This window comes from Methylobacterium sp. WL69 (genome assembly GCF_008039485.1).
Taxonomy (GTDB): domain Bacteria; phylum Pseudomonadota; class Alphaproteobacteria; order Rhizobiales; family Beijerinckiaceae; genus Methylobacterium.
The window spans coordinates 1-57671 of sequence record NZ_VRUZ01000011.1 but is presented as its reverse complement, the minus strand read 5'-3'; the positions used below and the strand labels follow the sequence as shown (position 1 = coordinate 57671).

At 70.6% G+C, this 57671-nt stretch carries 47 protein-coding genes, 1 tRNA gene and 3 pseudogenes (1 of these 51 running past the window's edge); 26 read left to right on the top strand and 25 right to left on the bottom strand.

Annotated features, from left to right (window positions below; genetic code table 11):
- On the bottom strand, nt 1-121 hold the start of the coding sequence (gene metW / locus FV218_RS05580) for a methionine biosynthesis protein MetW (protein WP_147708991.1). The gene continues 587 nt to the left of window position 1, outside the view; only the first 121 of its 708 coding nucleotides appear in the window; it begins with the start codon at nt 119-121; its stop codon lies beyond the left edge, outside the window.
- On the bottom strand, nt 118-1359 hold the full coding sequence (locus FV218_RS05575; protein WP_147709013.1) for a homoserine O-acetyltransferase: 1242 nt from the start codon (nt 1357-1359) through the stop codon (nt 118-120). The genes metW and FV218_RS05575 overlap by 4 nt, the downstream gene beginning before the upstream one ends.
- Before the next feature lie 424 nt (nt 1360-1783).
- Here FV218_RS05575 and rsgA point away from each other — a divergent pair, with 424 nt between their 5' ends.
- The 5 genes from rsgA (at nt 1784) to FV218_RS05550 (ending at nt 5856) form a co-directional block, all read left to right on the top strand.
- Nucleotides 1784-2788, top strand: coding sequence for a ribosome small subunit-dependent GTPase A (rsgA, locus tag FV218_RS05570; RefSeq protein WP_187272974.1), 1005 nt, complete (start codon nt 1784-1786; stop codon nt 2786-2788).
- Nucleotides 2789-2796: 8 nt separating this feature from the next.
- Nucleotides 2797-3207: a hypothetical protein gene (locus FV218_RS22645; RefSeq protein WP_246685001.1), complete on the top strand. Its 411-nt coding sequence runs from the start codon at nt 2797-2799 to the stop codon at nt 3205-3207.
- A 28-nt stretch (nt 3208-3235) separates the two neighbouring features.
- The gene (locus tag FV218_RS05560) at nt 3236-3685 is read left to right on the top strand and encodes a GNAT family N-acetyltransferase (RefSeq protein ID WP_147708990.1); all 450 of its coding nucleotides are present in this window, start codon (nt 3236-3238) and stop codon (nt 3683-3685) included.
- 85 nt (nt 3686-3770) lie between these two features.
- Nucleotides 3771-4895, top strand: a complete 1125-nt coding sequence (locus FV218_RS05555) for a histidinol-phosphate transaminase (RefSeq protein ID WP_246685000.1) — start codon at nt 3771-3773, stop codon at nt 4893-4895.
- A 1-nt stretch (nt 4896) separates the two neighbouring features.
- The gene (locus tag FV218_RS05550) at nt 4897-5856 is read left to right on the top strand and encodes a prephenate/arogenate dehydrogenase family protein (RefSeq protein ID WP_246685005.1); all 960 of its coding nucleotides are present in this window, start codon (nt 4897-4899) and stop codon (nt 5854-5856) included.
- A 237-nt stretch (nt 5857-6093) separates the two neighbouring features.
- On the opposite strand, the gene lpdA is transcribed toward FV218_RS05550, so the two are convergent.
- From lpdA to FV218_RS05520, 6 genes and pseudogenes are all read right to left on the bottom strand, one after another.
- The gene (gene lpdA / locus FV218_RS05545; protein ID WP_147708987.1) at nt 6094-7956 is read right to left on the bottom strand and encodes a dihydrolipoyl dehydrogenase; all 1863 of its coding nucleotides are present in this window, start codon (nt 7954-7956) and stop codon (nt 6094-6096) included.
- A gap of 36 nt (nt 7957-7992) precedes the next feature.
- Nucleotides 7993-9321, bottom strand: a pseudogene (gene aceF / locus FV218_RS05540) (dihydrolipoyllysine-residue acetyltransferase); the annotation flags it as partial.
- A gap of 118 nt (nt 9322-9439) precedes the next feature.
- Nucleotides 9440-12103: a pyruvate dehydrogenase (acetyl-transferring), homodimeric type gene (gene aceE, locus FV218_RS05535; RefSeq protein ID WP_147708985.1), complete on the bottom strand. Its 2664-nt coding sequence runs from the start codon at nt 12101-12103 to the stop codon at nt 9440-9442.
- A gap of 312 nt (nt 12104-12415) precedes the next feature.
- Nucleotides 12416-12781 (bottom strand): response regulator, encoded by a 366-nt coding sequence (locus FV218_RS05530; RefSeq protein ID WP_056476559.1) that lies wholly within the window; start codon nt 12779-12781, stop codon nt 12416-12418.
- A gap of 153 nt (nt 12782-12934) precedes the next feature.
- Nucleotides 12935-13504 carry a hypoxanthine phosphoribosyltransferase gene (gene hpt, locus FV218_RS05525; protein WP_056089682.1) on the bottom strand — a complete coding sequence of 190 codons (570 nt, stop codon included), beginning with the start codon at nt 13502-13504 and terminating at the stop codon, nt 12935-12937.
- 12 nt (nt 13505-13516) lie between these two features.
- On the bottom strand, nt 13517-14353 hold the full coding sequence (locus FV218_RS05520; RefSeq protein ID WP_147708984.1) for a zinc-ribbon domain-containing protein: 837 nt from the start codon (nt 14351-14353) through the stop codon (nt 13517-13519).
- A gap of 208 nt (nt 14354-14561) precedes the next feature.
- Between FV218_RS05520 and ftsE the strand changes: the two genes are divergently transcribed.
- The 3 genes from ftsE (at nt 14562) to FV218_RS05505 (ending at nt 17188) form a co-directional block, all read left to right on the top strand.
- Nucleotides 14562-15263, top strand: coding sequence for a cell division ATP-binding protein FtsE (ftsE, locus tag FV218_RS05515; protein WP_147709011.1), 702 nt, complete (start codon nt 14562-14564; stop codon nt 15261-15263).
- A 30-nt stretch (nt 15264-15293) separates the two neighbouring features.
- Entirely contained in the window at nt 15294-16250 is a 957-nt protein-coding gene (locus FV218_RS05510) for an ABC transporter permease (RefSeq protein ID WP_147708983.1), read from the top strand.
- A 158-nt stretch (nt 16251-16408) separates the two neighbouring features.
- Complete coding sequence (locus tag FV218_RS05505) at nt 16409-17188, top strand: YdcF family protein (protein ID WP_246684999.1); 780 nt, start codon at nt 16409-16411, stop codon at nt 17186-17188.
- Between the two features lie 18 nt (nt 17189-17206).
- Here FV218_RS05505 and FV218_RS05500 read toward each other — a convergent pair whose 3' ends face one another.
- The 3 genes from FV218_RS05500 to raiA all read right to left on the bottom strand — a co-directional run bounded on the left by FV218_RS05500 (nt 17207) and on the right by raiA (nt 18754).
- Nucleotides 17207-17542, bottom strand: coding sequence for a hypothetical protein (locus FV218_RS05500; RefSeq protein ID WP_147708981.1), 336 nt, complete (start codon nt 17540-17542; stop codon nt 17207-17209).
- A gap of 5 nt (nt 17543-17547) precedes the next feature.
- The gene (gene ptsN / locus FV218_RS05495; RefSeq protein WP_056089668.1) at nt 17548-18015 is read right to left on the bottom strand and encodes a PTS IIA-like nitrogen regulatory protein PtsN; all 468 of its coding nucleotides are present in this window, start codon (nt 18013-18015) and stop codon (nt 17548-17550) included.
- A 115-nt stretch (nt 18016-18130) separates the two neighbouring features.
- Nucleotides 18131-18754, bottom strand: coding sequence for a ribosome-associated translation inhibitor RaiA (raiA, locus tag FV218_RS05490; protein WP_056089666.1), 624 nt, complete (start codon nt 18752-18754; stop codon nt 18131-18133).
- Between the two features lie 232 nt (nt 18755-18986).
- On the opposite strand from raiA, the gene FV218_RS05485 reads away from it, so the two are divergent.
- From FV218_RS05485 to FV218_RS05470, 4 genes are all read left to right on the top strand, one after another.
- Nucleotides 18987-19760, top strand: a complete 774-nt coding sequence (locus FV218_RS05485; protein ID WP_147708980.1) for a lysophospholipid acyltransferase family protein — start codon at nt 18987-18989, stop codon at nt 19758-19760.
- A 181-nt stretch (nt 19761-19941) separates the two neighbouring features.
- The gene (locus FV218_RS05480) at nt 19942-20319 is read left to right on the top strand and encodes a hypothetical protein (RefSeq protein ID WP_348642013.1); all 378 of its coding nucleotides are present in this window, start codon (nt 19942-19944) and stop codon (nt 20317-20319) included.
- 113 nt (nt 20320-20432) lie between these two features.
- Nucleotides 20433-21527: a DUF2125 domain-containing protein gene (locus FV218_RS05475; protein WP_147708979.1), complete on the top strand. Its 1095-nt coding sequence runs from the start codon at nt 20433-20435 to the stop codon at nt 21525-21527.
- Between the two features lie 152 nt (nt 21528-21679).
- Nucleotides 21680-21835, top strand: a complete 156-nt coding sequence (locus tag FV218_RS05470) for a hypothetical protein (protein ID WP_018046049.1) — start codon at nt 21680-21682, stop codon at nt 21833-21835.
- A gap of 4 nt (nt 21836-21839) precedes the next feature.
- Here FV218_RS05470 and FV218_RS05465 read toward each other — a convergent pair whose 3' ends face one another.
- The gene (locus FV218_RS05465) at nt 21840-23234 is read right to left on the bottom strand and encodes a peptidoglycan-binding domain-containing protein (RefSeq protein WP_147708978.1); all 1395 of its coding nucleotides are present in this window, start codon (nt 23232-23234) and stop codon (nt 21840-21842) included.
- A 223-nt stretch (nt 23235-23457) separates the two neighbouring features.
- Here FV218_RS05465 and FV218_RS05460 point away from each other — a divergent pair, with 223 nt between their 5' ends.
- Entirely contained in the window at nt 23458-28722 is a 5265-nt protein-coding gene (locus FV218_RS05460; RefSeq protein ID WP_147709009.1) for an alpha-2-macroglobulin, read from the top strand.
- Between the two features lie 259 nt (nt 28723-28981).
- Nucleotides 28982-31030 (top strand): penicillin-binding protein 1C, encoded by a 2049-nt coding sequence (gene pbpC, locus FV218_RS05455; RefSeq protein ID WP_246684998.1) that lies wholly within the window; start codon nt 28982-28984, stop codon nt 31028-31030.
- Between the two features lie 63 nt (nt 31031-31093).
- On the opposite strand, the pseudogene FV218_RS23135 reads toward pbpC, so the two are convergent.
- Both FV218_RS23135 and FV218_RS05445 read right to left on the bottom strand, forming a co-directional pair.
- Nucleotides 31094-31591: pseudogene (locus FV218_RS23135) on the bottom strand (GGDEF domain-containing protein); the annotation flags it as partial.
- A gap of 1118 nt (nt 31592-32709) precedes the next feature.
- Nucleotides 32710-34899, bottom strand: a complete 2190-nt coding sequence (locus FV218_RS05445; RefSeq protein WP_147708976.1) for a TonB-dependent siderophore receptor — start codon at nt 34897-34899, stop codon at nt 32710-32712.
- A gap of 295 nt (nt 34900-35194) precedes the next feature.
- Between FV218_RS05445 and FV218_RS05440 the strand changes: the two genes are divergently transcribed.
- Nucleotides 35195-35926: a response regulator transcription factor gene (locus FV218_RS05440; protein WP_147708975.1), complete on the top strand. Its 732-nt coding sequence runs from the start codon at nt 35195-35197 to the stop codon at nt 35924-35926.
- Nucleotides 35927-35951: 25 nt separating this feature from the next.
- Nucleotides 35952-37316, top strand: coding sequence for a HAMP domain-containing sensor histidine kinase (locus FV218_RS05435; protein ID WP_147708974.1), 1365 nt, complete (start codon nt 35952-35954; stop codon nt 37314-37316).
- A 55-nt stretch (nt 37317-37371) separates the two neighbouring features.
- Here the strand turns inward: FV218_RS05435 and FV218_RS05430 are convergent, their stop codons facing one another.
- The 4 genes from FV218_RS05430 to FV218_RS05415 all read right to left on the bottom strand — a co-directional run bounded on the left by FV218_RS05430 (nt 37372) and on the right by FV218_RS05415 (nt 40910).
- Entirely contained in the window at nt 37372-38379 is a 1008-nt protein-coding gene (locus FV218_RS05430; RefSeq protein ID WP_056089637.1) for a biotin-dependent carboxyltransferase family protein, read from the bottom strand.
- A 2-nt stretch (nt 38380-38381) separates the two neighbouring features.
- Nucleotides 38382-39101 (bottom strand): allophanate hydrolase subunit 1, encoded by a 720-nt coding sequence (locus FV218_RS05425; protein ID WP_056091397.1) that lies wholly within the window; start codon nt 39099-39101, stop codon nt 38382-38384.
- A 76-nt stretch (nt 39102-39177) separates the two neighbouring features.
- Entirely contained in the window at nt 39178-40296 is a 1119-nt protein-coding gene (gene aroB / locus FV218_RS05420) for a 3-dehydroquinate synthase (RefSeq protein ID WP_147708972.1), read from the bottom strand.
- Nucleotides 40293-40910, bottom strand: coding sequence for a shikimate kinase (locus FV218_RS05415; protein WP_056089631.1), 618 nt, complete (start codon nt 40908-40910; stop codon nt 40293-40295). Before FV218_RS05415 ends, aroB begins: the two co-directional genes overlap by 4 nt.
- A 264-nt stretch (nt 40911-41174) precedes the next feature.
- Between FV218_RS05415 and FV218_RS23130 the strand changes: the two genes are divergently transcribed.
- Entirely contained in the window at nt 41175-41327 is a 153-nt protein-coding gene (locus FV218_RS23130) for a hypothetical protein (protein WP_056089629.1), read from the top strand.
- Nucleotides 41324-42265 (top strand): site-specific tyrosine recombinase XerD, encoded by a 942-nt coding sequence (locus FV218_RS05410; RefSeq protein WP_281407799.1) that lies wholly within the window; start codon nt 41324-41326, stop codon nt 42263-42265. The genes FV218_RS23130 and FV218_RS05410 overlap by 4 nt, the downstream gene beginning before the upstream one ends.
- A 13-nt stretch (nt 42266-42278) precedes the next feature.
- Here the strand turns inward: FV218_RS05410 and FV218_RS05405 are convergent, their stop codons facing one another.
- The gene (locus FV218_RS05405; protein ID WP_147708970.1) at nt 42279-43478 is read right to left on the bottom strand and encodes an AI-2E family transporter; all 1200 of its coding nucleotides are present in this window, start codon (nt 43476-43478) and stop codon (nt 42279-42281) included.
- A 92-nt stretch (nt 43479-43570) separates the two neighbouring features.
- Nucleotides 43571-44038, bottom strand: a complete 468-nt coding sequence (locus FV218_RS05400; RefSeq protein WP_056089618.1) for a molybdenum cofactor biosynthesis protein MoaE — start codon at nt 44036-44038, stop codon at nt 43571-43573.
- A 183-nt stretch (nt 44039-44221) separates the two neighbouring features.
- On the opposite strand from FV218_RS05400, the gene FV218_RS23390 reads away from it, so the two are divergent.
- Entirely contained in the window at nt 44222-45241 is a 1020-nt protein-coding gene (locus FV218_RS23390; RefSeq protein WP_056089615.1) for a gamma carbonic anhydrase family protein, read from the top strand.
- 10 nt (nt 45242-45251) lie between these two features.
- Here the strand turns inward: FV218_RS23390 and FV218_RS05390 are convergent, their stop codons facing one another.
- Entirely contained in the window at nt 45252-45875 is a 624-nt protein-coding gene (locus FV218_RS05390) for a MarR family winged helix-turn-helix transcriptional regulator (RefSeq protein ID WP_147708969.1), read from the bottom strand.
- Nucleotides 45876-46195: 320 nt separating this feature from the next.
- Here FV218_RS05390 and rfbF point away from each other — a divergent pair, with 320 nt between their 5' ends.
- From rfbF to FV218_RS05365, 5 genes are read left to right on the top strand one after another with little or no spacing between them, the layout of a single operon-like run.
- Nucleotides 46196-46963, top strand: a complete 768-nt coding sequence (gene rfbF / locus FV218_RS05385) for a glucose-1-phosphate cytidylyltransferase (RefSeq protein WP_147708968.1) — start codon at nt 46196-46198, stop codon at nt 46961-46963.
- 60 nt (nt 46964-47023) lie between these two features.
- Nucleotides 47024-48127, top strand: a complete 1104-nt coding sequence (rfbG, locus tag FV218_RS05380; RefSeq protein WP_246684997.1) for a CDP-glucose 4,6-dehydratase — start codon at nt 47024-47026, stop codon at nt 48125-48127.
- 5 nt (nt 48128-48132) lie between these two features.
- Entirely contained in the window at nt 48133-49362 is a 1230-nt protein-coding gene (locus FV218_RS05375; RefSeq protein WP_147708967.1) for a class I SAM-dependent methyltransferase, read from the top strand.
- 4 nt (nt 49363-49366) lie between these two features.
- Nucleotides 49367-49897 carry a dTDP-4-dehydrorhamnose 3,5-epimerase family protein gene (locus FV218_RS05370; protein WP_147708966.1) on the top strand — a complete coding sequence of 177 codons (531 nt, stop codon included), beginning with the start codon at nt 49367-49369 and terminating at the stop codon, nt 49895-49897.
- Nucleotides 49894-50811, top strand: coding sequence for an NAD(P)-dependent oxidoreductase (locus tag FV218_RS05365; protein ID WP_147708965.1), 918 nt, complete (start codon nt 49894-49896; stop codon nt 50809-50811). Before FV218_RS05370 ends, FV218_RS05365 begins: the two co-directional genes overlap by 4 nt.
- On the opposite strand, the gene FV218_RS05360 is transcribed toward FV218_RS05365, so the two are convergent.
- The gene (locus FV218_RS05360; protein WP_056089604.1) at nt 50789-51178 is read right to left on the bottom strand and encodes a response regulator; all 390 of its coding nucleotides are present in this window, start codon (nt 51176-51178) and stop codon (nt 50789-50791) included. The two genes, FV218_RS05365 and FV218_RS05360, sit on opposite strands and share 23 nt — an antisense overlap.
- 130 nt (nt 51179-51308) lie before the next feature.
- Nucleotides 51309-52562, bottom strand: coding sequence for an adenosylmethionine--8-amino-7-oxononanoate transaminase (locus FV218_RS05355; protein WP_147708964.1), 1254 nt, complete (start codon nt 52560-52562; stop codon nt 51309-51311).
- A 476-nt stretch (nt 52563-53038) separates the two neighbouring features.
- Between FV218_RS05355 and FV218_RS05350 the strand changes: the two are divergent.
- Nucleotides 53039-53428: pseudogene (locus tag FV218_RS05350) on the top strand (hypothetical protein); the annotation flags it as partial.
- 1255 nt (nt 53429-54683) lie between these two features.
- Nucleotides 54684-55652 carry a helix-turn-helix domain-containing protein gene (locus tag FV218_RS05345; RefSeq protein ID WP_147708963.1) on the top strand — a complete coding sequence of 323 codons (969 nt, stop codon included), beginning with the start codon at nt 54684-54686 and terminating at the stop codon, nt 55650-55652.
- A 309-nt stretch (nt 55653-55961) separates the two neighbouring features.
- Here FV218_RS05345 and FV218_RS05340 read toward each other — a convergent pair whose 3' ends face one another.
- Both FV218_RS05340 and FV218_RS05335 read right to left on the bottom strand, forming a co-directional pair.
- On the bottom strand, nt 55962-57137 hold the full coding sequence (locus tag FV218_RS05340; protein ID WP_147708962.1) for a Fic family protein: 1176 nt from the start codon (nt 57135-57137) through the stop codon (nt 55962-55964).
- Between the two features lie 408 nt (nt 57138-57545).
- Nucleotides 57546-57621, bottom strand: a tRNA-Phe gene (locus tag FV218_RS05335).
- Nucleotides 57622-57671 lie beyond the last annotated feature (50 nt).

Genomic DNA, 57671 nt, shown 5'->3' with positions numbered 1-57671 from the left:
CGCCCGGGGCCACGAGACCGAGCACCACGAGGTGATCGACGCGCGCGCTGCCGAGGTCGCCCCGCGGGAGCGAGGCGGCGGCGTCCCAGGGGGTCGGCGCGACGACGCGCTGGGACTTCACAGGCCGCGTGCCCGGGCGGCGGCGTCGATGAAGCCACGGGCCGCCCCGAACATCACCGGCTCGTCGAGGAGGAAGGCGTCGTGCCCCTTGTCGCTCTCGACCTCGACGAAGGCCACCGCCGCCGAGGCCGCGTTGAGGGCATGTACGATGGCGCGGGAATCGGCCGTGGGAAACAGCCAGTCGGAGGTGAACGACATGACGCAGAAGCGGGTCTTCGTGCCCCGGAAGGCGTTGGCGAGCACGCCGCCATGGTCGGCGGCGAGATCGAAGTAATCCATGGCCCGCGTCAGATACAGGTAGGCGTTGGCGTCGAACCGCTCGACGAAGCTGAGGCCCTGGTGGCGCAGGTAGCTCTCGATCTGGAAGTCGGCGTTGAACGAGAAGGTCGGGGCCGAGCCGCCCTGGAACCGCCGGCCGAACTTGCGGTGCAGGGCCGGCTCCGACAGGTAGGTGATGTGCGCACCCATGCGGGCGACACCCAGACCCTTGGCGGGCCGCGTGCCGGCCTCGAGGTAGCGCCCCTCGGCCCAGGCCGGATCGGCCATGATCGCCTGCCGGCCGACCTCGTGGAAGGCGATGTTCTGGGCCGAGTGCCGGGCCCCCGTGGCGATGGGCATCGCGGCGAACACCCGCTCGGGGTAGAGCGCCGCCCATTGCAGCACCTGCATGCCGCCCATGGAGCCGCCGATACAAAGGAACAGGTCCCCGATGCCGAGGCGGTCGAGGAGCATCGCCTGGGCGCGGACCATGTCGCGGATGGTCACCAGGGGAAAGTCGAGGCCGTAGGCCCGATCCGTCGCCGGATCGGGGGAGGCCGGCCCCGTCGAGCCCATGCAGGAGCCGACGACGTTGGAGCAGACGACGAAGTAGCGGTCCGTGTCGACGGGCTTGCCCGGCCCGACCAGGGTCTCCCACCAGCCGCGCTTGCCCGTCACCGGGTGGGTGTGGGCGAAGTGCTGGTCGCCGGTCAGCGCGTGGCAGATGAGCACGGCGTTGGAGCGGTCGGCGTTGAGGGTCCCGGCCGTCTGATAGGCGATCTGGAACGGGGCGAGGGCCACGCCCGCATCCATGGTCAGGGGCTCGTCCGGGCCGAACTCCGCCACGAGACCCTGGGCGTTCGCTCCCTTGGCTTCCACGGCGTCCTTGGCTTCCACGGCGTTCTTGGCCTCGACGACCGGAGGCGCGTCGGCCGTGCGATCGGCCTCGGCGCGGGGCTGGGTGAGGGGATCGAACGACATGGTCATGGCGGGCGGATCTGGGGAAGAGGATCGGGGGTGGTTCCGAAGGGAGCCGCCGATGGTCGCCGGGACAGCGCACTCGGTCCCGGCGATGGCGTGGGCAGGCGGACCCGTCGTGTCGGCTGGAATGCGTATCGGCTGGAAGGGAGGTAGTGTGCGCCCTGCGAAGCGTCAACGAGATGCCACGCGTCACGAAAACCGTGCGTCGTCGGGAGCGGGCGCCGACAGGGTCCGCACAGGGCCGCGAAACGGTGTAGTGATCGCCCATGATCTTGTTCGCAGATGATCGCAACGCCGCCGCGCGCGGGCTCCGGCGCCCGGACGGCCGATCCCGGCCGGGACGTCGCCAATCGATTAGCCGACGCCCTGGTTCGTTTCCCGGTGCATCGACCGCGTCCGATCCCCGCGGGCGGCGCGCGCGGGGATCCCGTCCGTGACCGCTCCGTCCGATGCCCTCGCGACCCTGGGATGGTCGCCCTTCTTCGCCGATCAGGTCGGCGACAGGCCGGGCCTGCCCGCCCGCATCAGCATGGTCCATCGCTCGCGCATGAGCGCCATCGGGCCGGACGGTCCGATCAGGATCGCCCTGGCGCACCACACCAACACCGGTGCCTACGCCGTGGGGGACTGGGTGCTCATCGATCCCGCCGCCCGCACCCTGCAGGGCCGGCTGGAGCGGCGGACGCTGCTGGCCCGGCGTGTCGAGGGTTCCAAGGTCCCGCAACTCGCCGCCGCCAATGTCGACACCCTGTTCGTCGTCACCTCGTGCAACGCCGACTTCAATCCGGCCCGTCTCGAACGCTACCTCGCCCTCGCCAATCAGGCCGGGACCGAGCCGGTGATCCTGCTGACCAAGGCCGACACGGCCACGGATGCCGAGACCTACCGCCTTCAGGCCGAGGCCCTCCAGCGCGACCTGCCCGTGCTGATTCTCAACCCCCGCGAGGCGGGCGCCGCCGCGGCGCTGGCGCCGTGGTGCGGTCCGGGCCGGACCGTGGCGCTCGTCGGCTCTTCCGGTGTCGGCAAGTCGACCCTGGTCAACACCCTGGCGGGCGACGACGCGGGCGAGCCGCAGCTCACCGGCGATATCCGCGAGCACGACGCCAAGGGCCGCCACACGACGACGGCGCGTTCCCTCCACGCCATCGCGGGCGGGGGCTGGGTCATCGACACGCCGGGGATGCGGACCCTCCACGTCAGCGACGCGGCCGAGGGAATCGAGACCCTGTTCGCCGAGATCATCGAGCTGGCGCCCCGGTGCCGGTTCCGGGACTGCACCCACGCGCACGAGCCCGGCTGCGCCGTCCAGGCGGCGGTGGCTGAGGGCAGCCTCGATCCCGAGCGCCTGTCGCGCTGGCGCAAGCTCTTCGACGAGAACCGGGTGAACACGCCGGTCCTGACCGGCCCGCGCGGCAACAAGAAGCGCTGAGCGGTCCGGTGGTCTTCGACCGCGAACGGTTCGACAAGTGCCGGGCCCTGATGGAGCGCGGCGCCACCCCGGGCGAGCGCGCCGCCGGCCGGGCCGCCGCCCTCCGCATCGCCGCCGCCGCCGGTCTGACCCTGGCCGAGGCCGAGGCGTTCGGCGCGGCGCGGCGGGACACCGCGACGCCGCGCCCGGCTCCGACCTACGCCTGGCAGGCGCCCAAGGCCCCGCCCGAGCCGATCACCGTCGCGGAATTGCAGGCCCAGAAGCTTGCCGCCGAGACGCGCCGGCGCAAGATGGCGGAGCGCGAGGCGCGGCGCCTGCGGGCCGTCCATGCCGAGCAGGAACGTCAGAGTGCCGCCGCCCGCGCCGCGCAGGCGGAGTGCGACCGAGCCTGGGCCGAGACCCGGACCGGCGGGACATAGATCGGCGGGACAGGGATCGGAACACGCATTGGGAAGCCGCCACGGCCTGGAAATCCGCGCCGCGAGCGCCGCCGATGCGCCCGGCCTCGCCGTCCTGCTCGCGGAGGCCGGGCTCACGATTCCGCCCGACTCCCTCGCCGAGCGCCTGGAGGCCATGCGGACCGGGGCCGGTGTCGCGCTCATCGCCCAGGAATGGGGACCGCCGAGCGGCCTCGTGGTGCTGCACTGGTACCGGACCCTCACGGAGGCCCGGCCGGTGGCGCAGGTCACCACCCTGTTCGTGGGGGCCGAGCAACGCCGTCGCGGCCTCGGGCGGCTCCTGATCAAGGCCGCTTCCCAGGCCGCCCGCATGGCCGAGTGCGATACCCTCCAGCTCGTGGCGCCGCCGGAACTGACCGACCTCGACGCATTCTGCCGCGCCACCGGCTTCGCCCCGGGCGGCCCCGGCTTCGTCCGGCCCCTGCGCAAGGGACGGTGAGCCACGCCCTCTCCTCGTCAAGGCCGGCAAGCTTTGTTAGACGGTGGCCTTAGCGATCACCCCGGCCCGTTTCATGTCCTCCGCCATGTCCCCTGACACGACCGCCTCCGCCCGCCCGGTGCCCCGTCCGGGCGTCCTCGCCATCGAGGCCTACGTGCCCGGCAAGAGCGGCGCGCCGGGGGCGCACAAGGTCCACAAGCTCTCCTCCAACGAGACGCCCCTGGGACCGAGCCCGCAGGCTCTCGCCGCCCTTCAGGAGGCGTCGGGCAAGCTCGAACTCTATCCGGACGGCACCTCGGCGCGCCTGCGCGAGGCCATTGGCCGGCGCTACGGCCTCGACCCCGCCCGCATCGTCTGCGGAGCGGGCTCCGACGAGCTCCTGTCCTTCCTCGCCTACGCCTACATGGGCCTGGGCGACGAGGGCATCTTCTGCGCGCACGGCTTCCTCGTGTACCGCATCGCCATCCTGGCCGCCGGCGGCACCCCCGTGGTGGTGCCCGAGCGCGACCTCACGGCCGACGTCGACGCCATGCTGGCCGCCGTCACCCCGCGCACGAAGATCGTCTACCTCGCCAACCCCAACAATCCGACGGGCACCTACCTGCCCTTCGACGAGGTCCGCCGCCTGCACGCCGGCCTGCTGCCCCACGTCCTCCTCGTCCTCGACGGGGCCTATGCCGAGTATGTCCGCGCCAACGATTACAGCGCCGGGCTCGACCTCGTGCTCGAATCCCAGAACGTGGTGATGACCCGGACCTTCTCGAAGATCCACGGCCTCGCGTCCCTGCGCATCGGCTGGATGGTCGCCCCGGCGGAGGTGGCCGACGCGGTCAACCGCATCCGGGGGCCGTTCAACCTGTCCGGACCCGGCATCGCCGCGGGCGCGGCGGCCATCGCCGACGAGGCGCACGTGGCGGCGGCGATCGCCCACAACGACACCTGGCTCGCCTGGCTCGCCGAGGCGGTGACGGCCCTCGGGCTCACGGTGACGCCGAGCGTTGCCAACTTCGCGCTCGTGCATTTTCCCGACGCGGCCGGGCGCACGGCGGCGGAGGCGGACGCGTTCCTGACGGCGCGCGGCATCATCGTCCGGCGGGTCTCGTCCTACGGCCTGCCCCATGCCCTGCGCGTCACCGTCGGCAGCGAAGAGGCCAACCGCGCCTTCCTCGCCGCGCTCACCGACTTCGTCGGGGCCGCACCGCGTGCCTGAGATCGACACGCTCGTCACCGACCACCCCGTCATCGGCACCCTCGCCATCGTCGGTCTCGGCCTCATCGGCTCGTCCATCGCCCGGGGTGCGCGCCAGTATGGGCTCGCCCGGACCATCGTGGCCGTCGACCGCGACTGGGGCGTTCTGGAGCGCGTGCGGGCGCTCGGCCTCGCCGACACGGCCACCGACGACGTCGCTGCCGGCGTGGCGAACGCCGACCTCGTGATCCTGTGCGTGCCGGTGGGGGCCGTCGGGGCCGTGGCGGAGGCCATGGGCGGAGCCTTGAAGCCCGGTGCCATCGTGTCCGATGTCGGGTCGGTGAAGGCCTCCGTGGTCGCGGCCGTGGCGCCGCACCTGCCCGACGGCGTCGCCTTCGTGCCGGCCCATCCCGTCGCCGGCACCGAGTATTCCGGCCCGGATGCCGGGTTCTCGACCCTGTTCTCCGGGCGCTGGTGCATCCTGACCCCGCCGGACGGCACGGACGCTGCGGCGAGCGCCCGAGTCCAGGCGTTCTGGGAGGGGCTCGGCGCCATCGTCGAGACCATGACGCCCGAGCACCACGACCTCGTGCTCGCCATCACCAGCCACGTGCCGCACCTCATCGCCTTCAACATCGTCGGCACCGCCGCCGATCTGGAAGCGGTGACGCAGTCGGAGGTGATCAAGTTCTCCGCCGGCGGCTTCCGCGATTTCACCCGCATCGCCGCCTCCGACCCGACCATGTGGCGCGACGTGTTCCTGACCAACAAGGACGCGGTGCTGGAGATGCTCGGGCGCTTCAACGAGGACCTCGCGGCGCTCGCCCGCGCCATCCGCTGGGGCGACGGCGACGCGCTCCACGAACTCTTCAGCCGCACCCGCACCATCCGCAAGGGCATCGTCGCCATGGGCCAGGAGACGGCGGAAGCCGATTTCGGCCGCGCCCGGTCGATTCCCGACAAGGCCCCGCCCGCCGCCTGAGATTCCGGATCGCGCCTCCGCGTCGTCGGCCCTGGCGAAGCGCGAATGCGACACCGGGGCGACGCGCGGGGTCTGACCGAACCCGCAGGGACCGGTCGCAGGCCGCGCCTCTGTCCGTGCCGATGACGGGCTCGTCCCCGTCCCCCGGGCCGGGTGGCCCGGAGGGTGCGTTGAGCCCGAGTGGGGGGATCTTCGGGCGACGCGGTCTCCCGGACGCAGCGGGGATCTCGAAGCCTCTCAGTGGGCCTTCTTGGCCCCGTCCTTCCTGGGCATGTAGAGGTCGGTGATCGTCCCCTCGAAGGCCTCGGCCGCGAGTCCGATCGTCTCCGACAGGGTCGGGTGCGGGTGGATGGTCAGGCCGATATCCTCGGCATCCGCCCCCATCTCGATGGCGAGTGCCGCCTCCGCGATGAGGTCGCCGGCGGACGGCCCGACGATGCCGCAGCCGAGGATGCGGTCGGTCTCGGGGTCGAACAGGACCTTGGTCAGGCCCTCCTCGCGGCCGAGGGCCAGGGAGCGTCCGGAGGCCGCCCAGGGGAACACGCCCTTGCCGACCTTGATCCCCTTCGCCTTGGCCTCGTTCTCGGTCATGCCGACCCAGGCCACCTCCGGGTCGGTGTAGGCGACGGACGGGATCACCTTGGCGTCGAAGACGCTGGTCCTGCCGGCGGCGACCTCGGCCGCGACCTTGCCTTCATGGGTCGCCTTGTGGGCCAGCATCGGCTGCCCGACTACGTCGCCAATGGCGAAGATGTGGGGCACGTTGGTTCGCATCTGCCGGTCAACGGCGATGAAGCCGCGCTCGTCCACGGCGACGCCCGCCGCCTCCGCGCCGATGCGCTTGCCGTTGGGGCGACGTCCCACCGAGACCAGCACCTTGTCGAAGATGTCGGTCGCCGGCGCGGTGCCGCCCTCGAACGAGACCTTCAGGCCCTCCGGCGTCGCCTCGACGGCGGTGACCTTGGCCTTGAGGTGGATGGCCTCGTACTGTTTCTGGATGCGCTTCATCAGCGGCGTGACCATGTCCTTGTCCGCACCCGGGATGATCTGGTCCATCAGCTCGACGATGGTCACCTTCGAGCCGAGCGCGTGGTAGACGGTCGCCATCTCGAGCCCGATGATGCCGCCGCCGATCACGAGGAGGCGGGCCGGCACGCCGTCGAGTTCCAGCGCCCCCGTCGAGTCGATCACCCGTGGGTCGTCGTGCGGGATGAACGGCATCTGCACCGGCTCGGAACCGGCCGCGATGATGGCGTGGTCGAAGCCGATGATTCGGGTCTGGCCCTCGTGCTCGACGGCGACCTGATGGGGTGAGACGAAGCGGGCCTCGCCCGTCACCACCGTGACCTTGCGCTGCTTGGCGAGGCCGGAAAGGCCGCCGGTGAGGCGCTTGACCACGCCGTCCTTCCACGCGCGCAGTTTGTCGATGTCGATCTGCGGCGCGGTGAAGGAGATGCCGTGCGCCGCCATGGCATGGCTCTCGTCGATGACCTTGGCCGCGTGCAGCAGGGCTTTCGACGGGATGCAGCCGACGTTGAGGCAGACGCCGCCGAGGCTCGGCCAGCGCTCGACGAGCACCACGGACCGGCCGAGATCGGCCGCCCGGAACGCGGCGGTGTAGCCGCCCGGTCCCGCGCCGATGACGAGCACCTGCGCCCGCATCTCCTCGCCGGAGACGGGCGCCGCACCCTTGGGCGCGGGGGCCGTCCGGGCGCCGTTGCCGCCATGGGTCGCGGCCGAGCCGTAGCCGGCCTGCCCCTCGCCAGGGGCATGGGCGTGGGCGCCGGTGGCCGGCGCCGAAGCCGCTCCGCCCGTGCTCGTGGTGTCCGTCACCGTGGGCTTGGGCGAGCCCGTGGCGGCGGCGGCCCCCGCCATCACCAGGATCAGGTCGCCCTGCGTGACCGTATCGCCGGCCTTGATCTTCACCTCCGCCACGGTGCCGGACACCGGCGACGGGATGTCCATGGTCGCCTTGTCGGATTCCAGCACGATGATCACGTCGTCGATCGCGATCACGTCGCCGGGGCTGACGCTGACCTCGATGACGGGCACGTTCTTGAAGTCGCCGATATCCGGCAGGTGGACGTCGTTGCTGCTCATGGTGTCACCTCACTCTGTTCGCGCTTCCGGGCTTCGTCAGACGACGAGGCGACGGACGTCCTCGAGGACGTGGGCGAGGTGGCGGGCGAAGCGCGCGGCGAGCGCCCCGTCGATGACGCGGTGGTCGTAGGAGAGCGAGAGCGGCACGATCAGGCGCGGCTTGAACTCCGTGCCGTTCCAGACCGGACTCATCTTCGAGCGCGCGACGCCGAGGATCGCGACCTCGGGGGCGTTGACCAGGGGCGTGAAGGAGGTGCCGCCGATGCCGCCGAGGCTGGAGATGGAGAAGGTCGCGCCCTGCATGTCCGCGGCGGCGAGCTTGCCCTCGCGGGCCTTCGCCGAGATGGCGCCGAGGTCGCGGCTGATCTCGATGATGCCCTTGCGGTCGGCGTCCTTCACCACCGGAACGACGAGGCCGTCCGGCGTGTCCACCGCCACGCCGATATTGTAGTATTGCTTGAGGATCAGCGCGTCCTTCTCAGGGTTGAGGGAGGCGTTGAACTCGGGGTGCTTGCGCAGGGCAGAGACGGCGGCCTTGATCAGGAAGGCCAGCAGGGTGACGCGGTAGCCCTTGTCCTTGAGCTCCTTGCCCTGGTTGTCGAGCTCCTTGCGGTAGGCGTCGGTCTCGGTGATGTCGGACTCGTCCTGGTGGGTGACCAGCGGCACGTTGAGCCAGGACCGGTGCAGGTGCGCGCCGGAGATCTTCTTGATCCGCGACAGCGGCCGGGTCTCCGTCGGGCCGAACTTCGAGAAATCCACGGCCGGGATCTCGGGGATGCCCATGCCGCCGCCGGAGAACGCGGCCGTGCCGGAAGCGCCGGGCGCCGGGGCGGCGGAGCGCGTGAGGTGCCCCTTCACGTCCTCCTTGGTCACGCGGCCCTTCTCGCCGGTGCCCTTGACGGCGGTGAGGTCGATCCCGAGTTCGCGCGCCAGGCGGCGCACGCCGGGGCTGGCATGGACCTGCGAGAAATCGGGGATGTTGCCGGCCGGTGCGGAGCTCGGAGCGGCGCGCGGGGCCGGGCCGGAATCTGGGGCCGGCTCCTGCTTGGCCAGCAGCGCGGCGCCGTCGGCGCCGGCTGGGGCCTCGGCGGCCTTCTCGGCGGCGGCCGTGTCGCCCTTGGCACCCTCGCCCTTGAACACGAGGAGCGGCGAGCCTTCGCTGACCTTGTCCCCGAGCTTCACCAGGATCGTCTCGACCACGCCGGCGCTCGGCGAGGGCACGTCCATGGTCGCCTTGTCGGATTCCAGCGAGACCAGCGGATCGTCGGGCCCGATCGTGTCGCCCTCCTTCACGTGGATCTCGATGATCGGAATGTCCTTGAAGTCGCCGATGTCCGGGATGTTGATCTCGATGCCCACTGCGCAGTCTCCCTGGGTGAAGCGGGGCCTCTTGCGGGCCCCCTCGTCCGGTCTCTGTTCGAGGTGAAGGGTCGAAAACTCGAAGGCGCCGGCCGCCGGAACGGGGCGGCCGACGGGGCGCGGATCAGACGGTCCAGGGTGCCGGCCGGTCCGTGTCGATGCCGTACTTGGCGATGGCGTCCGCCACCGTCTGGGCTGGGATCACGCCGTCCTCGGAGAGGCTGCGCAGGGCGGCGACCACGACCCAGTGCCGGTTGACCTCGAAGAAGTCGCGCAGGCGCGCCCGGTAATCCGAGCGGCCGAAGCCGTCGGTGCCGAGGACGCGATAGCGGCCCGGAACCCAGGTGCGGATCTGGTCGGCGAACAGGCGCATGTAGTCGGTGGCCGCCACCACCGGGCCGGTGCGGCCGGAGAGACACGTCTCGACGTGGGAGAGGCGCTTGTCCTCGAGCGGGTGGAGCAGGTTCCAGCGCTCCGCCGCCATGGCATCGCGGCGCAACTCCGTAAAACTCGGACAACTCCAGATGTCAGAGGCGATCCCGAAATCCTGCTCCAGCAGGGCGGCGGCGGCGATGACCTCGCGCAGGATGGTGCCGCTGCCGAGCAACTGCACCCGCTTGCCCTTCGTCGTCTCCGGTCCGCCCTCGCGGAACAGGTACATGCCCTTGATGATGCCGGCCTCCGCGCCCTCGGGCATGCCCGGGTGCTCGTAGTTCTCGTTCATCACCGTGAGGTAGTAGAACACGTCCTCCTGCTCGGCATACATCCGGCGCAGGCCGTCCTGCACGATCACGGCGACTTCGTAGGAGAAGGTTGGGTCGTAGGAGACGCAGTTCGGGATGGTCGACGAGATCAGGTGGCTGTGGCCGTCCTCGTGCTGCAGGCCCTCGCCGTTGAGGGTGGTACGCCCGGCGGTGCCGCCGATGAGGAAGCCGCGCGCCCGCATGTCGCCCGCCGCCCAGGCGAGGTCGCCGACCCGCTGGAAGCCGAACATCGAGTAGTAGACGTAGAACGGGATCGTCGGCGCGTCGGAGTGCGAGTAGGAGGTCGCTGCCGCGATCCAGGACGACATGGCGCCCGGCTCGTTGATGCCCTCCTGGAGCATCTGACCGTTCTTGTCCTCCTTGTAGTACATGAGCTGGTTGGCATCCTCCGGCCGGTAGAGCTGGCCGACCTGGGAGAAGATGCCGAACTGGCGGAACATGCCCTCCATGCCGAAGGTCCGGCTCTCGTCGGGCACGATCGGCACGATGCGCTTGCCGATGTTCTTGTCGCGCAGGAGCGTGTTGAGGATGCGGACGAAGGCCATGGTCGTGGAGATCTCGCGGCCCGCGGTCTCCTTGAGCTGGGCCGAGAACGCCGAGAGCGGCGGGATCTCCAGGGCCTGCGACTTCTGCCGCCGCAGGGGGAGGGGACCGCCGAGGGCCTCGCGCCGGGCCATGAGGTAGCGGTGTTCGGGGCTGCCCTCGGGGAACCGGATGAAGGGGATCTCCTTCAGCTGGTCGTCCGTGAGGTCGATCTGGAAGCGGTCGCGGAACTGGCGCAGCACCGCCTCGCCCATCTTCTTCTGCTGGTGGGTGATGTTCTGGGCCTCGCCGGACTCGCCCATGCCGTAGCCCTTGACGGTCTTCGCGAGGATGAGGGTCGGCTGGCCCTTGTGCTTGGAGGCGGCGCTGTAGGCCGCGAAGACCTTGCGCGGGTCGTGGCCGCCGCGGGTCAGGCGCCAAATGTCGTCGTCTGTCCAATCGGCCACCAGGGCCGCCGTCTCCGGATACTTGCCGAAGAAATGCTCGCGGACGTAGGCGCCGCTCTTCGACTTGAAGTCCTGATACTGGCCGTCGACGCATTCCTCCATGAGGCGCGCCAGCGTGCCGGTGGTGTCCTTCTGGATCAGGGCGTCCCAGCCCGACCCCCACAGCACCTTGATGACGTTCCAGCCGGCCCCCCGGAAATCGGCCTCGAGTTCCTGGACGATCTTGCCGTTGCCGCGCACCGGCCCGTCGAGGCGCTGGAGGTTGCAGTTGATGACGAAGACGAGGTTGTCGAGTTTTTCACGCGCGGCGAGGGCGATGGCACCCAGGCTTTCGGGCTCGTCCATCTCGCCGTCGCCCATGAAGGCCCAGACCTTGCGGCCGTCGGTCTTGGCGAGGTCGCGGTGGTGCAGGTAGCGCAGGAAGCGGGCCTGGTAGATCGCCATCAGGGGCCCGAGGCCCATGGAGACCGTGGGGAACTGCCAGAAATCCGGCATGAGCCAGGGATGCGGATAGGACGACAGGCCCTTGCCGCCGACTTCCTGGCGGAAGCCGAGGAGCTGTTCCTCCGTGAGGCGGCCTTCGAGGAAGGCGCGGGCGTAGACGCCGGGCGAGGAATGGCCCTGCACGTAGATGAGGTCGCCGCCGTGATCGGCGTTGGCTCCGCGCCAGAAATGCATGAAGCCGGTGTCGTAGAGCGTCGCCGCCGACTGGAAGCTGGCGATGTGGCCGCCAAGCTCCGAGGAATCCTTGTTGGCCCGCAGGATGATCGCGATGGCGTTCCAGCGGATCGCCGAGCGGATGCGGTGCTCGATGGCCCGGTCGCCCGGATGCGGGTCCTGGTTCTGGGGCAGGATCGTGTTGAGATAGGCGGTGTTGGCCGAGTACGGAACCGGGGCGCCCTTCTTGCGGGCTCCGTCGATGACCTGCTCGATCAGGTAATGCGCCCGCTCCGGCCCGTCGACGTCGAGAACGCCGTCCAGCGAATCGAGCCATTCCTGCGTCTCGACGGGGTCGAGGTCGCGGCTACGCTCCATAGTATCCTCCCTGGTGGTTCTTGAGCGGATCAGGCGCGTTCGTCCGCTCTTTGTCAGTATGATTTTGCAGGAAGCGGACCAAGTCTAGTCCATTTAAATTAAACCGATGAAACAAAGACTTGAATGATTTTTGTGGTTTGCCGCAGTGCGGCATCCCGCCCGGATCGGCCGCCTGCTGTCCGAAAGTTCGGACAGGGTTCCGTGTCCGGCGCGACGGACAGGGCGATCCTCATACGGGGGGAGCCCACGCGCCCGCGCAGCCGCGAGCGACGCTCGGGCTTTCCCAACCGTCGGCGGGGGAAGGGGCGCCGTTCAGGCGGCCAGGGCCCGGTTCACGGTGGAGCGAAGATCGGCGAGGGAGAACGGCTTCGTCAGCACGTCGGTGACGATGGCGTCGAGGCCCCGCGCCCGCTCGCGCTGATCGGCAAAGCCCGTCATCAGCAGGATCGTGAGGTTGGGAAAATCGCGCTTGGCCGCGAGCGCCAGGGCGATCCCGTCCATCAGCGGCATGCGGATGTCCGTGAGCATGAGATCGAAGGCCCCGTCGGCCTCCGTGAGGCGGTCGAGTCCGTCGCTGCCGTCCGAGGCGGTCACCACGGCGTGGCCGTCGATTTCCAGGCCCCGCTTGAGGAAGCCCCGAACCGTCTCTTCGTCATCCACGAGCAGGATGCGCGCCATCTCTCGTCAGGTTCTCTTGAATGGGAGGAATGTCAGTCACGCAAGCGGAGAGCCGCGCTGTCAAGGGATGGAACCCGATATGGGTTCCCGCGCGGACTTTTTCTCGCATCGAATCGTGGTGTTCAACGCGATGATGCGGGCACAAGGCCCGATTCAGGTGCCGCCGAACAGATCCGGCTCGGGGCTGTCGTAATCGACGAGGCCGACGAAGGGCAGTTGCCGGTAGGCGTGGGCCACATCCATGCCGTAGCCGACCACGAACACGTCGGGGCAGGTGAAGCCGACGAAGTCGGCGTCGATGGTGACGGCGCGCTTGCCGGGCTTCTCGAGAAGCACGGCCGTGAGCACGCGCTTGGCGCCCCGCGCCATCAGCAGATCCTTGGCGAACACGATGGTGCGGCCGGATTCCAGGATGTCGTCGATGAGCAGCACGTCGCGCCCGCGTACCTCGCTCTCGACGTCGCGCAGGATCTCGACCTGGCCCGACGAGACCGTGGCCGTGCGATAGCTCGACAGGTGGACGAACTCCGCCTGCGGCTCGAGCCCGGTCCGGTGCAGCGCGCGCAGGAGGTCGGCGGCGAACATGAAGCTGCCCTTGAGCACCGCCACCACCAGCAGATCCTGGGGCTTGGCCGCCGCGATGGCGGCGGCGAGTTCCTCGGTGCGCCGGGCGATGGCGGCTTCGTCGAAGAGGACGCGAACGCGTCGGGAGGGAGTCGTCATGGGCACTTCATATCACGGGTGACGGGCGCTGGCACCGGCCTTGGCATTCGCGGACCCGTCCGGGCGCGGCCCCCCGTCGGCGCGGGAGGCGAAGCGCACCGACACCGCGCGCGCCTCGGGGGGCGGGGCCTGCAGGCTGGCGCGGAAGCGGGCCGTCTCGCGGTTCTCCAGGGTACGGCGCGGCGCGGCCACGCTCCAGCGGTAGAGGGTCTGGTCGCGCCCGTCGCGGACCTCGATCTCGATGGGCGGCACCGGCGCGCCCTCGGCGGCGACCCCGACCACGTCGCCCTCGACCACGAGCTGGGCGCCGTCCCCCTGCGTCTGGAAGGCGACGACGTCGCGCAGGTCGAGGCCGCGCAGGTTCACCGGCAGCCCGATGCGGGCGTAGAGCCCGGCGCTCTGGGGCATGGCCCGCACCACGGTGGTGCGTCCGAGGACGGCGAGACCGAGCCCCGCCACCATCGACAGGCCGATGGCCGCACCCGGCGACAGGCGGGCGCGCCTTGGCGCCTTCACCGAGGCTCTCGGCCGCGACCGCGGCTCCGGCACGGGGGCGTCCGCCGGCTCGTCCGGCCCGGGATCGGGGACCGGGACATCTTCGGCCAACGCCGCCTCCCAGGCATCGAGGGAGGCTTGGGCCTCGGCACGCGCCTGCGCATCCTCGGGGCCGGCCTGGACCGCCTCCATCATGGCGGCCGTCATCTCGGCTTCGATGGCGGCGGCGACGTCCTCGGGGGAGATGAACCAGGTCTCGCGGCAGGCGGCGCAGCGCACGGAGCGCCCCTCCGCACCGACGCGATCGGTGTCGATCACATATTCGCTTGCGCAGGACGGGCAGACGATCAGCATGGCGAATCGGCGCCCCGGGGTCTCGATCGGCAGTTGCCGGCTCGGTCAAAAAGACTCACACGGTTCTGCGCGAACGCGGTTAACCGTCCGTGAAGCGGCCGCCGCGGTCATGCACCGCGGCCATGGCGGATGGGGCAAGGCCGACGTGTCAGGACCGAAGGGTCAGGACCGGCGGGGCAAAACGGATGGGGGGAGCGTGGCGGATCGGGTGAATACGGGAAGCCTGCTGTCCGGCGCCGAGGAGCCGGTGGTCCAGTTCGAGAATGTCGGGATGCGCTACGGCCTCGGCCCCGAGGTGCTCAGCGACGTGAGCTTCCAGATCGCGCCGCGCTCGTTCCAGTTCCTCACGGGGCCGTCGGGGGCGGGCAAGACCACGCTCCTGCGCCTCATCCTCCTGTCGGTGCGTCCGACGCGGGGGCTCGTGTCGGTGTTCGGCGAGGAGGTCAGCGGCATCTCGAGCGAGAAGCTGACGGGCCTGCGCCGGCGCATGGGGGTGGTGTTCCAGGACTTTCGCCTCCTTGACCATCTGACCACCTACGAGAACGTGGCGCTGCCCCTGCGCGTCCAGGGCCGGGCCGAGACGAGCTACCGCGCCGAGGTCGTCGAATTGCTGCGCTGGGTGGGCCTGGGCGAGCGCATGCACGTGCTGCCGCCGCTGCTGTCGGGCGGCGAGAAGCAGCGCGCGGCCATCGCCCGCGCCCTCATCGCCCGTCCGGAACTGCTGCTCGCCGACGAGCCTACGGGCAACGTCGATCCGGGACTCGGCCGGCGCCTCCTGCGCCTGTTCATCGAACTCAACCGCCTCGGCACCTCCGTGCTCATCGCCACCCACGACTTCGCCCTGATGGACCTCGTCGATGCCCGCCGGCTGGTGCTCGGCGAGGGCCGCCTCGCCGTGGAGCGCCCATGATTCCGGAGCGTCCATGATTCCGGAGCATTCATGAGCCAGGCCGTCTCCCCGCCGCGCGTCGCGTCGCCGCCCCCATCCCCGCTGCCCGCGACCCTGCGGCGCAACGCGCCCCTGGTCCCGACGGATTCCTCGGCAAGCCGGGCGCTCGCCGCCGTCATCGCCATCCTCACCTTCCTGGCCGCCCTGTGCGCGGGGGCGGCCGAGATCGTCGCGTCGAGCGCCGACCAGTGGCAGGGCACCGTGGCCCAGGAGATCACCATCCAGGTCCGCCCGAGCCCCGGACGCGACCTCGACGCCGACGTCGCCCGGGCGGAGACCCTGGCCAAGGCCACCCCCGGCATCGCCTCCACCCGGGTGTTCTCGAAGGCCGAGGCGGAACGCCTGCTGGAGCCCTGGCTCGGCAGCGGCCTCGACCTGTCCGACCTGCCGGTGCCGCGCCTCGTCACCCTGCGGCTCGCCGAATCCGCCCGGCCCGACCTGAAACCCCTGCGCGCGTCCCTCGCGGAGGCGCTCCCCGGCGTCGCGAGCCTCGACGACCACGCCCTGTGGCTGCGCCGGCTCTCGACCATGGCCAACACCTTCGTGGGCGTCGGCGTCGGCCTCGTCGCCCTCGTCCTCGTCGCCACGGGCCTCGCCGTGGTCTTCGCCACCCGGGGCGCCATGGCGGGCAATCGCGAGGTGGTGGAGGTGCTGCACTTCGTCGGCGCCGACGACGACTTCATCGCCCGGGCGTTCCAGCGCCGGTTCTTCCGCCTCGGCCTGCGGGGCGGCATCATCGGGTCCGTGGCGGCGCTCCTGGCCTTCGCCCTGGCCGGGCTCCTGGCCGGCGCCTGGCGCACGGGGCCGGCGGGGGAGGAGATCGAGGCCCTGTTCGGCGCCTTCCACATCGGCTGGCGCGGCTATGCCAGCGTGCTCCTCATCGGGGTCATCGCCTCCGTGGTCACCGGCATCGTCTCCCGCCTCACCGTGCGGCGCTTCCTCGCCTGACCGGGCCTCGGGGACGATTCATCCCCAACGCATGCCGTCGAAAGAGCTCCTTCGCGGAGGACCGGAGCGCGTTAACCCTTCGTGAACCTTTCCGGGACGAGATACTTGCCTCGTCGATGCCCCAATCCAGGCTATCCTTGCGGAGAATGACGACGCAGATGTCAGGCAGCCACACCATGAGGCCCTCCGAGGCTTTCGGCTGGGCCTGGACCGACGCGACCTTCCGTTCGGCATCGGCCCTTCGCGTGCCGGTGCGATCCTTCTGCCGCACCCTGCGGGCGGGCCTGGGGCTCGCCGGTCTCGGCGGCGCGGCCCTGTTCGGCGGCTTCCTCGCCTTCGTCGCCTGCGTCGAGCGCGACGAGAGGCCCCTCGACGGCCGGGCCGACGGCATCGTGGCGCTCACGGGCGGCGCCCAGCGCATCGGCGACGCCATCGACCTCCTGGCCAACGGCTACGGCCGGCGCCTGCTCATCACCGGGGTCAACGAGCGCACCAGCCGCGACGAGATCGCCCGCCTCAATCCGACCCAGCGCCACTGGATCGATTGCTGCGTCGATCTCGACTACCGGGCGCGCAACACCATCGGCAATGCCATCGAGACCCGGCGCTGGATGCGCCTGCACCGGTTCAGCACCGTCGCGGTGGTGACGTCGAACTACCACATGCCCCGCACCCTGGTGGAACTCGACCACGCCCTGCCGGGCATCGAGCGCGTGGTGCCCTATCCCGTGGTGGCCGAGGGCTTCGATGCCGGGCGCTGGTGGCAGCATCCGTCGGCGGCCCGGCTCCTGGCGTCGGAATACCTCAAGTTCCTGGTGGCGTGGGTCCGGACCCGCTTCGAGGACGACCCCGAGCGTTCGCGCGCCGCGATCCTCGTCGGCCGCGGCAAGCCCATCAAGATGGTGGCCGAGCCCCTGCTCCTGCGCGGCCAGCGATAGACCCGCCGGCCCCCGGCCTCAGAGCCCCTTGCAGCGGCCCTTGATCAGGCCCGAAAACTCCTTCTCGGAGCCCATCACCTGGGCGAGGCGCTCGCTGCGCTCGGCCCCCGACAGGCAGCGGCCGTAGACGCTCGCCACGCGGCGCATGGTCTCGACGTGGCGGCGCCAGATCCGGCACAGTTCGGCATCGTCGCCGCCCGTCTGTTCGAGCTGGTCGATGGCCTGGCGCTGCATCGAGCTCGCGACGAGGACGTCGCGGGCGCAAGCCGTGTCCATCGGGCCGGCCTCGGCCGGAACGCTGAGGGCGAGGCAGCCGAGGACCACGGCCGACCGGAGGCGTTGGGGAAACGGCATCGCTGTCACGCCGCCTGGGAGGCCGACGTGTGGGTCAGGAGGGCGTAGAGGGCGCTGGCGTCGCGGGCGGCGCGAATGCGGTCCAGGATGCCGGGCTCGCGCAGGAGGCGGGCCACCTGGGCCAGCGCCTTGAGGTGATCGGCCCCGGCCCCCTCGGGGGCGAGGAGCAGGAAGGCGATGTCCACGGGCTGGCCGTCCAGGGCGTCGAAGTCCACCGGCCGCTCCAGGCGGGCCACGAGGCCGAACAGCCGGTCGAGGCCCGGCAGCTTGCCGTGGGGGATCGCCACGCCGTCGCCGATGCCGGTGGAGCCGAGGCGTTCGCGCTGCAGCAGGGTCTCGAACACCTCGCGCTCGTCCAGGGCCGGCAGGTGGCGCACGGCGTGGGCGCTCAGCTCCTGAAGGATCTGCTTCTTGGCGCGCGCACGCAGGGACGGGACAACGGAATCCGGATTGAGGAATTCCAGCACTGGCATGAAAGACCGCCGCCCTTTCGGCGGCGGCCGGATCGGCCACCGCGGAGTAAAAGGTCGGGCCGCGCGCGGCCCAAGGGATCAATCGCCGGGTCCGAGGTCCGTTCCGGTCAGGCGCTCAAGCGTTGGCGTCCACCGGATCGACCCAGCCGATCGCTCCATCAGTGCGGCGGTATACGACGTTGATGCGTCCGGTGCCAGCATGAACGAACACGATCACCGGTGCGCCCGTCAGGTCGAGGGCGGTCACGGCCTCGCTCACCGAATGGCGCTTGAGGGTCTTGGTGCTCTCGGCCACCACGGGCGGATGATCCGCCCCGTCATCGAGGTCGCCGCCGTCGAGGTCCTCGTCGTCGTCCGCCGCCTCGGCCGCGCTCGGATCGGCGAACACGGCGTAGGCCGCCTGCACGGTGGCCCCCTCGTGGGCGGCCGCACCGTGGTCCTTGAGCCGGTGCTTGTAGCGGCGCAGGCGCTTCTCCAGCCGGTCAGCGGTCTGCTCGAAGCTCGCATGGGCGTCGTGGGCGGCGCCGGAGGCTTCCAGGGTCAGGCCCGAAACGAGGTGCAGCACGCAATCCGTCCGGTAGGCCGTCCCGTCCCGCCGCAGGGTGACGTGGCCCGAGCAGGTCCCGTTCATGTGGCTGTCGAGGTATTTCGAGAGGGTCGCCGCCATCCGCTCTTCGACCCGGCCCCGCAGGGCTTCGCCGAGGTCCAGGCCATGGCCCGTGACGCGTAGTGACCCCATGTTCCCTCCGGTTTTGTTGCCGTTGCGGATCGAGTTAAGGAGCCTGCGAAGGAGAAGTCAACGAAGTCGATGGCCCGCATCGAATGGGCTGCCCGAGTGCATCGCGGCGAAACTGCCATCCCGTTCCGGGGGACGGACGTTTTCTTGTCGCCCGACAGGTCCAACACGCGCGAAAACCCTTTAAAGGGAGCGCGGGCCGCGCCGGGCGCGGGCGCCTCCAGTCTGGTTCCCGATGGTCATCCTCCGTTCGATCGCCTTCAACCTCGCCTTCTACCTCGCCACCAGCCTCATCGCGGTGTTCGGGCTGCCGGCCCTCGTCTCGCGTCGGGCGGTCATCCGCCTCGCGCAGGGCTGGGGCAACGTCACCCTGTGGCTCCTGCGGGTGGTGGGCGGCGTCACCGTGGAGTTCCGGGGCCTCGCCAACATCCCCGCAGGGCCGGTTCTGGTGGCGGCCAAGCACCAGTCCGCCCTCGAGACCCTCGCCCTCGTCACGGTGTTCCCGGACTTCGCCTATATCCTCAAGCGCGAGCTTCTCTGGATTCCCCTCGTCGGGTGGTTCCTGTCGCGCTCGGGGATGGTGGCCATCGACCGCTCCAAGGGCTCGCGCGCCATGGCGGCGATGAACGAGGCCGCCGCCGACGTGATCCGCGAAGGGCGCCAGCTCATCATCTTCCCCGAGGGCACGCGGCGCCCGCCCGGCGCGGCGCCCGCCTACAAGCTCGGGATCACCCATCTCTACGCCACCCTCGGCGTACCCTGCCTGCCGGTCGCCCTCGACACCGGCCTGTACTGGCCCCGCCGCAGCCTAATGCGCCGGCCCGGCACCACGGTGATCGAGTTCCTGCCACCGATCCCGCACGGCCTCGACCGGGCGCGCTTCCTCGACACCGTGCAGGCCCGGATCGAGACCGCCTCCGACGCCCTGCTGGCCGCCGGTCGGGCCGATCTCCTGGCCCGGGGCCATGCCGTGCCGCCCCCCGTGCGGGACGCCTCGCCCACCGCATGAAGGGCGGGCCGCTCCGAAGACGCGGGCCCGTTTTGTTCCCCCTCGATGGCCTCCGATGTGGGCGCCGTTCTTGACGGTAACCCTTCGTTAAGAGTATATGGAACAAATAGCGAACGAACGAGCCCTGTCCCGGTCCGCTACCCCGCGGAGGTCCGAGGACGACCGAGCACGGAGACGACCGGTGCACGAAGAACGCCTCAGAACGACCGCGGGCCTGCGCGGAACCCCGGCCCTGGTGCTGAGCGCTTGGCGCGGCCGGTCGGGTCGCCGCTATATCGTCGGCATCCACGATCTCGCCGAGCCGGAGCTCGACGACATGGGCGATGCGGTGGTCCTGGCCGTGCGCCGCGACGCGGCGGGGATCGGCGAGATCGTCTGTGTGGCCTCCGTCGGGGAGAGTCCGCGCGAGCGCCTGACCCGCAGCTGGATGGCCCGCGCCCGGTATGGCGGCGCCAACGAGATGCACGTCCACCGCCTCGCCGAGACCGAGGCCGAGCGCAGCGCCATCGTGGCCGATTTCGACGCCGTCGCCACGACCGATACCATGGCCGACGCCTGAACCCTGCGGCCGCGGCCATGCTTTCGCCGCCAAGACCCTGATAGGCCATGCCGGATGGAAGACGAGGCCCCGAGCGGGTCCGCCTCCGACGGTTTTGCGGCAGCGGGGACGCGATGACAGCCACGAAAACACCGGCCGCGACCCGCGCCCCATCGCGAAAAGGCCTGTTCGTTCCCTTTATCCTGCTCGCCACACTCGTCGTCCTGTGGTCGGCCGCGTGGTTCTGGGTCCGCGACCGGGCAGCGCGCGAGATGGATGGCTGGCTCGCCGCCGAGGCGGCGGCGGGACGGACCTGGACCTGCGCCGACCGCTCCATCGCCGGTTATCCGTTCCGCATCGAGCTGCGCTGCGCCACCCTCGCCTTCGCCCGAGCCGACAGCCGCTTCACTCTCGGGCCGGTGACCGCCGTGGTTCAGGTCTACCAGCCGCGTCAGGGCATCTTGGAGGTGGCCGGCCCCTTCCATGTGGAGCAGGGCGACCTCACCGGCGACGTGACCTGGACCGCACTGAACGCCAGCTTCCACGGGGCGTCCGAGGGCTTCGTGCGCGCTTCCCTGGTGGTCGACGCCCTGAAAGGCACCGTGCGCGGCCAGGGACAACCCGACATCGCCTTCGATGCCCAGCACCTCGAAGCCCATGGCCGCCCGACCCCCGGGCGCTTCGCCACGGACGGCGCCGTCGATCTCAGCCTGCGCGTCGCCAAGGCCGGGGTGCCGCTCATCGATCCCTTCGTCGGCAACACCAGTCCGGCCGACATCGCCCTCGACGCCACGGTGAACCGGGCCGCCATCCTGCGCACCGGGACGGTGGCGCGGGAGCTGGAGGCGTGGCGCCAGGCCGGCGGCGGCCTCGACATCGCCCTCCTGTCCCTGGCCAAGGGCGACCGCCGGGTCCAGGCCCGCGGCAGCCTCGGCCTCGACGCGGCCCACCGCCCGGAGGGCCAGATCGACCTGCGCGCCGCCGGCGTCGAGGCCATCGTCGGACAGGTCATGGGTCAGCGCTTCGGCGCCGAGAAGGGGGCGCTCATCGGCAACCTCGTCGGCCAGTTCCTCGGCGGCGGCCGCCGCGCCCGCGCCGAGGCCGCGCCCGATGCGACGGCCCCGGGTGACCCGGCCCTGAAGGCCCTGCCGCCCCTGCGCCTGGCGGATGGCCGCCTCATGCTCGGGCCGTTTCCGATCCCCAACGTCGAAATCCCGCCGCTCTACTGAGGCGCGCCGGACTCAGGCGGTCGTAAAACTTTCAAGAATTCGGAACGCGCGATGGATAACCCTTCACGTGCGGTTGAACGGAATCGGCCGCTGGGCGTTTGAACGGTCAAGCTCACGCCACAGCGGTTGGGCGCGCGCCGGAGTTCCGTTCCATGACCTTGACCACCATCCTCCTCATCATCCTCATTCTCGCGGTCCTCGGCGGCGGCAACTTCCTCGGCGGCGGCGCCTATCGCGGCCAGAGCTTCGGGCTCGGCGGCATCCTGATCATCATCCTGATCGTGCTGCTGGTCACCGGGCGACTCTGATCGCTCACGGCTGGCAGGCGATTCCCACGATGGCGCCCGCCAGCCGCACGGTCGATGCACCGGCCGCCGGAACCGGCACACCGGCGGCGGTGAGGAACTGCCCGATCCGGGCACTCGCCACCGTTCCGTAACGGGCCGGCGGCACCACGCCGGCCACGCGACGCGGCGCGGCGGGATAGGCGGAGACGAGTCCAGCGAGGGCGCCCGCCGGGTCGAGGATCGGCGCCCCGCCCGCCCCGGGCTGGAGCGGTGCCGTGATCCGGCCGTCCTGCCCGAGGGCGCCCGGTGCCGCCGTCACGGCGCCGCCCGCCTCGGCCGACAGAACCAGCACGGCCTCCGCGGGCACCGCCGCCTCGGCCCGGAGGGGTGGGAAGACGCCGGAACTTGCCAATCCCGCACCGTCCAGGAGGATCAGGTCCGTGTCCCGCACCATGATGCGGGCCGCTTGGCCGTTGATTCGCGGCGACGTGCAGCCTTCGAGGGCGGCCGCGCTCGTGAGCACCCGGCCCGGTCCCACCAGCAGCCCCGTCGCATGCGGCGCGGCCGGCCGGTCGGCCAGCGGAGGCGGCGTCGGCCCGGCGCGGGCGATGGGACCTGACGGTGCCGCCGGGGCCGCGTCCGGGAATGGCACGAAGCTGTTGGCGATGGCGATGACGAGGCGGTCGAACGTCTCGGCGAGCGCCTTGTCGTAGCCCAGGGTCAGGCCGCGCACGCCCGTCTCCCCGGCGGCGTAGCGGATGTAGGACTTGCCCGTGGCCGTCTCGGCGGTGACGACGAGGAAGTCCGGCCGCTGGAGCTTGTAGGTCACGCGCCGCTCGGGGCTCGGCGCGGTGATGCGGGCGAACACCGCCTCCAGGCTGGTTTCGCCGGGGGGGAACGACTTCGCCTCCACGGTGATGCGGCCATCCGCGCTCTGCCAGCGGGTGCCGCCCGGAATCGCCGCGCGCTTGGGCAGCAACCGCTCGGGCAGGCCGAGGACGGTGCCGCTCGCGGGATCGGGTTTGACGGCGAAGCCCACGGTGCTCCGCGCCGCCGCCCCGGCCTTGAGGAGCGCGCCGCGGCCGGCCGGGTCGAGGGGGGCGATGCCCGCGCCGCCGGCGCGCTTCTGGTAGGCCACCAGCGCGTCGTGGGTGCGCTTTCCGAAGGTGCCGGTGACGACGCCGTTGAAATCGCCGGTCCAGACCAGGGCGTCCTGAAGGCCCTTGCGCTCGGCCTCCGGCAGGGCCTCGAACGCCGCCTTGGCCGCCTCGAAGGCCGGGTCCGGTGTCGCAGCGGGCTTGCCGGGCGAGGCCGGCGGCGATTTGGGACGCGGCGCCGGCGGCGACTGGGACAGGCCCTGTATCGGCGAGAGAATCGGTGCAGCCAGGAGGGCGATCGAGCGCGCGGCGCACACCGCCATCCAACCAACTCGTCCGCTTCGCGCCATGATCCGTGCCCCCGAGGCGAGGGCCGAAGCTTGGCAGAGCCGACGCGTGAATTCCAGGGCCGTCGATCCGGATTGCGGGCGCGAGGCGAAGTGCTACGGTTCCGGCCCTGAGCCGTGGTGCGGACGGCACGAGTCGATGGGGTGGGTGATGTCGCGATCGACGGGACGCACGGGCGCGGCACGGCGCGGGCGGGCGATGATCCTCGCGGCCGGCGCCTGCGCCCTCGTGGGCGGGCTGGTCCTGCCCGGGCACGCTCAGGCGCCCCTGAGCCAACCCGCCAGGGCGGCCCTAAAGGCCCCCTCCCAAAAATCCTTCCAGCGCGAAAACCTCGCCAGCGACGGCGTGCGTCTCGAGGCCACCCTCAAGGCCGAGGCCGGTCCCCCGCGTCCGGCCGCCCGGGCGCGGGCCGAGGGCGCGGTCCTGATGGAGGCCGAGAAGCCGGCCGAGGCGCTCAAGCCCCTCGGCGCGGCCGTGGCCGCCGAGCCGGGCAATCCCGAGAACTGGCTCGCCTATGCCCGCACCGCGAGCGCCGTCGGCAATAGCGAGACCGGGGACTATTCCGCCCGCCTGCGCCTGCGCCGCAACGCCCGGGCCGCCGCCTATGTCGGCTACCTGCGCGCGCCCGCCGCCGCCGGGGAGGCCGAGGCGCTGGCCACCCTCGGCGAGGTCCAGGCCGCCGAATCCGAGTGGCGCCCCGCCCTGGAGGCCTACCGCGCCAGCCTCGCGCTCGCCGACACGTCCGAGGTGCGCGAGACCTACGAGGGGCTGCGGGCCGAGCACGGCTTCCGCATCCTCGATTACAAGGTCGATTCCGATGCGGCCGCCCCGCGGGTCTGCTTCCAGTTCTCCGAAGGGCTGGCGGCCAAGACCGATTTCACCCCCTTCGTCGCCGTCTCGGGCGCGGCCAATGCCGCCGTCACGGGCAGCGGCCAGCAGATCTGCGTCGACGGTCTCAAACACGGCGAACGCTACGCCTTCGTCCTGCGCCAGGGCGTCCCCTCGGCGGCGGGCGAGACTCTTTTGAAGTCGTTCGATTACGAGGTCTACGTCCGGGACCGCTCGCCCCAGGTGCGGTTCACCGGGCGCAACTACGTCCTGCCGCGCACGGGTCAGGCCGGCGTGCCCCTGGTCTCGGTGAACGCGGCCAAGCTCGAGGTCGAGGTCCTGCGCATCGGCGATCGCGGCCTGCTGCCCTCCCTCCGCTCCGAGGATTTCCTTTCTCAGCTCAACGGCTCCACGGCAAAAACCATCGCCGAGCAGAAGGGCCAGCGGGTCTGGAAGGGCGTCCTCGACACGGCGAAGGCCGAGCTGAACGCCGAGGCCGTCACCGCCTTCCCCGTGCTCCAGGCCGTGGGCAAGCTCGAGCCCGGTCTCTACGTCATGCTGGCCCAGCCGACGGGCATCGCCGGCGCGGTGGACGAGGAGGGCGGCTACGAGAGCCAAGCGACGCAGTGGTTCGTGGTCTCGGACCTCGGCCTGACGGTGTTCAAGGGGCGTGACGGGGTCCACGTCTTCGCCCGGTCCCTAGCCTCTGCGTCCGTTGTGGCGGGTGCCGAGATCCGGCTGGTCGCCCGCAACAACGAGGTCCTGGCGACCGCGAAGACCGACGCACAGGGCCACGTCGCCTTCGCGGCCGGCCTCGCGCGCGGGGAGGGCGGGATCGCGCCGGGCCTCGTCGTGGCGCAGATGGGCGACGATTACGGCTTCCTCGACCTCAACCAATCCGCCTTCGACCTCACGGATCGCGGCGTGAAGGGCCGGCCGCAGCCCGGGGCCGTCGAGGCCTACGTGTTCCCCGAGCGCGGGGTCTACCGCTCGGGCGAGACCGTGAACCTCACCGCCCTCCTGCGCGACGCCCTCGGCGTCGCGGTGCCCGACCTGCCCCTGACCCTGGTGCTCAAGCGCCCCGACGGCGTCGAGGCCCGCCGCGTCGCCGTGCCCGATGCGGGCCTCGGCGGACGGTCCCTCGCCGTGCCCCTCCTGGCCGGCGCCATGCACGGCACTTGGCGGGTGTCGGCCCATACCGACCCCAAGGCCCCGGCCATCGGCGAGGCGAGCTTCCTCGTCGAGGATTACGTGCCCGAGCGCCTGGAGGTGACGCTGTCGAGCGCCACGCCGAGCCTCGTCCAGGGCGCGCCGGCCACCGTCGATGTCGCCGCGCGCTACCTCTACGGCGCCCCGGGGTCCGGGCTCGAGGTCTCCGGCACCGTGCTGGTGCAGCAGGCGGCGGGCAGCGGCATCAAGGGGCTGGAGGGCTTCTCCGTCGGCCTCGACGACGAGCGGGTCGAGGCCGCCTCCCAGGAGATCGAGGCGCGCGCCACCACGGACGGGCAAGGGGCGGCCCGCCTCACCGTGCCGGTACCGGCCCTCGCTGCGCCGCGGCCGACGGAGGCGCGGATCACCCTTCAGGTCGGCGAGCCGGGCGGGCGGGCGCTCTCGCGCAGCCTCACCCTGCCGATCCTGCCCGACGGCCCCGTGCTCGCCCTCCGCAAGACCTTCTCGGGCGATCTGCCCGAGGGCAGCACCGCCGGCTTCGAGGTGGCGATGGCGGCGCCCGACGGACGGCGCCTGTCCCAGCCGGGCGTCGCCTGGACCCTGCAGAAGGTCGAGAAGAACTATCAGTGGTACCGCGAGGGCGGCCGCTGGTCGTTCGAGCCCGTGACCAGCACCCGGCGCATCGCCGACGGCAAACTCGACCTCGCGGCCGAGACCCTCGGCCGGATCAATTCCGTCGTGAGCTACGGCACCTACCGCCTGGAGGCGAGCGTGGCCGGCCGGCCGCAGGCGACCGCGAGTGTGACCTTCACCGTCGGCTGGGGCGGGGGCGAGACGGCGGACGTGCCCGACCTCCTCGATCTTCGCCTCGACAAGCCGGCCTACGCCGCCGGCGACACCCTGCGGGCACGCCTCCAGCCGCGCTTTGCCGGTCAGGCGACCCTCGCGGTGGTGAGCGACAAGGTCCACGCCGTGCTGACCGTGGCGGTGCCGAGCGGCGGCACCACCGTCGACATTCCGGTCAAGCCCGAATGGGGCGCGGGCGCCTACCTCGTCGCCACCGCCTACCGGCCCCTCGACCAGGCGGCCAAGCGCCTGCCGGGCCGGGCGCTCGGGGTGGCGTGGTTCGCCGTCGATGGAGCGAGCCGCAGCCTCGCCGTCACCGTGGAAGCGCCGGCCAGGGCCCGGCCCCGCGAGACCCTGACCCTGCCGATCCGGCTCGCGGGCCTGACGGCCGGGGAGACGGCGCGGGTCAGCGTGGCGCTCGTGGATGTCGGCATCCTCAACCTGACGCGCTACGAATCCCCCGATCCGTTCCGGCACTTCTTCGGCCAGAAGGCCCTCGGTCCCGAGATCCGCGACGTCTACGGGTACCTCATCGACGGGATGCAGGGGACGCTCGGCGCCATCCGCTCGGGCGGCGACGGCGGGGCGGCCGAACTCGCCGACACGCCCCCGACCCAGGCGCCCCTGGCGCTGTATTCCGGGCCCGTCACCGTCGGCCCCGACGGCCGGGCCAGCGTCAGCTTCCCGCTCCCGGCCTTCAACGGCACCGGCCGGGTCATGGTCACGGCCTGGAGCCGGGCGAAGGTCGGCGCGGCCCAGGTCGACGTGATCATCCGCGATCCCGTCATCCTCACCGGCACCCTGCCGCGCTTCCTCAATGTCGGCGACCGCTCGCGCTTCCACATCGCCATCGACAACGTCGAGGGTCAGGCCGGCGACTACACCGTCGACCTCGGCCTCACCGGCTCCGTGGTGGTGGGGGCCGAGGCGCTCCACAAGACCCTGCGGCTGGAGGCGGGGGCCAAGGGGGCGCTGGTGATCCCCATCACCGCCGCCGGCCCCGGCACCACGCGCCTCGACGTGACCCTGTCCGGTCCCGGCCTGCCGCCCGGCATCGGCCAGAGCTTCGCCCTCGGTATCGGCGCCGGCACCGGGCCGCTGGCCCGCCGGACGGTGCAGCCGCTCCCGCCCGGCGCGACCCTGCGGGTGACGGACGAGTTGCTCGCCGACATCCTGCCCGGCACCGGGGCCGTCTCGGTCACGGCCTCGACGCTCGCCGGCCTCGACGCGCCGGCCCTGCTCCAGGCCCTGGAGCGCTACCCCTACGCCTGCTCCGAGCAGACCGTGAGCCGGGCGATGCCGCTCCTGGCCCTGGGACGTGTGCCGCCGCAGGACCGGATGGGACTCGACGACACGGTGGACACCCGTATCCGCGAGGCCATCGACCGGGTGCTCGCCCGCCAGGGCTCGTCGGGCGAGTTCGGCCTGTGGTCCGTGGGCGGCCAGACCGACGTCTGGCTCAACGCCTACGTCACCGACTTCCTCACCCGGGCGCGGGAGCGCGGCTTTTCCGTGCCGCCCACCGCCTTCGCCAGCGCCCTCGACAGTCTCCGCAATGCCGTGGCGAACACGAGTGAGGTGCGCGACGGCGGCATGGACATCGCCTACGCGGCCTACGTGCTCGCCCGCAACGGCCGCCCGGTGATGGGCGATCTGCGCTACCTCGCCGACACCCGGCTCGACGCCTTCGCCACCCCCCTCGGGCGCGGGCAGATCGCGGCGGCGCTGGCGTTGCTGGGCGACCGGGGCCGGGCCGCCAAGGCCTTCGCCTCGGCGGTGACGGCGCTGAAGGGGCCGGGACCCACGGACCGGCCGGATTACGGCTCGCGCCTGCGCGACGGCGCCGGCCTCCTGACCCTCGCCGCCGAGACCGGGCTCGCCCGCGATGCGGTCCAGCCCCTGGCGGCGGTCATCGCCGAGGAGCGCCAGGGCGGCCGCCCGACGAGCACGCAGGAAAACGCCTGGATGGTGATGGCGGCCCAAGGGCTCGCCAAGGACGCCGACGCCCTGCGCTTCACCATCGACGGCAAGGCCGAGGCCGGCGCCCTGGCGCGGCTCTATCGCGGCGACGCCCTGGCTTCGATGCCCGTCGCCATCGTCAATGCCGGGACCACCACGGCACAGGTCGTGGTGAGCGTCGTCGGCAACCCAATTGCGCCCGAGCCCGCCGAATCGCGGGGCTACGCCATCGAACGGACCTATCACCGCCTCGACGGCTCACCCGTCGATCTCGCGCAGGGGGTCCGCCAGAACGACCGCCTCGTGGTCGTCCTCAAGGTGACGGAGGCCAAGGCCAGCCCCGGGCGCCTGCTCCTCGTCGACCGCCTGCCCGCCGGCCTGGAGATCGACAATCCGAAGCTCCTCGACGCCGACGCGCTCACCGGCCTCGCCTTCGCCAAGTCCGACGTCGCCCCGGTCTATACGGCGTTCCGCGACGACCGCTTCGTCGCCGCCTACGAGCGGACGCCCGAGCAATCGGCGTTCTTCCGCGTCGCCTACACCGTGCGCGCCGTCTCGCCCGGCACCTACGTCCACCCCGCCGCCACCATCGAAGACATGTACCGGCCCGAGCGCTTCGGGCGCACGGGCTTCGGGTCCGTGGTGGTGAGCGCGAAGTAGGGCGATGACGCGCGGGGCGCCGATCTCCGGTTCCGCTACGGGCGAGGGTGAACAGCCCTCTGCAACGGCAGGTAATGCAAGGGGAGGCGTGAAAAGCGCGGGTCCCCTCTCCTGGAAGGAGAGGGACAGGATGAGGTGTGTGACATCTCCGAAAAAGTCCCACACCTCACCCCAACCCTCTCCTTCCAGGAGAGGGAGCCCGTCGCGGTTCGGGCGATCGTTGAGAATCGTCGCCACAGGGCTATGCGTCGTTCTGACAATGCTCGCCGTCGCCACCTTCGCCCTCTGGCGCTTCGTCGCCACCCTCCCGCCCCTCGACCTCACGCAGGCGAACCTCCGCTCCACCGTGGTGCTCGACCGCGATGGTGGGCTCCTGCGCCCGTTCGCCACCGTGGATGGGCGCTGGCGCCTACCGCTCACCGCGGCGCAGGTCGATCCGCGCATGCTCGCAATGCTCAAAGCCTACGAGGACCGGCGCTTCGCCGCGCATCCGGGCATCGACCCGGCCGCCACGCTCCGCGCCGCCGGGCAGTGGCTGCGGCACGGCCGCATCGTCTCGGGCGGCTCGACCCTGTCGATGCAGGTGGCGCGGCTCGTCGAGCCCCGCGCCGCGCGCTCGCTCCCGGCCAAGTTGCGCCAGATGGTACGGGCGGTCGAGCTGGAGCGCCGCCTCGGCAAGGCGGGCGTGCTCGACCTCTACCTCCAGCTCGCCCCCTATGGCGGTCCGGTGGAAGGGTTGCGGGCGGCGAGTCTGGCCTATTTCGGCCGCGATCCGGCGCGCCTCTCCTTCGCGGAGGCTGCCCTTCTGGTGGCCCTGCCGCAGGCCCCAGAGGCGCGTCGGCCCGATCGGTTCCCAGGTGCCGCAAGACGCGCTCGCGATCGGGTCCTCGACCGCGTGGCCGCGCGGGGGATCATCACGCCGGCCGAGGCGCGGGCGGCCAAGGCCGAACCCGTACCGCAGGGGCGAAAGCCCTTCCCGATGCTGGCCGCCCACGCGGCCGAGGCGGCGGTCGCGGCCGATCCCACGTTGAGGAGCATCCGCCTCACCCTCGACGGGCGCCTGCAGGCGAGCCTCGAGGCGCTCGCCACCGAGCGCGCCGCCGCCCTGGGGCCGGGTCTGTCCGCCGCCATCCTGGCGCTCGACAACCGCACGGGCGCGGTCCTCGCCCAGGTCGGCAGCCCCGGCCACGGCGATGCCTCACGGTCGGGCGCCATCGACATGACGGGGGCGATCCGCTCGCCGGGATCGGCCCTGAAGCCGTTCATCTACGCCCTGGCCTTCGAGCAGGGGATCGCCCATCCCGAGACCCAGCTCGACGACCGGCCCGTGCGCTTCGCCGGCGCCTACGCGCCCGAGAATTTCGACCTCGGCTACCAGGGCACGGTGACGGCGCGGCGCGCCCTCCAGCTCTCGCTGAACGTGCCGGCGGTGGAGCTGCTCCAGGCGGTGGGCGCGGCCCGCTTCATCGCCCGCCTGCGGGCAGCCGGCGCGCGCATCGAGCTGCCCCGCGACACCGCCCCCGGCCTGCCCGTGGCCCTCGGCGGGCTCGGCATCACCCTCACGGACCTGGCCCGGCTGTTCTCGGGATTCGCGCGCGGTGGGCTGGTGCCGCCCCTGATGCGCCGCCTCGACGCGCCCGTCCTCGGCTCGAATGACGCCCGCATCACCGAGCCCGTGGCGGCCTGGTACGTCGCCGACACCCTGCGCGGGGCGCCGCCGCCCGAGAACGCCCTGGCCGGCCGCATCGCCTACAAGACCGGCACGTCCTACGGCTATCGCGACGCCTGGGCCGTGGGGTTCGACCGGCGGGTGACCCTCGCGGTCTGGGTCGGTCGCCCGGACGGCAACGCCGTGCCGGGCCTCGTCGGCCGGGTCGTGGCCGCCCCGATCCTGTTCGACGCCTTCGCGCGGTTCGGGGGCGAGCCCGAGGCGGTGCCCCAACCGGCCGACGCCCTGGTGACCACGACGGCCGGCCTGCCGCCGCCGCTCCGCCACATCCGTCGCGACGTGCCGAAATCCGTTGCGGCGGCCTTGAGCGCGACCCTCAAGATCGCCTACCCGCCGGATGGCGCCCGGATCGACTTGGGGCTCGCGGGGACGGATCTAGCGGGCGGCGCGCCGGACGTGGGTCTCGCCCTCAAGGCCCTCGGCGGCGTGCCGCCCCTGATCTGGATGGTCGACGGCCTGCCCGTGGCCGGGGGCGCCCGGCGCCACGCCGCCTGGAGTCCCGAGGGCGCCGGCTTCGCCCGCATCTCGGTGATGGACGCCACCGGTGCCTCCGACAGCGTGATGGTACGGATCGAGTAGATCGGCGGCACCGGAACGCGGCACGACCCGGTCGAGGCCCGGCCCGCCGAGCTCGATCCGGTTCCGGCCGTTGTGCTTGGCCGCGTAGAGGGCGTCGTCGGCCGCCCGCATCAGCCGGTCGAGATCGTGTCCGCAATCCCGCGTCGTCGCCACGCCGAGGCTGACGCCGATGCGCAGATCCGGCAGCGACGGGACGGCGAGATGGGCGATGGCCCGACGCATCCGGTCGGCGCAGTCGAGGGCCTCGTCCGCATCCCCCGTCAGCAGGCAGGCGAACTCCTCCCCACCCATGCGGCCGACGATGGTGCCGGGCGGCATCAGGATCTCGGCGACACGGCAGAAGCCGACGAGCACGGCGTCGCCCACGGCATGGCCGTAGGTGTCGTTGACGCGCTTGAAATGGTCGAGATCGCACAGCAACAGGGTCGCCGCCCGGTCCGGTGCGCTCAGGGTCGCCGTCGCCCCGGCGACGAAGGCCCGCCGGTTGGCGATGCCCGTGAGCGGGTCCGTATCGGCGGCCAGGCGCTGGAGGCGTTCGGCGCGCTCCTTGGTGAGCGCCATGAAGACGAAGGCGAGGGCCACGGTGAAGAGCATCCCGAGGCACACCAGGATGGCGAAGGCGGGCGTCTGGAGGGGATGGACCCCCATGGGTTGGGGTGGGCTCAGGACCGCCATGGGGATGCGCACGGCGTACATGATCCCGTAGGCGGCAAGCAGGATCGTGGCCGGATAGCGGGAGACCAGGGGCTCCGTCCGCCCCTTCCAGATCAGGGCCGCCATGGACAAGCAGAAGCCGGCGGCCATGGCGGATGCCAGGACGATCCGCGCCGCGATGGAGGCGAAGAAGTCCGGCACCAGGCACGCGCCGCTCCAGAGGGCGACGCAGAGGATGACCGGCCACGGCCGCAGGCGCCGCCCCTCGAAGGCGAGGACGCCGTTCCAGATCAGTCCGTAGGCGCCGATCGTCAGGGTGTTGGCGAGGCCGATGGACAGCGGATCCGGGATCTGTCCGCGCAGGGCGAGAAGGGCCGAGCCGACGCCGCCGACGAGGTGGGCGAGGCCCCAGATCGCCAGGGCGTGCATCTGCCGGGCCTGGCTCCAGGACAGCAGGAACAGGCTCCCGACCATGAAGGTCAGGATCACCGTCACCAGCAACAGGGTCGGGGCGTCCAGCGCCATTGATCGGTTCCACGCCGTCGAGGCACCCGCATCCGAATGACGGGGCGGCCGGCTCGGCACGATTGGAACGCTATCCCAACTGGTCATTCCGCTCAAAGGCTCAGGCCTCCGGCGGGTATCGGGATGGAGCAGGCCCTGGCGGCAGACTGGCCCCTCTCCGGGACGATCGTGCGATTCCCGGGGTATGGCGGGCGCCACCGCGCGGGCGAGGCCGTGCAGGCCGGGTTCACGATGACGTCACGTCGGTCTCATCGGCGAGGGACGTCAAAATCCATCGTCACGAACCGACCCATGGCAACCGGTTCAAATACGGTGGGCCGGTGCAAGGATCCGTCGCATCGACGCGAACGCCGCCCGTTCATGTCGATGCGGAGGAAAGGCGGTCCGTTCGGCCGCCCCTGGTCGGCGCCCCGGCACGAGGGGTGATCCGCGCCTGCGGCTTCCCCGTGACGGGGCCCGGAACAGGATCGCGTGCCGGGCCGCCGGAGGTGCGCTCGCCCTCAGAACCGTGCGATCACCTGGAAGCGGACGAGGCGCGGCGCACCGGGACCTATGTTGTTGTTGCCGTCGGCCGTGGCGATGTAGCGGCGGTCGAAGAGGTTCTCGATGTTGACCTGTGCCCGCCAGAACTCGTTGACCCGATAAAACAGGCCGAGATCGAACCGGGTGATGCCCGGCAGCCGCACCGTGTCGTCCGACGAGGCGAATGTGTGCCCGGTCTGGATGTAGCCGATGCCGAACGAGAATTCCCGCGTCACGTCGAACTTGTTCCACAGGGTGAAGGCGTTGAAGGGCACGAGGCCGACGCGGTTTCCGGGCCGGAAGCCCTGGGCCGCCGTGCCGAAGCCGCTGGTGATGGTGGCGTCGGTGAAGGCGTAGCCGCCGGCCACCTGCCACCAGTCGGTGACGTAGCCGTTGGCCCCGATCTCGGCGCCCTGCGTGTTGGTCTGGCCGGTGGGCAGGAAGAGGCCCGGCCGGTTCGAGTCGTTCAGACGCTGGTTGAAGCGGTCGAGGTTGTACAGGGCGCCGGTGAGCTGGAGCGCCGGCGAGACGTCGTACTTGATCCCGACCTCCGCATTCTCGAACCGCTCCGGCTGCGAGATCGCCAGACCCGGCGCCAGGGAGCCGAACTGGTCGCCCGAGGACGGCAGGTAGGAGACGCTGTAGCTGCCGTAGAAAGCGAGGTTTTCGAGGGGCTTCAGCACGATGCCGGCACGCGGCGAGAGCAGGTTGTCGATCCGGTTGGTGCGGACGGGTGTGGCACCGGTCGCGTTCAGGTTGTTGGCCGTGAAATCGAAGTGGTCGTAGCGCAGGCCGCCGATGAGTTGAAGGTGCGGCCCGATCTCGATCTGATCCTGCGCATAGACGGCCGCGAGCCCGAGGTTGTAGCGGCTGTTGGCGCCGGTCGGGATGTTACGGAAGGTCACCGGCGCGCGCGACGTTGGAAAAAGCGGGTTGACGGCGAGTGTCGAGGTTCCGTTGGAGAAGAAGCCTTCCTCACGGAAGGCGCGCCCCTCCTGGTAGCCGAGCTCGAACCCGGCCAGGAGCGTGTGCTTCAGGAATCCGGTGTCGAACTTGTAGGTGAAGTCGTTCTGGGAGAAGTAGTTCGTCCGCGGCGTCTCGTTGTTGTACGCGGTAATGTTAACCGATGTCCCGGCGGCGTTGACCGCGCTGCCCGGAAACACGTTCTGATAGAATTTCTGATAATCGGCGAACCGCAGGGTGCTGTGCACGGCGACGCCGGAATCGAACAGATGGTCGAGGGTCGCGGTGGCGATGTTGGCATCGACCCTGGCGTAGCTCAAGCCCGGATTGCCGAAATACGTCCCGATGTTGTTGCGGTAATTGTACGGCCGGCCGAACTGCGAGGGAATACCGCGATCGGTGTTTCGCTCGTCGTGGAAGTACTCATACGACAGCTTCAGGGTCGTTGCCGGTCCGAGCAGGAAGGTCATCGTCGGATTGAAGCCGTAGCGGCGGATATCGACGAAGTCGCGATAGGTCCCGGTATCCTCGAACACGCCGTTCATGCGGAAGAACACGCTGTCGCTGACCCGGTCGCCGACATCGACGGCGACGCGCTTGTTGAAGTACTGGCCGCCCTGGACCAGGATCTCGCGGATCGGGATGCCGTCGGCCTCCTTCAGCACCCGGTTGATGACGCCGCCGCCGCCGCCGCGCCCGAAGACGAGGGCGTTGGGCCCTTTGAGCACCTCGATGCGCTGGGTGTTGTACAGGTCGCGAAAATACTGGACGTCGTCGCGCACGCCGTTGACGTAGAAGTCCGCGTTCGAGCGCTGGCCGCGGATGATGAGGTCGTCGCGGTTGCCCTCGCCCTGATGCGGGATGATGCCCGGCACGTAGCGCACCGCCTCCTCGATGGACTGGAAGCCCTGGTCGCGGATCTGCGCCTGGGTGACGACGGTCACCGATTGCGGCGTGTCGATGAGGGGCGTGTCGGTCTTCGTCGCGCTGCGGGTCCGCTTTGTCAGGTAGCCGACGCTGGTGCCGCCCTGGCCCTCGACGCTGAGCTGGTCGAGGGTCACGGCTCCGCCCGCCAAGGGCTGCACGGGCGTGCCGCGGGCCGGCGTCGGCGCCTGCGCGCGGGCGTCGAGCGAACCGAACCCGATGCCGGAGGCGAGCGCCGTCGTCGCCAGGAATGACTGCGCCAGAGCGCGCCTGATCTTCATTGCCACGGATAAAACCCCCACCGCCAAGATGACGCCCAAGGACGGTGCCCCAACGTTCCGCGAGGCTTGTCGTCCCAGGATCGCTTAGGCGTCGTCACTCGGGGAGGGGTCAAATTACGGATTGCCAACGTTTCTAGTTTAGAACTATTATTATTAGTATGAAAATCAAGATTTGTTGCGATCGACTTGGTAGTGCTTCATGAAGTTCTCTGATTTATGTCACGTCCCGGCAATGAGAGGCTGGAACTGAAACTTTAAGCCTCGGGTCCATCAATATGTTGCGTTCAAACAACAGATGCGCCGGTTCATTCGCTGGGCGCGCGCACCCCCCCGTGGAGCGGGCGTCGTGAGGATCCTGCTGATCGAGGACGATGCGGTGACCGCCAAATTCGTGGCGTTCGAGCTGACGGAGGCCGGGCACACCGTCGAACGCGCCGCTGACGGACCATCCGGCCTGAAGTTTGCCCTCGCGGGCGGCCATGCCGTCGCTATCGTCGATCGCATGCTGCCGGGGCTCGACGGTCTTGAATTGACGCGGCGGCTGCGCGCAGCACGGATTCCGACGCCCCTGCTGTTCCTGACCACGATGTCGGGCATCGACGATCGTGTGGAGGGCCTCGAAGCGGGGGGAGACGACTATCTCGTCAAGCCCTTCGCCTTCGCCGAACTGCTCGCCCGGGTGAACGCCCTGGCCCGCCGCCCGCCCATCGCCACCGTGGTGACGGTCCTGCGTGCCGCCGATCTCGAGATGGACCTGATGGCGCGCGCCGTGCGCCGTGCCGGCCGCACGATCGATCTGCAGCCGCGGGAATTCCGGCTTCTCGAGTTTCTGATGCGCAATGCCGGATCCCTGGTGACACGCCGCCAGCTCCTCGAGAACGTCTGGGATTTCCACTTCGACCCGACGACGAACATCGTCGAAACCCACATGAGCCGCCTGCGCGCCAAGGTGGACCGGACCTTCGACCGCGGGCTGATCGAGACCGTGCGCGGCTCCGGATACATCCTGCGTGACCGCCCCGCATGATCGCCCTGCGCGGCCTGGCGGAAACGTGACCCGGCACAAGCTCGTCCGCAGCGTCGGCTTCCGCTTTGCGCTGCTCTACACGGCCGCGTTCGTGTCGTCGGTGGCGGTGCTGGGGGTCCTGGTCGAGATCCAGCTGACCTCCGCGCTCCGGCAGCAGGCCCAGCAGCGGATCGACAACGAGATCGGTGCGCTGGTGGACGAGTTCGTCCATGGCGGGCGCGTCGACCTGGATGTGGCGCTCAACGGGCGGTTCGCGCGCGGGGGCGGCCGCATGAGCCACGCGATCGTCGAGACCGATGGTCGGGTCGGGATCGGCAACCCGGATCTCGCCGCCCTCGCGGGGCAGGCCGATACGGCGGCGCGGCCGGTCTCCGAGATCGGCGGACGCAGGCTTGCCCAGCCGATGATCGCGGCGACGCACAGGCTCGGCGACGGGACGGTCCTCGTCGTCTCCGACAACCTCCAGGGCATCAGGGAGGTGAGCGCGATCCTCAAACGCGCCTTCGCCATCGCCCTGGCGGCGTCGGTCGCCCTCGGCCTCGGCCTCGGCCTCGTGGTCTCGGGCCGCCTGCTCGCCCGGGTCGATGCGGTGACCCGCACGGCGGAGGCGATCATCGCGGGCGATCTCGGGCGCCGCATCGCCCTGTCGGGATCGGGCGACGATTTCGACCGGCTGTCGCTGACGCTGAACCGGATGCTCGACTGGATCGCCGGCCTGCTGGAGACGCTCCGGCAGGTGACCAACGACGTCGCGCACGATCTGCGCACGCCGCTCACCCGCCTGCGGCACGGCCTGCTCGCCTCCGGCAGGACGGCCGCGACGGTTCCCGAGTACGGCGCGTCCATCGATCGGGCGGTGGGGGAGATCGACGAGATCCTGGAGATCTTCACGGCCCTGCTGCGCATCGCGCAGATCGAGGCCGGCGCGCGGCGGGCCGGCTTCCGGTCGATCGACCTGTCGGACGTCCTGCGCACCGTCGGGGAGGCCTACGCGCCCGCCGTCGAGGATGGCGGGCGCCGGCTGCGTTGCACGGTCGAGCCGGATATCCGCATCGACGGCGACCGCGAATTGCTGGTCCAGCTCTTCGCCAATCTCGTCGAGAACGCCCTGCACCATACGCCGGTGGGGACGACCATCGCCCTGGACCTGACCTGCGCCGGCGGGCGCGTCGTCGCGGCCGTGGCCGATGACGGGCCGGGCATCGACGCTTCGGAGCGGGACAAGGTGCTGCGGCGCTTCTATCGCGTCGAGAAGAGCCGCGGCGCGAAGGGGCACGGCCTCGGCCTGCCCCTGGTGGCGGCCGTGGCGGAGCTGCACGCCGCCGCCCTGACGCTCGCGGACAACCAGCCCGGCCTGCGGGTCCGCGTGACCTTCCCGCCGTCGGCGTGATGGGCCGCGTGACCGGCCACTTGGCGGTCGGCCCGGTGCCGCCGTTCCGGCGAGCCTATCCCACCACGCCGTCGATGAGGTTTCGGGCCAGCAGGAACTCGGAGGTGAAGTCGGTCCGCACGAGGGGCCGGCGCCCGATGGGCCCGGCGAGGGCTTCCTGCGCCAGGCGCCGCGCCTGCACGGCCTCCGAAACCGAGACGGCGGCAAAGCGCACGCTGTCGCCGGCCCGCGCCTGGGCGAGGCGTCCGAGATCGGCGCCGATCACGGTGGCGATCTTCGGATATCCGCCCGTCGGCTGCCGATCGGCCATCAGGACGATGGGCTGGCCCGTGCCCGGCACTTGGATCGCCCCCATGGCGATCCCGTCGGAGACGATGTTGTGGTCCCGCGCCCGGATCGGGTCGCCCTCCAGGAAGCAGGCCATGCGGTCGCCCCGGGCGCCGATGCGCCAGGGACCGGCGAGGAAGGCCGCGACGACCGCCGGGTCGAAGTGATCGTCCTGGGGACCGAGGACGACGCGGATCGTCCCCGGCGGCCGATCGAGCCAAGGGAGTTCGAGGATCGAGGGCTCGCCGAGGGCGGCGCGGGGCCGTGCGATGGGCACGGCGTCGCCGGCCCGGAGCGCCCGGCCGTCGAGGCCGCCCATCCCGGACCGGGTGTGGGTCGCCGTCGAACCGAGGGTCGGCGCCACATCGATGGCGCCCGCGACGCCGAGGTAGCACCACGCGCCCGTCGGCCCGGCCCGGACCGTCAGGCGCGCCTCCGGCTTCAGGGTCAGGGCCGTCGCGCAGGGCAGGGGCCAGCCGTCGTGATCGATGCGGAAGCCGCCGCCGACCAGACTGACGTCGAGGGCGGCGCCCGTGACGGTCAGGGACACGCCGCCGAGGGAGATCTCGATGGCGGTGGTGTCCGGCGGATTGTCCAGGGCCCGGTTGGCGCCGGCATGGGCGAGGGGGTCCATGGGCCCCGCCGGCGTGATGCCGTAGCGCAGGTAGCCGTGGCGTCCCGCGTCCTGGAGGGTGATGCCGCCGCCGGCCGACAGGATGCTGAGCGTCGCGTCCATCGTCAGCCCTCCATCCGGGCGATGATCTCGCCGCCGGCGGCCCGCCCCTCGAGCCCGGCGAAGGTCGCGGCGTCGATGGGCTCGAACCGCAGGGTGTCCCCGGCCTCGACGAGGAAGGTCCGGCGGCGGGCCCCGGAATAGAGCCGCTCGGGGGTCCGGCCGATCACGTACCAGCCCGTCGGCATCGGCACGGTCGCCACGGCCGCGAGGCCGCCGCCGATCAGGATGGCGTTGGCGGGGTGGGGCGGGCGCGGGCTCTCGCGTCGCGCGATGCCGAGATCGGCGGTGAGGCCACCGAGATAGGCGAAGCCCGGCGCGAAGCCGTACATGTAGACGCGGTAATCGGCGGCGGCATGGCGCGCGGCGACCTGCGCCGCCGGGAGGCCGGCCCACGCGGCGACGGCCTCGATGTCCTCGGCGAGCGCCGGATCGTAGCAGCATGGCACCGTCCAGAGCCGTCCGGCCCGCGGCCGCGGGACAGCCGAGGCCAGGAGGTCCGTGACGGTCCGGCACAGCTGTGCCCGGTCGAGGATCAGGGGATCGTAGTGGATCGTCAGCGAGCGGTAGGTCGGTACGCATTCGCCCAGCCCGGCCACCGAGGCGGCGCCCAGGGCGGCGTCGAGGGCGAGGACCCTGTCGTGCACGGCGGGATCGACGGCCTGCCCGAACTCGACGACGAGCGCGGCTTCGCCGACATCGAGGAGGCGGGGAGCATTCGCCACCCTCGGTCCCCGGGCGGCCCCCGGCACGGTCCGGCCGGTGGGATCGCGGTTGGTCGTCGGATCGATGGCCACAGGCTCAGTCGGTGCGCAGTTCGTCCGTGAGGAAGGCTCGGACCTCGGCCGCATCGATGCCGGGCGCGATGAAGCTCCGGCCGATCCCGTGGGCGAGGATGAAGGTCAGCGCCCCGTCGCGGACCTTCTTGTCCTGCGCCATGGCGTCGAGGAGGGTGTCGGCGTCGCCGCAGCCGCCCGGCACCGCCCCGAGGGTGGTGGGCAGGCCGGCGAGGGCCAGGTGGTTGGCGACGCGGCCCGCATCCTGGCCCGGACACAGGCCGAGGCGGGCCGAGAACCGGAAGGCGAGGGCGAGGCCGATGGCGACGCCCTCGCCATGGACGAGGCGGGCGGAGTCGTAGCGCGTCAGGCGTTCCAGGGCGTGGCCGAAGGTGTGGCCGAGGTTGAGCAGGGCGCGCTCCCCGTCCTCGCGCTCGTCGCGCACCACCACGCCGGCCTTGGACCGGCAGCAGATCGCCACGGCCTCGTCGCGTTCCGGGCCGCCGGAGAAGATGCCGGCCCAATGCGCCTCGCACCAGTCGAAGAACGCCGCGTCGTTGATGAGGCCGTACTTCGCGACTTCCGCGTAGCCGGCGCGCATCTCGCGCTCGGACAGGGTGTCGAGGGTGCCGGTATCGGCGAGCACCAGGCGCGGCTGGTGGAACGCGCCGATGAGGTTCTTGCCGAGCGGCGAATTGATGCCGGTCTTGCCGCCGACGGACGAGTCGACCTGGGCCAGGAGCGAGGTTGGCGCCTGGACGAAGCGCACGCCGCGCCGGAGGGTGGCGGCGGCGAACCCCGCGAGATCGCCGACGACGCCGCCGCCCAAAGCCACGACGATGTCGCCGCGCTCGACCCTGTGGGCCAGCAGCCCGTCGCAGACCTCCGCGTAGGTCGCGTAGCTTTTCGAGGCCTCGCCCGGCGCCACGGTGACGCGGCCGGAGCGCAGGCCCGCCGCTTCCAGGCTCGCGCTCAGGCGCTCGCCGTAGAGGGCGGCGACGTTGGTGTCGGTGACGATGACGGCGGCCCGTGCGCCCAGCGCCGCGATCCGCGCCCCGGCCTCGTCCAGCCGGCCACGGCCGATGAGGATCTCGTAGGCGCGGCCCTGGTCGAGGGGGACGCCCACCGTCAGGCGGTCGGTCACTGGGCTGCGATTCCTTGGTGGCGGGCGCCGTTGAGATGGGCGTCGAGGGCTTCCATCACGTCCTGCACCACGCGGTCGTGGGCGACGTCGCGGGAGACCACCACCACGTCGGCCGTGGCGTAGACCGGGTGACGCACCTCCATCAATCCGCGCAGGGTCTCCTCGGGGTCCTCGGTCTGGAGAAGGGGACGGCCGCCGCGCTTGCGGACCCGGCGCATGAGCACGTCGAGTTCGGCCTTGAGCCAGATCGAGACGCCGCGCTCGGCGATCCGCTCCCGGGTCGTGGCGCGCATGAAGGCGCCCCCGCCCGTGGCGAGGACCAGGGGGCCTTCGCGCATGAGCCGGGCGATCACCCGCTCCTCGCCATCGCGAAAGCTCGGCTCGCCGTAGATGGCGAAGATGTCCGGGATCGTCAGCTTGGCCGCCGTCTCGATCTCGATGTCGGCATCCCGGAACATCAGGCCGAGGCGTGAGGCCAGGCGCCGGCCGACCGTGCTCTTGCCGGCCCCCATGAGGCCGACGAGCACGATGGAACGGTCGCCCAGGGCGCGGCGCAGGCGCAGTTCGATGGGGTCGCCCGGGGGCGCGGTGCCCTGAGGCTCGGCTTCGGTCATCGGCTTCTTCGCATCGTTGCGCGGGTCTTAGCGCGTTTTGAGGATCGGGCGAAGCGGCGCCCGCGGGGCGTGCACGAAAACCCGATGGTCCGCCCGCGTCCCGGCGCAGCGACGCGCCTATTGCGCCGCAACCTGTGGCCGCGAAGTCATTGCCACGGCGCGCCCTCCATGGTGCAACCGATGACTTGTCACCGATGACTTGCCCTTGCGCCATCGGCGCCGCATTTCCCTCCCCCTTGCGCCCCGCGATCGAGGTTCGTCCGAGTGCCGACCCTGTTCCGTTTTCTCGCCACCCTCGCCATCCTGGGCGGCCTCGCCTTCGCGGGCCTGTTCGCCCTGGCGACCCTGGTGGTGCCGACGCCGCGCGAGATGAGCGTGACGATTCCGGCGTCCAAGCTCCAGCCCCCCGGCCGGTGAGCACGGCGCCGACGTCGGAGGACCCGTCGGGCGAGGCGCTGATCCAGGGCTACCTCGACATGCTCGCCGCCGAGCGCGGGGCGGCGGCCAACACCCTCAGCGCCTATCGCCGCGACCTGTCCGATTATCTCGCCGCCCTGACCCGTGACGGCCGCGACCCCGTGCGGATCGAGGCCGGGCCGGTGCGGGCCTACATGGCGGACCTCGAGACCCGCGGCCTCTCCGCGGCCTCCGCCGCCCGGCGCCTCTCCTGCATCCGCGGCTTCCACAGGTTCCTCTACGCGGAAGGCTTCGCCGAGGGGGACCCGAGCGCGCCCGTGGCCGCGCCGCGCAAGGGCCGGACGCTGCCCAAGGTGCTGTCGGTCACCGAGGTCGACGCCCTCCTGGCCGCCGCCCGGGGGCAGGCCGAGGCGGACGGCACGGGGCGAAGCCGGCGGATGCTGTGCCTCATCGAACTGCTCTACGCCACGGGGCTGCGCGTCTCCGAGCTCATCGCCCTGCCGCGGGCGGCGGGATCGACGCGGGAGCGCTACCTCGTGGTCAAGGGCAAGGGCGGGCGCGAGCGCCTGGTGCCGCTGACGGAGATGGCCCGCGCCGCCATGCGCGACCACCTCGCCCGCCCGGGTCCCGACGGGCCGTGGCTGTTTCCCGCCGACAGCGCGAGCGGACACCTCACGCGGCAATCCTTCGCCCGCGACCTCAAGGAGGTCGCCGCCGCGGCGGGGCTACGCCCGGACCGGGTCAGTCCCCACGTCCTGCGCCACGCCTTCGCCAGCCACCTCCTGCAGAACGGCGCGGATCTCCGCATCGTGCAGGAGCTGCTGGGCCATGCCGACATCGCCACGACCCAGATCTACACCCACATCCTCGACGAGCGCCTGAAGGGGATGGTGCGCGATCTCCACCCCCTGTCCGACGCCGAGGACGAGCCCGCCTGACGGCGGCGCCCCTTCAGGCCTCGGCGTCCTCCTTCAGGGTGTCTTCGATGTAGAGCTGCGCCAGCAGCACCTTGATCACCGCCATCAGGGGGAGGGCCAGGGCGATGCCCCACAGGCCGAACAGCACGCCGAGCACGAGCTGCCCGGCGAAGATGGTGGCGGGCGGGATATCGAGGGCCCGCTTCTGGATGTACGGCGTCAGGCCGTAGCTCTCCAGGGTCTGCACGGCGAGGTAGACGCCCAGGGCGCCGAGGACCGCCGTGAGGCCCGAGGCCAGGGCCGCCAGGATGATGACCACGCCCGCGATGAGGGGACCGATGGTCGGGATGAAGGCGAGGAGACCGGCCTGGAGGCCGAGGATCAGCGCTCCGCCGATTCCAAGGAAGCTCAGGCCCGCCCAGGTGCACAGGAAGATCACCGCCATGGTGATGAGTTGGCCGAAAAGCCAGTGCCGCAGGGTCTCGCCCATGCCGTCGAGGAGGGCCCGCGCCCGCTCGCGGTGGCGCGGCGGCACGAAGCGCACGAGGCCGTCGCGGTAGGCACCCGGATCGGCCGCGCAGGACAGGCCGAGGAACACGATGACGAGGACGTTGCCCAGGGCCCCGAACAGGGCGATCACCACGCTGGCCGCCGGACCGAGGACGCTGCCGGCATCCGACAGGAGGGAGCCCGGGCTCTCCATGGCGCCCGAGGCGAGGCCGGCGAGGCCACCCTGCTTCTTGCCCTTGGGGTCGGACCCGTCCTTGTCCTTGCCATCCTCCGGGGTGGCTTGCCCGTCCGGCGCCGTCTTCGGTGCGGAGAGGCCGGGCACGTCGATGCCGTACGCCTTGAGCCGGTCGCGCACGGTGCCGGCCTGGGACGCCACGGTCTGCCCGAGGTCGCGGCCCTGCTGCATGATCGTCGCGCCGCCGAAGGCGACCATCGACAGGCTGAGGCCGGCGAGCACGAGGCTGACCAGGCTGAGGCGCAGGCCGCGCCCGGCGGGCAGCACCTTGCCGAGGAGCTGGGTCAATCCGTCGAGGAACACCCCGAGCAGGATGCCGGCGAAGATGAGCATCAGCGTCGAGACCGCGCTCCAAGCGAGGGCCAGGAACGCGGCGAAGGCCACGATGGCGATGCCCGAGACGGCATGGGACCAGCCCCGCGGCTGCGGGCCGGCCCCTGGCGGGGCCGCATGGGGATCGGGCCGGGTGTCGGGCCGGGTATCGGGCATGGAAATCGGGTGAACTCCTGAGATCGGGCGCTGACCCGGCACATGCGGGGCCCGTCGGCACAAGGCCGGGCGACGGCTTGCCTGTGGACGCCCTAGCGCCAACGCGCGGTTGCGGCCTCGTCGGCTTGCGTCGCCTCGACCCAGCCACCGACCGCGCCGCCGACGAGGTGCTCGCGCTTCCAGAACGGTGCCTGCGTCTTGAGGTAGTCCATGAGGAAGCTCGCCGCCTCGAAGGCCGCGATCCGGTGGCCCGCTGCCGTGATCACGAGGACGATGCCGTCGCCGGGGGCCACGAGGCCGTGGCGGTGGATGACCCGCACCCCCTGGAGCGGCCAGCGGGCGCGGGCGGTCTCCACCACCCGGCCGATCTCGGCCTCGGCCATGCCGGGGTAGTGTTCGAGTTCGAGGCCCGCGAGACGCCCGTCCTCGTCGCGACACAGGCCGGTGAAGGTCACGATGGCGCCGGCCCGGCCCTGGAGGTCGCGGGTCAGGGCCGCGATCTCGTGCGCCACGTCGAAGGGCTCGGCCTGGATGCTGACGTCGGGGGTCGGTGCGGTCATGGCGGCTCGCTGGTACGGGGGCGCTCGATTGCTCTTGAGCACGGCGCGGCGACAGGACATTGGTGGGCGCGGACCCCACGCCGCGAACGCCGCTTCGCGGCCGAGCATGTCCGCCCGGTCCCGAAAGACCTATATGCCCCTCGTCCCGGTCCGCGCCACCGGGCCTCGAAGGAGACCGCCCGCGTGACCCCCGACCTGATCCTGTCCCATGACGGCGTTCTGCCCGTCTTCTCCGCTCGGCCCGTCTGGTGCGGACGCGGCAGCACGGTGATCGGCGCCGCCACCCTTGGGGCGCAGGCCTGGCTCGGCGACGACAGCGTGATCCGCGCCGACGGGCAGGTGGTGACCGTCGGCGAACGGTTCTGGCTCGGACACCGCTCCACGGTCCACATCGCCACCCAGTCCTACGCGACCCGCGTGGGCGACCGGGTGACGGTCGGCCGCAACGCCGTGGTGCATGCCTGCACCGTCGGCTCCGACGTGGTGATCGAGGACGACGTCATCGTCCTCGACGGGGCCACGGTGGAGGATGGCGTGCTCATCGAGGCCGGCGCCACGGTGTTTCCCCGCGGGCACCTGGCGGCCGGCTTCGCCTATGCGGGCAGCCCGGCCAAGCCCCTGCGCCCCATCACCCTGCCGGAGATCGCCGAGCGGGCCGAGCGCCTGCGCGAGGCCTCCGGCGATCTGCCCCAGCCGCCCGAGGCGGACGCCGCCGAGACGGAGGCGAGCGTGTTCGTCGCCCGCACGGCACGCCTGCGCGGCCGCATCGCCCTCGGGGCGGGCTCGACCGTCCTGTTCTCCTGCGATCTCAACGCCGACGTCGGTCCCATCGTGGTGGGTGCCGACACCAACATCCAGGACAACACGGTGATCCGCACCCGTGCCGAGGGCGTCGTCATCGGCCGCGACACCACCATCGGCCACAACGTGCGGCTCGCCGATTGCCGCATCGGTGCGCGCAGCCTCATCGGCATCGGCTGCGTCGTCGCCCCCGGCACCGTGGTGGCCGACGACGTGCTGCTGGCGGCCGGCGCCACCACCGATCCGGGCCAGTTGCTGGAGGGCGGCCACCTCTGGGGCGGGCGACCCGCCCGGGTCCTCGGCCCCCTCGACGAGGGCAAGCGCACGATGATGGCCCGCGTCGTCGAGGGCTACCGCGAGCTCGGGCGCGCGTATCGCCTCGCTCAGGACGCGATGCTGTAGGATTGCCGGCTCAGAGCGCCGAGACGATCCCATCGGCTTCCGCGTCGTCCTCGTCGATCTCGGCGTCGCCCTCGACCTCGTGGCCCAGGGCGCCGGAGATGGCGGCGAGGTTGCGGGCGGCCTTGCGCAGGAGCTTGCGCAGGCGGCGGCGCTCCTTGCCGTCGAAGCCGGCGAGCAGCTCGGCCTCGACGGCCTCGCCGATCCGCTCGATGGCCTCGGCCTTGGCGAGCCCCATCTCGGTGAGACGCACGCGCACGATGCGCCCGTCGCCCGCCTCGGCCCGGCGCTCGACGAAGCCGAGGGCGGCGAGGCGCGAGATGGTCTTCGAGGCCGTCGGCGGGCGCACCCGCAGGGTGGCGGCCAGATCCCCCATGGTCATGGTGCCGGAGGCGGCCAGCGCCTGGACCACCTGTTCCTGGCCCGCGAACAGGTCGAGGGCCGCGAGCCGGTCGCCGACCCGCGAGCGGTGAAGGCGCGCCGCCTGGACCAGGGCCCAGCCGACGCTCTTCGATCCAGGCACGATCTTCGACCCGGGAACATTCTTGGACCCGGGGGCATCCTTCGATCCCGGGACACCCTGCTCGGAATCGCCCTTGGACCCCGGCGGGCGGATGCGCTTGTCCGACTTGCTCATGGTCCGCTCGGCACCCGGGAGGAGGGAATGGGGAAGGGCAAGGGAACGTCCGTCGGCGATCGGCGCGCGGTCCAGGATCGCCTCGGGGCCGGATCGCTCGTCAACCGCCCGCATCGCCGCGTTCCCTTCGCATCATAGCGCGCAAACGGTGGGTCCGCGCCGGAATTTCCGGGCCCGTCCATCGCCGACTCGGCATCTGCCAGGGGAGTCGTGACGCCGATGTGACACGGCCCGGGATTTCGTCGCCGGCGGTCTGCCTGGACGGGTCGGTCCCCCCCGACTAATCGTGGGCCGCCGCACGCGGGCGGGCGGGGGAAACCATGAAGGCAGTGATCCTCGCGGGCGGTCTCGGGACGCGCCTGTCGGAAGAGACGGTGACCCGGCCGAAACCCATGCTGGAAATCGGCGGGCGGCCGATCCTGTGGCACATCATGCAGATCTTCGCGGCCCACGGCGTGCGCGAGTTCGTGATCTGCCTCGGCTACAAGGGCTACGTCATCAAGGAGTTCTTCCTGAACTACCGCCTGCACCTGTCCGACGTGACCATCGACGTCGGAGCGGGCCATGTCGACTTCCACCGCAGCGCCGCCGAGGACTGGCGCGTCTCCCTCATCGAGACCGGCGAGACCACCATGACGGGCGGCCGTCTCAAGCGGGTACGCGATTATCTCGGCGACGACGATTTCTTCATGACCTACGGCGACGGCGTCGCCGATGTCGATCTCACGGCGCTCGCCGCCTTCCACAAGTCCCACGGGCGTCTCGCCACGCTCACGGCCGTGACCCCGCCGGGCCGCTTCGGCGCCCTCGAACTCGACGGCGGCGCCGTGCGCAGCTTCCGCGAAAAACCGGCGGGCGACGGGGCGACCATCAACGGCGGCTTCTTCGTGCTGTCGCCGCCCGCCCTCGATCACATCGCCGGCGACAGTACCGTGTGGGAGGCCGAGCCCCTGGAGCGCCTGGCCCGCGACGGCGAACTCTCGGCCTACGTCCACACCGGCTTCTGGCAGGCCATGGATACCCTGCGCGACAAGAACCACCTCGAGGCCCTGTGGGCCGGCGGGCAGGCGCCGTGGAAATGCTGGTAGGCGCGAACTGACACCGGCGCCGTCCCGGTGTAGGGAGTCGCGATCCGGAGACGCGACGGCTTGCAGAGTCCCATTCCTTCGCCGAACGCGGGTGCCCGCAACCCCGACCCGGCCTTCTGGGCCGGACGCTCGGTGCTCGTCACCGGGCATACGGGCTTCAAGGGCGCGTGGCTGAGCCTGTGGCTGGAACGCCTCGGCGCGCGGGTGAGCGGCCTCGCCCTGCCGCCCGAAACCCGCCCGAACCTGTTCGACGGCGCCGGCCTCTCCGGGCGCATGGATTCGCATCTCGGCGACATCCGCGGCCTGGAGCCCGTGCGCGCATGCCTCGCCGCGACGCGTCCCGAGATCGTGATCCACATGGCCGCCCAAGCCCTGGTGCGCCCGTCCTACCGCGATCCCCTCGCCACCTACGCCACCAACGTCATGGGCACCGCCCACGTACTGGAGGCCGTGCGGGAAACCCCGTCCGTGCGTGCCGTCGTGGTGGTGACGAGCGACAAGGCCTACGCCAACCGCGAATGGCCCTACGGCTACCGCGAGACCGAGGCGCTGGGCGGCCACGATCCCTACAGCAGCTCCAAGGCCTGCGCCGAACTCGTCACCGGCGCCTACCGCGCCTCGTTCCTCGCCGAGCGCGACTGCCGCGTCGCCACGGCCCGGGCCGGCAACGTCATCGGCGGCGGCGACTGGTCCGAGGACCGGCTGATTCCCGACATCGTCCGGGCCTTCCTGGCCGGCCGCTCCGTCGAGATCCGCGCGCCCCATGCCACCCGGCCCTGGCAGCACGTCCTCGAACCCCTGAGCGGCTACCTGCGTCTCGCCGAGGCCCTGTGCGCCCGGAACGGGGCGTCCGTCGCCGAGGCCTGGAATTTCGGCCCGGCCGACGAGGATTGCCGGCCGGTCTCGTCCGTCGTCGAGACCCTGGCCCAGGCCTGGGGGCAGGGTGCCGCCTGGCACCTGTCCGAGAAGACCCATCCGCACGAGGCGACCTTCCTCAAGGTCGATGCCTCCAAGGCCCGCGCCACCCTCGGCTGGGACCGGCGCCTGCGCCTCGACGCGGCCCTCGCCTGGACCACGTCCTGGCACCGGGCCCAGGCGCAGGGGGCCTCGGCCCTCGACCTGACCCTGGCGCAGATCGGCGCCTACGAGACCCTGGGAGCGTGAGCGCCGTGACCCGACCCGCCTGCCGCGCCTGCGGCGCGCCCCTCGCCCGCACCGTGGCCGATCTCGGCCTGTCGCCGCTGGCCAACGCCTACGTGCCGGCCGACCGGGCCGGGAGGGGCGAGATGTTCCACCCGCTCCACGCCTTCGTCTGCGACACCTGCCACCTCGTGCAGCTCGAAGCCTTCGAGACGCCGGAGGCGATCTTTTCGGATTACGCTTACTTTTCAGGCTTTTCCGCCGGCTGGCTGGCGCATGCCGAGGCCTATGTCGCGGCGATGCAGGCCCGCTTCGGTCTCGGGGCCGACAGCAAGGTCGTGGAGGTGGCGAGCAACGACGGCTACCTCCTGCAATACGTGGTCGCGCGCGGGATCCCGGCGCTCGGCGTCGAGCCGGCGGCGAATGTGGCCGCGGTCGCCGTGTCCCGCGGCGTGCCCACCGAGGTCGCGTTCTTCGGCGCCGAGACCGCCCGGCGTCTGGTGGCCGAAGGCCATTCCGCCGATCTCACGGCGGCCAACAACGTCCTCGCCCACGTGCCCGACATCCACGACTTCGTGGAGGGGTTCCGCATCCTCCTGAAGCCCGAGGGGGCCGGCACCTTCGAGTTCCCGCACCTCCTGCGGATGATCGAGGAACGCCAGTTCGACACCATCTACCACGAGCATTTTTCGTATCTGTCCCTCGGCGTGGTGTCGGGCATCCTGGAGCAACACGGCCTGCGGGTGTTCGACGTCGAGGAACTGCCGACCCATGGCGGCTCCCTGCGGGTGTTCTTCGGCCATGCCGGGGCCGGGCACTCGACCGCCCCGGCGGTGGAGCGCGTCCGCGCGGCCGAGCGGGTCGGCGGCCTGTTCGCGGCGGAGGGCTACGCGGCCTTCGCCGAGGACGTGGTGGCGATCAAGTGCGCGACGCTGACCTTCCTGGCCGACCTGCGCCTGAAGGGCGCGAAGGTCTGCGCCTACGGGGCGGCGGCCAAGGGCAACACCTTCCTCAACTATTGCGGCATCGGCCCCGAGCTCGTGGCGGCGGTGGCCGACCGCTCGCCGCACAAGCAGGGCACCCTCCTGCCCGGCAGCCGGATTCCCGTGGTCTCGCCGGACGACCTGCTCGCCCTGCGGCCGGACTACGTCCTGATCCTGCCCTGGAACCTCAAGGACGAGATCGCCCGGGAGATGGCCGCCATCCGCGACTGGGGCGGGCGCTTCGTCACGGCGATTCCGCGCCTCAGCGTGACCTGACGCCATGCGCTTCGAGGAAACCCCCCTCGCCGGCGCCTACCGCGTCTGGCCCGAGCCCCTGTCCGACGACCGCGGCTTCTTCGCCCGCACCGCCTGCGCGGACGAGTTCGCGGCGCATGGTCTCGTCGGCGCCTTCGCCCAGTCGAGCGTGTCGTTCAACGCCCGGCGCGGCACCGTGCGGGGGATGCATTTCTCGGCTTCCCCCCACGCCGAGACCAAGCTCGTGCGCTGCACGGCGGGCGCCATCCACGACGTCATCGTCGACCTGCGGCCGGATTCCGCGAGCTATCTCAAGAGCTTCGCCGCCGAGCTGACGGCGGACAACCGCTGCGCCCTCTACATCCCGGCCGGCTTCGCCCACGGGTTTCAGGCGCTCACCGACGCGGCCGAGATGCTCTACATGATCGACCGCGCCTACGTCGCCGGCAGCGCCCGGGGTCTGCGCTGGAACGACCCGGCCCTCGACGTGGCGTGGCCCGAACCCGTCGCGGTGATCGCCGAGCGCGATCTCGCTTATCCGGACTGGAGCGCGTGAGGGTCCTCGTCACCGGGGCGTCCGGGTTCGTCGGCCGCCACGCCGTGCCGGCCCTCGTGGCGCGCGGCTACGCGGTCCATGCCGTCGCGCGCGCGCCGATCTTCGGCGCCGTCGTCCATGCCGCCGACCTCCTCGACGAAGCCCAGCGCCGCGCCCTCGTCGCCGCCGTGGCGCCGAGCCACCTCCTGCACCTGGCCTGGGACGCCGAGCCCGGCCGGTACTGGACCTCGCCAAGCAACCTCGACTGGGTCGCGGCCAGCCTCGACCTCGCCCGAAGCTTTGTCGAGGCCGGCGGCCGGCGGCTCGTCGTCTCCGGGACCTGCGCCGAGTATCGTTGGGATTCTCCACGCTTCGATGAGGCGACGAGCGCCTGTCGTCCCGCGACCCTCTACGGCGCGGCCAAGGACGGAACCCGCCGAATTCTTTCGGCCTATGCCGCGAGCGTCGGCCTGTCCTTCGCGTGGGGACGGCTGTTCTACCTCTACGGCCCCGGTGAGCGCCGGGGCCGCCTCGTCAGCGACGCGGCCCACGCCCTCCTGGCGGGCGAGGCGTTCCCGACCTCGCCGGGACATCAGCGCCGCGATTTCCTGCATGTCCTTGATGCGGCAGGCGCTTTGGCGGCGCTCCTCGACGGCCCGGTGACGGGCGCCGTCAACATCGGCTCGGGGACGGCCGTCCCCGTGCGCACCCTCCTCGACGGACTGGCCCAGCGGACCGGCCGGCCGGACCTCCTCGACTACGGCGCCCAAGCGCTCGGGCCGTCCGAGCCGGCGGTGATCGAGGCCGCCGTCGCGCGTCTCCGGGACGAGGTCGGCTTCCGGCCCCGGTTCACCCTCGACACCGGTCTCGACGACACCCTGGCGTGGTGGCGGGACCACCGCGCCCGAGGGTTCAGGCCGGCAGCAAGCCCTTGAGCTGATGGAGAATATCCTCGCCCGTGCACGGGCGGGCGATGAAGCGGGCGCCCGGGGGCATCCGCTCGGGATCGGGCGCGGCCCGCCCCGAGACGATGACGATGGGCAGGTGCGGACGCGCCGCCGAGACCGCGTTGGCGAGGTCGAACCCGTTGGTCTTGCCCGACAATTCGACGTCGGTGATCAGCCCGCGGATATCGGGGCGCTCCTGCAGGAGGCCCAGCGCCCGCTCGGCGGAGGCGCATTGCACCGTCTCGTAGCCGCCATCCTCGAGGACGTCGCCGAGATCCATGATGGTCACCGCCTCGTCCTCCACGAGGAGGATCACCGGCCGATCGTCGTCCGAGCCCGTCGTCTCATCCACCACGATGCACCCTCCGCCCGTTCCATGGAATGCGGCCCGCGACGTTCCACGGGGGGACCCGTAACGGTCCACGGGGCCCGCGCGCCGCTCCCGACCCTGGTGCAACGAGAAAACGCGCCGCGGGTTGCAGGCCTCATGCGGGTGTCGCGTCGCACACCACGGTCACGACGGCCTCGATGAGCCGGTCGAGGTCCGGTTCGTCGATGGTGAGGGCCGGCGTGAGGTAGACGATGTCGCCGAACGGCCGGACCCAGACGCCGCGTTCGACGAGGCGCCGCTTGACCGCGGCGAGGTCCGGCACCTCGGTCCACTGGACCGCCCCGATGGCGCCGAGCACCCGCACGTCGGCGAGGCCGGGCCGGCCGCGCAGGGGGGCGAGGCCGGCCTCCAAGCGCTCCCCGATGGCCCGGCCCTGCGCGAGGCGGGGTTCCCCCTCGAACAGGTCGAGGCTGGCATTCGCGGCCGCGCAGGCGAGCGGATTGGCCATGAAGGTCGGGCCGTGCATGAGGGCGGCGGCGGGGTCGTCGGAGCGGAACGCGTCGAACACGGCGCGGGTCGCCACCGTGGCGGCGAGCGCCATCGTGCCCCCGGTCAGAGCCTTCGACAGGCACAGGATGTCGGGGACGATGCCGGCCTGCTCGCAGGCGAACAGGGTGCCGGTGCGGCCGAACCCGGTAAAAATCTCGTCGGCGATGAGGGGCAGGCCGTGGGCCTGGGCGACGCGCGCCACCTCGGCCAGGACTTCGGGGGGATGCATCCGCATGCCGCCGGCCCCCTGGACCAGGGGCTCGACGATCACCGCCGCCAAGGTTTCGCGGTGTCGGGCGAGGCAGGCATCGAGGGCCGCACTCCGCTCGGCGCTCGTCGGCAAATCGCAAAAAATCTGAGTCGGCAGGTAGGCGCCGAAGCGCCGGTGCATGCCCTCTTCCGGGTCGCAGACCGACATCGCCCCGAGGGTGTCGCCGTGGTAGCCGCCGCGGAAGGCGAGGAAGCGGGTGCGCCCGGCGACCCCCCGGTTCAGCCACATCTGGGCGGCCATCTTCAACGCGACCTCGACGGCCACCGAGCCGGAATCCGAGAAGAACACGTGGTCGAGGTCGCCCGGCAGGACGGCGGCGAGGCGGGCGGCGAGGCCCTCGGCCGGGGCGTGGGTGAAGCCGCCGAACATCACGTGCGGCATGGCCTCGAGCTGGGCGGCGACGGCGGCGCGGATATGGGGGTGGTTGTAGCCGTGCGCCGCCGTCCACCACGAGGCGATGCCGTCCACGAGCTCGCGGCCGTCGGCCAGCACGATGCGGGTGCCGTGGGTCCGCACCGCCTCCAGGGGCGGGGCGGCAGTCTTCATCTGCGTGTAGGGCCGCCAGAGGTGGTCGCGCGGAGTGGTCATGGCGGTGGGATGGAAGCGCGGCGCGCCCGGGTCAAGGCGGTGCCGGCGCGCCGGTCCGCGTCCGGGGCGCGAACGGCGGATCGAGGTTCACTGTCCCCGCAGCTTCCATCGAGGAGTCTAATCTGTCGAGAAGTTGTCTCAAAGATCGTATTTAAGTTTTTAATTCAGATAAATCTCGTTGAATATCCTCGCCGAGGGAAGGCGTTCCGATGAACATCCAAGTCTCATGCGTTCTGAGAACACCGAGTGGACCCGTGGTGACCGGACCGCTCGCCCACGGTCTGATCGGCGCGATGCGGCTGCGCGCGGTCAACGCCGATGCGCCGGATCTCTCCCACACCTGGATGCCGAGTGTCCGCGAGCGCGGCCGGAGGCGACAAGGCCCGGATCGCGGCGGCAGACGCAGACGCACGCACGCCGGCTGACCGGCCTGCTCTGCTTCGCGGCCCTCGTGGTCGGCCTCGCCGGCATCGTCGGAACTGGCCGCCCAGACGGCACGGGCCACCGAGGGGATCGGCAGCCGGATCGGCAGCCGGATCGGCCAGATCCAGGGCGTGACCGGGCAGGCGGTCGCGGCCATCGGCTCGATCGCGACGCGCATCCGCGAGATCGACGGCGTGACGACCTCGATGGCGACGGCCGTGGAGCAGCAGGGCGCGGCGACGCAGGAGATCGTGCGCAACGTCGCCCGGGCCTCCACCGGCACGGGCGACGTCACGCGCAACATCGCGGGCGTCGCGCAAGCCTCCGAGGCGACGGGGGCGGCGGCCGGTCAGGTGCTGTCGGCGGCGTCCGAGCTCTCGCACCAGTCCGAGCACCTCGGCGCCGAAATCTCCCGCTTCCCGTCGACGGTCCGCGCGGCCTGAGCCGGGCCGGGCGCGAGGCCCCATCCGACACGCTTGACGTGGCGGACGGCCCCCATGCGCCGTCGAGGGAAGCTCCCGAGGCGGAAACCCCGGATCGCGCATCCGTCGACTTCATCTGCCCCTTCGCCCGCTGCCCCAAGACCCCGCGCGGGCTCACGCCCGACGAAGCCGTCCGCACGGCGGGGTCCGCCGAGCCCGACCGGTTGCCGTCGAGCCCGCTCCACCGGACCTACGGCCTTCACACATCTCGCGGGAAGCGCGGGTCCCCTCTCCCAAACAGGCTACTGGATTCACACAATTGCGAACGAGCCGATCTCGTGCGGAGACAGGGCCCCCGACGGCATCCGGATGCGGGCGTGAGGCCCACCGGTGCTCCCTCTCCTGGAAGGAGAGGGTTGGGGTGAGGTGAGAGGTCTCTCCGGAAAGGTCACACACCTCACCCTGTCCCTCTCCTTCCAGGAGAGGGGACCCGCGCTGCCCTTGAGATGTGTGAATGCCGTAGCCTGGAAGGAGAGGGAGCCCCGGTGCGCCTTCCGCCCGCAGCCGGATGCCTGCCGCTGCATGGAATCGGCTCAGTGTGGCGCTCGATATCAGCCACCGGGCGGATGGGTGAATCCGAGAGCCACCGGACACCGGGACCGAACCCGCCCGACCCGGAAAATGGAATGGCCCGCGTCGCCCGACTGTGACATGATATCATGTCATGAGACGGCCTTATGCAATCATCGCGGTGGGGGGCATCAAATAGAGTCGGCCCATGGAGGGGAGTTTGAATTCGATGTCCGGCAAGACGTGCGCAAAGGAGGTTCGTCGCGGACGAAGTTGAAAATGTCCGCCGACGATCCGTCGAACGGACAACGATCGAAACCTGCAGAATTCACTGATCTTCGCGGGGCCGGAGGGGCGGCGAGCGGATGATTTCGATTCGTTGTTCAGGGTGCGTGTCGCGGCGCATCGACGGTGCGCGCGGGTCGAATCGGTCTCGAATGCATCCTGAAGACAGGATTTGCGTTTATCAATTACCAAATCTAGGATCACTACTCCTCGTCTGTCTATACACCCATCACGGGTGGACATACGGGCTCTGCATACTGAAGTTGCGTGTCCGTGGACGCGTGAGACGGACTTGGCGTGCCCTGCGCCGAGGCGGGGGCCGGTTCGGCGCAGGGGGGCGCGGCACGCCCGGCGGGTGGAGGCGTGATCCGAGACGCCCGGCGCAGGCACGGCTGCCGCGACGCGAAGTGGAATGCGATGAATGCAGACCGTGTTGACGACCGACGAAGCCCCCTCCGGCAACACCTTCGATCCATGGTGTGAACGGCTCCGCGAGAAGTACTTTCCCATCGAGGGCTCGCGCGACGAGGACGGGCCGTTCCAAGCCCGGCTGGAGCTGTCCAGTATCGGAAACATGACGGTCAATCGTTTCACGCAGACTGGTTCGGCGCGGTACACAATTCGCGACAACGTCGTCCGAAAGAAGAATCTCAGGGACGACACGCTGACGGTCAGTTTAAGGACACGGGGCGTTGCGCAGACCCTGCAACATGATCGAACCTCGATTCAGCGGCCCGGGGATATCGTCATCCGGGAAGTCGGGCCGCTGGATCTGCATCTGCGCGACTTCAGTCAGGACTTCAACCTAGGCGTTCCACGGCATAAGATCGAAAATCTTCTCGGAAACGCGAAGATCTACACGTCGCTGACCCTCGAAGCCGAGCAGGCTTCGACGAGCCTCGTGACCAGCTTCTTCGCCGAACTGATCCGGATTCGACACGAACTGTCCCCCGATACGGCGGCGCGCATGGGCTCGATCGGTGTCGACCTGATCGTGGCCGGCATGGCCGACCGTCTCGCCCGCGAGGTGCCCCGATCCCTGCACGGGACCCTCGTGGTCCAGAGGGCCAAGGCCTATGTCGAGGCGCATATCGGCGACCCGACCCTCGATCCGGCCCAACTCGCGGCCGCCATGGGCGTGTCCCTGCGTCGGCTCCAGGAATTGTTCAAGGAGCAGGGGCGCCAGATCGCCGAGTGGATCTGGGAGCGCCGGCTGAACATCGCCGCGGGACGCCTGGCCGACCGCGGGTCCGCGCATCGGCAGATCGCCGATCTGGCCTATGGCTGCGGTTTCTCAAGCCAGTCGCATTTTTCCCGGCGCTTCAAGGATCGCTTCGGCATGACGCCGCGCGACTACAGGGAGCATGCCCGGTTGCGGATGGACGCGTGAGGGGGGGCGGGGCGGCGAACGAAGACACGATCCGGCTTCGGGCTCAAGACTCCTTCCCCCGGTTCTTCCCCGATTGGGCCTGACGAGCGGGCATGGGCCCAAGGGATCGTCGCCATGATGCCCATGGGCGCCGAAGCCGAAACGCGGAGGGCGATCATCTTCTGCATGCCAATCGCCGAGTTCGAAGGGGTGCTCGCAGCGAGCACGCTTCGCGAAGCGCGGCGGTCCGTGTGGACCGCCCGGCCTGTCGCAGGTACGACGACTGTCGCCACGTGGACAAGCTGGCGGCGCATGGGCGTTTGACTGCAGTTATTCCCCGCCCGTAGAACTGTCATCTGACGGAGTTTTGGAGGCTTTTAGAATTTCTGGTGCGAAATAGACCTTCGGATACGCGCCGGCATGTTCGGCAAGAATGCCAATTTCGACAAGCTTGTCTATTGTGGATTTCGCTGCAGGGTATGTCACGCCCAGTTTTGTTGCTGCGTCGGTCACTGTGAGGGCCGGCCGCTCAAACAGGTGATCGACAATAGTGATTACATTTGCGGATCGGGAGGAAGCCGCAGCACGCTCGCGATATATAGTCTGCAAATCGATGAGCCGATCGACGGTTTGCACGGTCTCCTTGCAAGATGCACAGACACGATCGAAGAAAAAGCACAGCCAATCGTCCCAATTGCCCTTTGTTGAGACATCAAACATCAAATCAATATAATTGTCTTTTATGTTTTCCAGTGCGGGGCTCATATACAATATTGGTATATCCAGAAGGCCGCTGTGCACGGCCATGAGGGAAACAAGCATCCGCCCAACCCGTCCATTGCCGTCGGAAAACGGATGAATGGCTTCCAGTTGATAGTGCACCAAGGCAAGGTCGATAAGAGCTTCCGGCTGACTTATTTCGCCCCTATTAATATAGCGTTCTAAGTCGTCCATGCACTTTTCTGTCTCTGCGGGAGGTGGAGGCACATACCGCGCCTTATCGATCGTGTAGCCTCCAATCCAGTTCTGGTCGGACTTGTACTGGCCCGGCTTTTTGCGCGCCCCGCGTGCGGCGCTAAGTCCGCTAAGAAGTATTTCGTGTGAGCGTTTTATCACTCTATGCGATATCGGAAGGGTTCGAAGGAGTGAAAAAGACTCGTTCAGAGCTTTTAGATAATTGAATACTTCTTTTGTGGATTCGTCGGTCTGAGTCTCAACGCCAACCTCGGCCAGAAGCAGGTGGTCCGTTGTGGTGAAAGTTCCCTCCATGGCCGAGGACGTAAGGGCCTCTCGCCGTTGCAGGGGACGGATAAGAATGTATGGGTTGGACAAGCGGCGGCTTGCGCCTCGAAGTTCTCCGATAGCCTGCATCGCTCCTGCAAGTGGAAGCGCAATATTCGCCATATTTATCCGCGGTGGTAACGGTGCCGGCACGAAGGCCAGCTGCCGCTCTATGGTCGAAACCAAATGGCCTGTGGCCGGCTCCACGAACGCGTCGGATTTCACCGCTCGCTCCTATAATTCGCGCCGAAGAGATTATAGGAAATAGCCCCATTCCTATAAAATGGGAAACGGACTTCAAGGGAACTGAAAACCCCTGAAGGCTGCCTGCCGCTCTCGAAATGCATGGGGCATTGAGGCGTGCGCCACCTAGATCGTGAAAATTGAGATGTTATTCCAAAACGATCGCGCGAAGGCGTAACGCCTTTCGATCGTAGGGTGCCCCAGGCTCAGCGGACTTTTCGCGAAAAGCGTTTTCCCAAGTCTGTCGGAAGCCGACCTCGACGGACTCTGAAAGCTGCACTTGGGGCGAGACGCTGATCGAAGCAGCAACGTAGTCTCCCGAGCATCAAAGCCGAGTCATACGCCTCGTCAGGTTGCCCCGAAAAACTCAAATCTGGCAAAAAGTAAAAATGGTGCCCAGAGACGGGATCGAACCGCCGACACTGCGATTTTCAGTCGCATGCTCTACCAACTGAGCTACCTGGGCAACGGGCGGTTCGGGTGAGCGGCACCGCCTGTGGAGGGGGGGTATAGAGG

What these genes read in the sequence shown, in the direction of transcription:
- FV218_RS05475 (WP_147708979.1), top strand. Translation starts at nt 20,433, where the DNA reads ATGACAGCCACGAAAACACCGGCCGCGACCCGCGCCCCATCGCGAAAA.
- FV218_RS05505 (WP_246684999.1), top strand. Translation starts at nt 16,409, where the DNA reads ATGTCAGGCAGCCACACCATGAGGCCCTCCGAGGCTTTCGGCTGGGCC.
- aceE (WP_147708985.1), bottom strand. Translation starts at nt 12,103, where the DNA reads ATGGAGCGTAGCCGCGACCTCGACCCCGTCGAGACGCAGGAATGGCTC.
- FV218_RS05430 (WP_056089637.1), bottom strand. Translation starts at nt 38,379, where the DNA reads ATGGACGCGACGCTCAGCATCCTGTCGGCCGGCGGCGGCATCACCCTC.
- FV218_RS05355 (WP_147708964.1), bottom strand. Translation starts at nt 52,562, where the DNA reads ATGACCACTCCGCGCGACCACCTCTGGCGGCCCTACACGCAGATGAAG.
- lpdA (WP_147708987.1), bottom strand. Translation starts at nt 7,956, where the DNA reads ATGAGCAGCAACGACGTCCACCTGCCGGATATCGGCGACTTCAAGAAC.
- FV218_RS05575 (WP_147709013.1), bottom strand. Translation starts at nt 1,359, where the DNA reads ATGTCGTTCGATCCCCTCACCCAGCCCCGCGCCGAGGCCGATCGCACG.
- FV218_RS05510 (WP_147708983.1), top strand. Translation starts at nt 15,294, where the DNA reads ATGAGCCAGGCCGTCTCCCCGCCGCGCGTCGCGTCGCCGCCCCCATCC.
- ptsN (WP_056089668.1), bottom strand. Translation starts at nt 18,015, where the DNA reads ATGCCAGTGCTGGAATTCCTCAATCCGGATTCCGTTGTCCCGTCCCTG.
- FV218_RS05470 (WP_018046049.1), top strand. Translation starts at nt 21,680, where the DNA reads ATGACCTTGACCACCATCCTCCTCATCATCCTCATTCTCGCGGTCCTC.
- FV218_RS05555 (WP_246685000.1), top strand. Translation starts at nt 3,771, where the DNA reads ATGTCCCCTGACACGACCGCCTCCGCCCGCCCGGTGCCCCGTCCGGGC.
- FV218_RS05415 (WP_056089631.1), bottom strand. Translation starts at nt 40,910, where the DNA reads ATGACCGAAGCCGAGCCTCAGGGCACCGCGCCCCCGGGCGACCCCATC.
- FV218_RS05390 (WP_147708969.1), bottom strand. Translation starts at nt 45,875, where the DNA reads ATGAGCAAGTCGGACAAGCGCATCCGCCCGCCGGGGTCCAAGGGCGAT.
- FV218_RS05400 (WP_056089618.1), bottom strand. Translation starts at nt 44,038, where the DNA reads ATGACCGCACCGACCCCCGACGTCAGCATCCAGGCCGAGCCCTTCGAC.
- hpt (WP_056089682.1), bottom strand. Translation starts at nt 13,504, where the DNA reads ATGACGACTCCCTCCCGACGCGTTCGCGTCCTCTTCGACGAAGCCGCC.
- FV218_RS05500 (WP_147708981.1), bottom strand. Translation starts at nt 17,542, where the DNA reads ATGCCGTTTCCCCAACGCCTCCGGTCGGCCGTGGTCCTCGGCTGCCTC.
- FV218_RS05440 (WP_147708975.1), top strand. Translation starts at nt 35,195, where the DNA reads ATGCGCCGGTTCATTCGCTGGGCGCGCGCACCCCCCCGTGGAGCGGGC.
- FV218_RS05405 (WP_147708970.1), bottom strand. Translation starts at nt 43,478, where the DNA reads ATGCCCGATACCCGGCCCGACACCCGGCCCGATCCCCATGCGGCCCCG.
- raiA (WP_056089666.1), bottom strand. Translation starts at nt 18,754, where the DNA reads ATGGGGTCACTACGCGTCACGGGCCATGGCCTGGACCTCGGCGAAGCC.
- FV218_RS05345 (WP_147708963.1), top strand. Translation starts at nt 54,684, where the DNA reads ATGCAGACCGTGTTGACGACCGACGAAGCCCCCTCCGGCAACACCTTC.
- FV218_RS05370 (WP_147708966.1), top strand. Translation starts at nt 49,367, where the DNA reads ATGCGCTTCGAGGAAACCCCCCTCGCCGGCGCCTACCGCGTCTGGCCC.
- FV218_RS05465 (WP_147708978.1), bottom strand. Translation starts at nt 23,234, where the DNA reads ATGGCGGTGTGCGCCGCGCGCTCGATCGCCCTCCTGGCTGCACCGATT.
- pbpC (WP_246684998.1), top strand. Translation starts at nt 28,982, where the DNA reads ATGCTCGCCGTCGCCACCTTCGCCCTCTGGCGCTTCGTCGCCACCCTC.
- FV218_RS05460 (WP_147709009.1), top strand. Translation starts at nt 23,458, where the DNA reads ATGATCCTCGCGGCCGGCGCCTGCGCCCTCGTGGGCGGGCTGGTCCTG.
- FV218_RS05530 (WP_056476559.1), bottom strand. Translation starts at nt 12,781, where the DNA reads ATGGCGCGCATCCTGCTCGTGGATGACGAAGAGACGGTTCGGGGCTTC.
- FV218_RS05445 (WP_147708976.1), bottom strand. Translation starts at nt 34,899, where the DNA reads ATGAAGATCAGGCGCGCTCTGGCGCAGTCATTCCTGGCGACGACGGCG.
- FV218_RS05485 (WP_147708980.1), top strand. Translation starts at nt 18,987, where the DNA reads ATGGTCATCCTCCGTTCGATCGCCTTCAACCTCGCCTTCTACCTCGCC.
- FV218_RS05520 (WP_147708984.1), bottom strand. Translation starts at nt 14,353, where the DNA reads ATGCTGATCGTCTGCCCGTCCTGCGCAAGCGAATATGTGATCGACACC.
- rfbF (WP_147708968.1), top strand. Translation starts at nt 46,196, where the DNA reads ATGAAGGCAGTGATCCTCGCGGGCGGTCTCGGGACGCGCCTGTCGGAA.